Below are 56,343 nucleotides of genomic sequence, written 5' to 3'. Positions count from 1 at the left end.
CGGGGCGAATTGCTCGCCCGAGCTGCCGGCGTGGCGGGACAGCTTCGTCCGACTGCAGGAGCGCGGCCGCGTCGTGTTCACGGCGGCGATCGCGGGCTCGGTCTATGCCAAGCACGGCACGACCATCGAGACGCGCCTGACCGTCATCGACAAGGCGCCCGCCGAAGACCCCGGCCGCTTCCCGGATTCCGCGGGCGTCGCGCCCGACGTGGCGACGCTGCTGGCCTGGATCGAGCAGCATGTCCCGGCTCGGCTGGTCGTTACGCTTCCGAAGGTCGCGGCCGACACGACGACGATACGAACGGTGCGCGGCTATCTCGCCCGGTCCACAGCCCCCGCGCCCACCCGCCGCATCGCCCGGCTCGACGGTGTCCCCCTCGACTATGACACCATGGATTCGACACCACCCGAGGGAGGTCGCCTGTCGGAGTCGATCTACGAGCCTTATGCGCTCCAGTCGATCCGCATTCCGGGCGCCCAGCCCCATCCCACGAAGCTGGTGCAGTCTACGGCCATGGCCTCGGTGGCGCCGCCGAAGCCGAGCTATCGGCCGACCCTGCCGGCCGCGATCGTGAACGACGGCGTCCTGTCCGACGCGCAGCTCGAGACGGTGATCTATGCCGGGGAGGCTCACGGCGAACATCTCGCCGGAGCCTGGACCGTGGACGAGACCGGCGATCTCGTCACCGCCGCGCCCGACGATGCCGTGGGCGCCGTCCGCTTCCGCCGCGGCTTCATGCTTGGCGACGGCACCGGCGCCGGGAAGGGCCGCCAGTCGTCTAGCATCATCCTCGACAATTGGCTCCAAGGCCGGCGCAAGGCCGTGTGGATCTCGAAGTCGGAGAAGCTGCTCGAGGACGCCCGGCGCGACTGGTCGGCGCTCGGCATGGAGCGCCTGCTGGTCACACCGCTGTCGCGCTTCCCGCAGGGCACCGCCATCCGTCTCACGGAAGGCATCCTTTTCACGACCTATGCCACGCTACGGTCCGACGACCGCGGGGAGAAGCTTTCGCGGGTCAAGCAGATCGTCGAATGGTTGGGCTCCGGTTTCGAGGGAGTGATCATTTTCGACGAGTCCCACGCGATGCAGAACGCCGGCGGAGGCAAGGGAGAACGGGGCGATGTCGCCCCGTCGCAGCAGGGTCGCGCGGGGCTCCGGCTCCAGCACGCGCTTCCGAACGCCCGCGTCGTCTATGTCTCGGCGACGGGCGCGACCACAGTCCACAATCTCGCCTATGCCCAGCGGCTCGGCCTGTGGGGTGGCGAGGATTTCCCCTTCGCCAATCGGGCCGAGTTCGTCGAGGCGATCCAGAACGGCGGCGTCGCTGCCATGGAGGTGCTGGCGCGCGATCTACGTTCGCTCGGCCTCTACACGTCCCGATCGCTGTCCTACGACGGAGTCGAGTATGAGCTAGTAGAGCACCAGCTTACGACCGAGCAGATCCGCATCTACGACGCCTATGCCGGCGCCTTCGCCATCATCCACAATCACCTCGACGCTGCTATGAAGGCCGCCAACATCACCGGCGACAGCGGCACTCTGAACCGGCAGGCGAAGTCTGCGGCGCGCTCGGCCTTCGAAAGCGCCAAGCAGCGCTTCTTCGGCCACCTCCTGACCAGCATGAAGACCCCGACACTGATCCGCTCGATCGAGCAGGACCTGGCCAGCGGCCATGCTGCCGTCATCCAGATCGTCTCGACCGGCGAAGCGCTGATGGAACGCCGCCTGGCCGAGATCCCGGCCGAGGAGTGGAACGACGTGCGCGTCGACATCACCCCGCGCGAATATGTCCTGGACTATCTCGCCCATTCCTTCCCGGTGCAGCTCCACGAGCCATTCTCCGACAGCGAGGGCAATCTGTCGTCTCGCCCGGTCTTCCGGGACGGCCAGCCCGTCGAGAGCCGGGAGGCCGTCGCCCGCCGTGACGAGCTGATCGAGCGGCTCGCCTCGCTGACACCGGTTCCAGGTGCGCTCGACCAGATCGTCCAGCGCTTCGGCACAGACCTCGTCGCCGAGGTGACGGGCCGCTCGCGCCGCGTGGTGCGCAAGGGCGAACGCCTTGCCGTCGAGAACCGGGCAGCCTCCGCCAATCTCGCCGAGGCGGCCGCCTTCATGGATGACCAGAAGCGCATCCTCGTGTTCTCCGATGCCGGGGGCACCGGCCGCAGCTACCATGCGGACCTCGCGGCGCGGAACCAGCGCCTCCGCATCCACTATCTGCTGGAGCCGGGCTGGAAGGCTGACACCGCGATCCAGGGGCTAGGCCGCACCAACCGGACGAACCAGGCGCAGCCACCGCTGTTCCGGCCGATCGCCACTGACGTGAAGGCCGAGAAGCGCTTTCTGTCGACGATCGCGCGCCGCCTGGACACACTGGGCGCCATCACGCGCGGCCAGCGCCAGACCGGCGGCCAGGGCCTGTTCCGGCCCGAGGACAATCTGGAAAGTCCCTACGCCCGTGACGCGCTGCGCCAGCTCTACCTGCTACTGGTCCGCGGCAAGCTCGAAAGCTGCTCGCTCGACCGTTTTGAGTCGGCTACCGGCCTGAAGCTGATGGACGACAACGGCATCAAGGACGAACTGCCGCCGATCACCACCTTCCTCAATCGCCTGCTGGCGCTCACCATCGAGCTGCAGGGCGTGCTCTTCACGGCGTTCGAGCAGCTCCTGACCGCCAAGGTCGAGGGCGCGATCCGCAGCGGCGTCTATGACGTCGGGCTCGAGACGCTGCAGGCCGAGAGCTTCGTCGTCACCGACAGCCAGGTGATTCATACCCATCCCGGCAACGGCGCGGAAACCCGGCTTCTCATCATCGCCCGTCGGGAACGCAATCGACCGACGACCTTGGCCTGCGCGCTAGATCAGCTCTCCGATCCACGAGCGCGGCTGCTGGTCAACGGCCGCTCCGGCCGCGCCGCCGTGCAGGTCCCCGCCCCGTCGATGATGCTCGATGACGGAGAGATCGAGCGGCGGGTCTGCCTGATCCGGCCGATGGAGCAGCATCATGCCCCGCTGCGCATGATGGACGAGAGCCATTGGGAGGAAGCCGGTCGCGCCGCCTTCGCAGCGACGTGGGACGCTGAGCTCGCCGAGGTTCCGGAGTTCTCGGACAGCACGATCCATATCGTCGCCGGGCTGCTGTTGCCGATCTGGAAGCGGCTGCCCGAGGAGTCGACCCGGGTCTATCGCCTCCAGACCGACGCCGGCGAGCGCATCATCGGCCGCCGTGTTTCGCCCGCCTGGGCTGCCAGCGCGGTGACGAGCGGCACCGTGACGCTGACGCCGGATCAGGCGTTCGCTGCTCTGATGGACGGCACGACGATCCTCGACCTCGCGGAAGGTCTTCAGCTTCGCCGCGCAAGGGTGATGAGCGCCTATCGCCTGGAGCTGGTGGGCTTCACCGAGCCGATGCGCGACCGTCTCCGGGCTTACGGCCTCTTCAGCGAGATCATCTCGTGGAAGCTCCGTTTCTTTGTGCCGGTCGACAGTACGGAACCGGACGTGCTCGCCAAACTTTTCGATACGTATCCGGTCGCGCGCATCTCCGAACGGAAGGGGTCGTGATGGCACGCCGGGACGCTTCCGATCTTGCGCATCGTCTCGGCCGGCAGGCCGAGGCGGTGTGCCGTCACTATCTCTCCAGCGGCCGCCGCTGCGGCGGCTACTGGTTGGTGGGCGACGTTCGCAACACGCCCGGGCGCTCGATGTATGTCCGGCTAAACGACTCGCCCCGGGGCCTCGCCGGCAAATGGACGGACGCCGCGACCGGCGAGCATGGCGATCTTCTCGACATCATCCGCGAGAGCTGTGGGCTCATCGACTTCAAGGACGTCGCTGACGAGGCCCGAACCTTTCTCAGCATGCCACCATCGGAGCCGGATCCACGCTGGCAGCATCGGCAGAGTCCGGCACCGCACGGCTCGCCCGAAGCAGCCCGACGATTGTTCGCCATCTCGCAGCCAATTGCGGGTACACTTGTGCACGCGTATGTCTGGGAACGCGGCATCACGGATTTGCGCGGAACCGGAAGCCTGCGCTTCCATCCACGCTGCTTCTATCGTCCCGACGAGCATTCGCCGACTGAGACATGGCCGGCGATGATCGCCGCTGTTACCGATCTCAACGGCAGGATCACCGGAGCGCATCGCACCTGGCTGGATCCACGCCGTCGTGACAAGGCTCCAATCAACACGCCACGGCGGGCAATGGGCGATCTTCTCGGCAATGCGGTCCGCTTTGGCATCGGTGGCGACGTTATGGCAGCGGGCGAAGGCATCGAGACCGTTCTGTCGATCCGGCAGGTCCTTCCCGACATGCCGATGCTGGCGGCACTCTCCGCGGCCCACCTCGCCGCCATCCTGTTCCCCGACACGCTGCGGCGGCTCTACATCGTCCGCGACAACGATCCGGCCGGTGATGGGGCGCGCGACACCCTGATCGACCGGGCGAACGGGGCCGGGATCGAGGCCATCGTCCTCTCGCCCGAGCTTGGCGACTTCAACGAGGATCTCCTCACTCTCGGCATCAATGCCCTTCGCACGCAAGCACGGTCCCAGGTCGCGCCGCAGGACGCCGCCCGCTTCATGGCGTTGGCGGCATAGACGGCAGACAACGCGGGGTGGCGCGCATCGCCATGCCCGCTGGATGCATCCACCGTCGGGGAGGACTACGCCCCGGCCTTCCGGGTTGGCGATCGGCCCACAAGCCGCCCGGCCCGGCAATGGCGGCGGCCGACTATTTTCCGGCGGCGCGTGCCGCGCCTTTCCATCGCGAAGCAAAATAGCCGGCCTTGGCCATCGAGCCCTCCGCTCGCGCTCCGGGTGCCCGCCCGTTCGGCCCGTTGGCTTCGTCGCCATGAAGGCCGCGACGGTCGCGGTCCAACCGACGGAGCATCCCATGAGCGATCATGACGACCACGAACCGCACCACGCCTCATCACCGACCGACCATGTCCTCGACGAACTCCAGCTCCACGGCTGGCGCCCCTTCGCCGACGAGCCCGACCAGCGGCTTCTGCCCGACGGCAACCAGGTCGCGGGCGCTGTCGCCGACATCTTCGACGCCCTGATCGGGAGCCTCGAGGATACACGCCTCGAACCCGACCTCGACGATCTCCTGTGGTCGACGGTCAACCTCTTTCACCGCGCCACCGAACGGATCGGGCGAGAGCTCGACGACAACGAGCAGGGCCAGAAGCGCTCCCAGCGGGAACAGGACGGCAGCGAGGTGAAGTCGGTCGACCTGGAGCGCCTGATCGCCGAGGGCATGACGCTCATCGAACGCCAGAACGCCTTCGAGCTGATGCGCGACCAGGCCGCCGAACACTACGAACGCCACGTCGGCAAGGCATGGCTCCCGCGCAGCGGATCGAAGGTCAACCATCGCCATCTCACCGCCGCGATGATCGACAGCCGCGACTTCCTGGCCGCCCGGCGCCGGGCCGAGACCGAGCTGCTGGTGCCGCCTGGGCCGAAGATCGCCTTCACCGGCGGTGCCGACTTCAACGACCATCACCTGATCTGGGCCACGCTCGACAAGGCCCGCGCCAAGCATCCCGGCATGGTCCTCCTGCACGGCGGCTCACCGACCGGCGCCGAGCGCATCGCCGCCCGCTGGGCGGACACCCGCAAGGTGACGCACATTCCGTTCAAGCCCGACTGGACCCGTCACGCCAAGGCCGCTCCCTTCAAGCGCAATGACCAGATCCTCGAGATCCTGCCGATCGGCGTCATTGTGTTCCCGGGATCGGGCATCCAGGAAAATCTCGCCGACAAGGCCCGCAAGCTCGGCATCCCGGTCTGGCGCTTCGGTTCAGGCGGCGCGTGAGCGCCGCTTCCTTCGCGAAATCGTTGACGCTTGCCCGGAACGCACGTGCGCTTTGTCTCTGGTGTTCATTGCGCCTGCTGCCGTTCTCCCCGGTGGCGGACGGTCGAATCGTCAAGAGCAAGAGGATGTCTGGAAGCGGACGAGCCGGTGGGCCTTCCGAGAGAGCGGGCCCGGCTCGTCCCGTCCTGCTCTCCGGACCATGATCCATGCCTGTATCATCTTTGGCTCTCGCATCCGTGTCGCCTGCTCGAGACTTGACCAGGGACAGCAGTCTCGTTGCCATGCCGACGGAAGAGACGTCCGAGCAGGACTTGCTTGCCGGATTGCTGACCTCATCGCCAAACTTGGGGTCGGCTCCTGCCCTCTTGCAAAGCTTTCCAAGCATTGGGCATGTCTTCACGGCAGAAGCCTCGCAACTTCGCGCCTTTGGACTGACGCCACACGACATCGCCATGCTTCGGCGTGTCCGGGAGATCGCGTGCCGCATGGCCAAGGCAGACGTGCGCAGCCGTCCCGTTCTCGGCAACTGGCAGGCGCTGCTTGCCTACCTCCAGACGGCAATGGCTTACGAGCAGATCGAACAGTTTCGAGTACTGTTTCTTGACCGCAAGAACCATCTCATCGCCGACGAAGTCCAGCAGCGCGGCACCGTCGATCACACGCCCGTATACCCGCGAGAGGTCCTCAAGCGCGCTTTGATCCTCAATGCTTCAGCGCTCATCGTGGCGCATAATCACCCTTCCGGCGATCCCAAGCCGTCGCGCGCGGACGTCGAGATGACGCGCGAATTGAAAGCCGCCGCCAGGGCTCTCGAGATTGAACTTCACGACCATGTTGTGATCGGGCACGGAACCCATGCCTCATTCCGGTCACTAGGATTGCTGTAAACCGAGAGCCGCGCCGTCATCGGACTACTCTACGCCGTGCCAGCGACGATCGCAGGCTATCAGCTATCGTTCGCGCTAGCAGGCATCGGCATGTCGACTGACGGATGGCAGCAGGCGTTTGCTGTCACAGGCGCCATTGTGGCGGGCATCACCGCCTTCTCTCGCCTGGCGCTATCTGTCCGGTCGTCGGACGGGCAGATCCCCTCGGGAGACGCAGCTCACTCGCAGATCGACTGGCGGCCGCACAGCCAAAAGCGCTGATGACCTCTCCCTCCTGATCACCGGGTTGGCGACGCTGCGCGGCGAAGATCGTGTTCCTGAACGAGAGGAATGCAGCTCGTTGAAGCGCTTCGACCAGGCGGCCCCGATCTCGGTGCGGTCGACGAATACCATGTGGGAGGTGTCGGTCTGCTCCGACTGACCTCGGAGACGAAGCATCCTTTTTCTATCCCATGCCCGCCGTCTCCTCGCCCTGTAAGTCGGGCCCCTTTGCAGGCTCCTTCAGTTTGGCCACGACTTCTGCCGAGGATGCTGTTCGGCATGCGACCCACGGCCTCTCCATGGCTTGATCTAGCCGTAGGACGGCTGCGCCTCGATCGCCTGAGCCGCAACGGCGGCGGCGCGACTTTCTTCCCCTGGGCTTCGCCCATTCCTCGCGAGGCAAGAAAGTCGCGCCGCCGCCATCCTCCGCTGCGCTTCGGCCCGCGAGCGGGTGCGGCGTCGATCGCCTCCGGCAAACGATCGCCATCGAGGCCGCGATGGTCGCGGGGCTCGAAACAGCAAGGAGAAGTCACATGGCCAACATCGGTTCCTTCAAGAAGTCCGGCAACGAGTACCAGGGCGAGATCGTCACGCTGAGCGTCCAGACCAGGGGCGTGCGCATCGTTCCCGAGGCCAACCGCAGCAACGACAACGCCCCCAGCCACCGGGTGTTCGTCGGCCGCGCCGAGATCGGGGCCGCCTGGTCGAAGCGCTCCAGCGAGGGCCGCGACTACCTCTCGCTCAAGCTCGACGATCCGAGCTTCAACGCGCCAATTTTCGCCAACCTGTTCGACGACGAGGACGGCGAGGGCTTCACGCTGATCTGGTCGCGCAGCCGCAAGAAGAACGGCGAGTAAGCTCACGCCCCCAAGCCCCGCCCGGTCCGCCGGGCGGGACTTTCCGCGGGATCAGGCGCGAGACGGCACAGCTGAGAACAGTGGGCGGCCGCCGTAGAGGCCTGATCACGTAGCAACTACCGACAGAAGAGGAACCACCCGTTAGCGGTTCTATCTGACGATGATGGGCGTGCCCCTGCGCCATCGGGTCTATGCGGCCACTCTGTCGGAAAGACGCCGCACGAAGCCGCGCTGCGGCGTTATGAACTCGGCGAGTGCTGGTGCTGCTCACTCCGATATCGGTTATGGGCGTGCTCGAACAGTGCGACGATAATTTCGCAGTGGCTTCATCTCGGTTCATCAGCGTTACGGTAATATGCAATCGTGCGGATTGACCTCTAACCGAGCGCACCATGGCTAAGCTGCCACTAGATCCACCCGTGGCCGATACAGCTCCCTCGGAGCCTGTGCTGACCGGCTACGATGAAAAGCATCTTATTACCTATCTGCGTCTTCTCGACGCTGATGTTGAAGGCGCCGACTGGCGCGAGGTAATAAACGTCGTTTTGCATATCAATCCAGACCGCGACCCGGAACGCGCAAGACGGGCGTGGGAAAGTCATCTCGCGCGCGCCAAGTGGATGACCGAGAGCGGTTATCGTCATCTTCTCCTGGGCGGGGCACCGCACTGACTCGGGTTGCTTGCATTCGCTGCAAACATCTTTGCGCGGAGGGGACTATCGAGCAGCGGCGATTGTGCGTCCTGTATGTCCTGGGAAAAGGGGGTGTGAGTGCGAGCAATGGAGATGCACTCTCATGGACCGCGCGTATTGGCGCTCACCGGACGCATACAAGAGGCTGCAAGCATTCGATGCCGTTGGATTTGCTTTTCAGTTCCTGAGCCGCAATCCCGATTTCGCAAGAGATCGAGAACGAGTTCAACAAATGGATCGCCGGGCAGTCCTTGATCCAGCCGAGGTGAAAGCGTTCGCCCAACGCTGGGGGTTACTTCCTCGCAGCGACGATTGATCCAGATGTAGCGCTTTGGACAGCATCGGCTCTGCCGAGCGTCGTTGCCCTGACCCGACTTCCGCCAGAGCTTGGCCATCCAACTTTCAAGTCCAAGCCTCTGCTGCTTGATTCCATATTGGCCGCTGAAGGTGAAGACTACCTCATCGCGCGCCTCGGCGCCGAGATGCGGGTGCATCTGGACGGCGGCGGCGCGGATCCGACTGCAGTTCTCCTGCCGTTCGATGGACTCTTTGAAGTCAGGGTTGCCGCCGCTCTCCGCCTCTGGCGCGTGCTCAACGGCCGCCATCCGGGTCGCAACCCGGCAGCGCTTTCCGTGGCGCGGCGCAACAGACTGATCCTCGCTTTGCGCGCGCTGGACGGGCGCCTCGACGGTGCGACCCACCGTATGATTGCTGCCGCCTTGTATGACGCCGAGCCAATTCCGGAACGCGACTGGATCTCGCATGAATTGCGTGACCGAACCGCTCGTCTGGTGCGCCTGGGAATCGCCATGATGAACGGTGGCTATCGCCGGCTGCTTCTGCATCCCTATCGCGGCCGTTCGTAGCGCCGCTGGGTGGGGCGATCTCACTGGCCTGCGACATCACCCTATTTTGCCTCCTCCTCCATCCGCCATCGTGGTCCTGGACGGCCGCTGCTCTTCGGCGGCTTCCCACAGCACCACGGAGGCCTCGCTTGCCCGCCAATTTTACCGATTTGCCGCCACGCTATCTGCGCACGCCCGAGGCCGCCCGTTTCGTCGGGCTGTCGATTCGGACCCTGGAGAAGCACCGCATCTACGGCACGGGCCCTCGCTACTCGAAGCTCGGCGGGCGCGTCGTCTATCGCGTCGAGGACCTCCAGGCCTGGGTCGAGTCGGGCGCCAAGGCGTCGACATCCGACCCCGGGACCGCGACGGTCCTGCCGGCGAAGCGCCAAATGCCGGGCGTTCGGGCACCCGCGGGTTCGGGGCGCCGCTGACCAATGTCGACGCGTCATCCGTCCCGTACCGAGCGTGAGCAGCTCCAGCTCTTCAGGGCGCTGCCCGGCGATCTCGCGCCTCGAGATGCGCAGGACCTCATGGCTTATCCCTTCTTCAGCCTGGCCAAGACACACCGCACCACGCCGATCGACTTCAGGATGAACGAGATCGCCATCCGCGTCGAAGCGGTGGCCGAACATGGCATGGCGACGATCTGGGATGCCGACGTCCTGATCTGGGCCGCCAGCCAGATCGTCGAAGCCCGTGACGCCGGATTGCGTACATCGCGCCTCATGGCGGCACGCCCGCGCGAGATCCTCACCTACACCGGGCGTGGTACCGGCGCGCGCGACTATCACCGCCTGAAAGCGGCCCTCGACCGCCTCCAATCGACCACGGTTGCCACCTCCCTGCGCCAGATCAGCGAGCGCCGGATGCACCGCTTCTCCTGGATCAACGAATGGACCGAGCGCGCCGATGCGCATGGAAATGCCGATGGGATCGATCTGATCGTGCCGGACTGGTTCTATCGGGCGGTCCTCGACGATGCGCTCGTGCTGACAATCGATCGCGGATATTTTGCGCTGACGGGCGGCGTGGAACGCTGGCTCTATCGCATCGTCCGCAAGCATGCCGGCCGGCAGTCGACTGGCTGGCGGTTCGAGTTCCAGCATCTTCATCTCAAATCGGCGAGCCTGTCGCCGTTCAAGCGGTTCGCCTTCGAGCTGCGCGATATCGTCCGCCGCCAGTCCCTGCCCGGCTATCGGCTGCTCATCGAACGCGACACCGGCGGCAGAGAACTGCTGGCATTTGCGCGGACGAAACTATCCACGGATGGCCGTGGACAACATGTGAATGCCCACGTGCTATCGGGAACCGACAGGCACGTGCCATCAGGAACCGGCCGCACGTGCTATCAGGAACCGGAATCATCGGATTCTCCAAACGAAACAGCGGCTTGCGGCGACTCTAACTCAGAGTCTAACGATTCTGAGTCTAACTCTTCTGTAGTTGAGCGCGGCCGGGACGGGGAAAACTCGCGAGACGGTGCGTCATGACCGAGGCACGCGTCAGTCGAGAGGCTCTCACCCACATCGAATTGATCTGGCACAGGCAGCAGATCGAGCACTGGATCCGCTTCGGCCGTGACGTTCAGGAACAGATCCTCGATCGCCGGCGCCGCATCCTGAGCTTCGCGCCCAACAGCATCGTCGCCTATGTCCGGTGGGCCGCGGGTGACTTCGGCACCATCGTCTCGCGCATCGACATCCTGCGCACCGTGCGGCGGGGCGAAGGCTTCTCGACGGTCCCCTATGTGCGCCCCGGTGGCGAAATCCTCCTTCGTGCTTCGGGCTGGCCAAGGGTCGAGCGCGTGCTGCAAGCCATCGATGCCGCGGAGGGGATTGGCATCGACGCCGCCGACGCCAGTCCCGACCATTGGCGACACGTTCACAACCGGTTAGCAGCAGGGCAGGCGCCCCGCCTTTACAGCTATGCGGCGCATCGGGCCTGGCTCCTGCGCCGCAAGATCGAAGCATGACTCGCCTGGGCTGGATCATCTTCGCAGCACTCGTCGTCGGCGCGTTGATGCTGCTGCGGCCCACCCCGCAGCTGATCTGGAATGCCAGCGCCAGCGTTCCGATCGGCCTGTATGCCGTCCGTCCCGTTGGCAACCTCTACCTGGGCGAGCTGGTCCTGGTCAGGCCGCCCGAAGTCATTGCGTCGTTCCTCCAGGAGCGCGGCTATCTCGCGATGGGCGTGCCAATCCTGAAGCATGTCCTCGCCCTTCCCGGCCAATCCGTCTGCCGAACCGGCGGCACGATCACTGTCGATGAGATGGCCGTGGGTAATGCGCTCGATCGCGATCGTTGGGGACGAAACCTGCCCGTCTGGCAAGGCTGCCGGATCATCGCGGATGGCGAAGTCTTCCTGATGAACCAGCAGTCCGAGAGCTCGTTCGACGGGCGCTACTTCGGTCTGCTGCAGGCTTCGACAATCGTCGGTCGGGCCATTCCCCTCTGGATCGAAAAGGATTGACCGTGTCCGTGTCCTGCCGCCGACGAGCCGCCCGATTGAAGGCAACGCCGCACACCTCCTTCCCCTTCTCGGTCATGTGTCGGGACGCCCTGCGACGACCGATTGCCCGGCTCACCGTGGGACACCGACTGTCCCTTTGCGGAATGGGAGCAGTCTTCTTGCTCGGGTCCACAAGTCTCTCATACGCCCAGCAGGACCCAGCACATCCTGCCAGTGCTCTTGCGGCGGCAGATCGCATCCCGAGCTTCGTGGAAACGGCATCACAGCAATTCGCTGTTCCGGCGTCCTGGATCCGAGCCGTCATGCAGGCGGAAAGTGGCGGCGTGGTGCGTACTGTGTCGCCGACCGGCGCCATGGGGTTGATGCAGATCATGCCGTACACTTGGGCTGAGCTCCAATCGCGCTACGGCTTGGGTCCAGATCCCTACGATCCGCACGACAACATCATTGCGGGAACCGCCTACCTGCGGGAGCTGCTCGATCGCTTTGGCGAGCGCGGATTCCTCGCGGCCTACAATGCGGGTCCGGGTCGCTATGAGGAACATCTTGCGACGGGCAGGCCGCTGCCGTCGGAAACGCTCTCCTACATCAGGGCGTTCACCTCCCTGCTAGATTCCACCTCGTCAGACGGCGCGAATAGTGCTGCGTCATGGACATCAAGCTCGCTGTTCATTGCGACAACGAGCGGCGGCTTTGCACCCCTTCAACCGCCTTCCGGTGGGCCACAGGATCGCCGTCCCATGAACGGTGCGGTGCCAACAGCAACAGCACATGTGCCGCACTCCGACGGCTTGTTTGCACGCAAATCCGATCGAAGTGCACGGCCATGACCTCCAATGGTCTCGGTCGTGCTATGGCAGGCTGTGGCGGGTGGCAGAGCGTCAAGGGAATTGGACGGAGACACCCCAGCCATGGACGGCAAGGGAAAAGCGCCGCCTCCGGACGGGCGCATATGGTTGGTCGGCTTGAGTTTCAGGGGCCTTTGAACGATCACGCCGGCTGGCGCTTAAAGCGGAGAATCAAACGATTTCAATGTCCCGACCGCCGTCGGTGCCGGGCCGAGCCAGCCGCCGTATCATGATCCGCGGCAACGACGACTTCCGCGTTCGGCCCGGGCGCATCCGCGACAGCCATCGCGGCGCAAGGAGGCCCAAGACCTTCGTCGGGGAGGTGATGCGTGCCGCGAAGAAGGCCGGCCACATCGGCCAAAGCTTCGGCCGCAGCAAGGGCGGCACAAGCGGCTCGCGCTTCGGGCGTGGCCGGCGCGCCGCCCTCTCGCTGTCGCTCTCTTCGACCTCTCGGCGCGTGGTGACGAAGGCACGCGTCGTGCGCCATCACGGCACGCGCTTTCGTTCCGCGCCGCTTCCCCGGCATATCGCCTATCTAAAACGTGAGGGCGTCACCCGGGACGGGTCTGATGCCCGGATGTTCGACGCGCGAACTGAGGCGGCCGATGAACATGCCTTCGCCGAGCGATGCGAAGATGATCGGCACCATTTTCGGTTCATCGTCTCGCCCGAGGACGCGGCCCAGCTGGCGGATCTTCGGACCTTCACGCGCGAGCTGATGGCCGATGTCGAGCGCGATCTCGGCACACGGCTAGACTGGGTGGCGACCGATCATTGGAACACCGACAATCCACACGTCCACGTTCTGATTCGCGGCAAGGCCGATGACGGGGAAGATCTCGTGATCAGCCGGGCCTACATCAGCCGAGGCTTCCGTGATCGTGCCGCCGACCGCGTCACCCTGGAGCTCGGGCCGCGGAGCGAACTGGAAATCCGCTCTGCCCGGGAAAGAGAAGTCGGCGCCGAGCGCTGGACCAGCCTTGACAGGGCCTTGCGCGACATCGCGGACGAAAATGGTGGCATCGCCGACCTGCGCCCAAGCCCTGCCGATGAGGACCCGGACTCTCGCCGGCTGATGCTGGGCCGCGCGAACAAGCTCGAGCGGCTGGGCCTCGCCGAACAGGTCGGCCCCGCCTCCTGGGCACTGAAGCCGGGCGTGGAACAGTCGCTGCGCGAGCTCTCGATCCGGGGCGACATCATCAAGACGATGCACCGGGCGCTGACCGGCGCCGGCCGCGAACCGGACGTGACGGGGTTTGCTATCCATGGAGACGCCGACCCCGACCAGGTACTGGGCCGCCTTGTTGCGCGCGGGCTGCACGACGAGCTCAAGGGGTCCGCCTACGCCATTGTCGAAGGCGTCGACGGCCGGACACACCACCTGCAATTTTCCGACCTGGAGATGACCGGCGACGCCCTGCCGGGCGCGATCGTCGAGGCGCGATCCTATGAGGACGCCGGCGGCTGCACACGCCTGTCGCTCGCCGTCCGGTCCGACCTTCCGCTCGAGAGCCAGATCTCTGCGTCGGGAGCCACGTGGCTCGATCGCCAGCTCCTGGCCCGAGAGCCGGCGACGAGCGGCAATGCTTTTGGCGCTGAGGTCCGCGAAGCGATGGAGCGTCGCGTCGATCACCTCGCCGGGGAAGGCTTGGCGCGACGTCAGGGCCAGCGCGTCGTCTTCGCGCGAGACCTGCTCAACACCCTGAGGCAGCGCGACCTTTCCGAAGTGTCGGCCAGGCTCGCGGCCCAGACAGGCCTCATTCACCGACAGTCTGCCGAGGGAGAACACGTCTCCGGTATCTACCGGCAGCGCGTGACCCTGTCCTCCGGGCGCTTCGCTATGATTGACGATGGTCTGGGCTTTCAGCTCGTGCCCTGGCGACCAGCACTGGAGCAGCAGTTGGGAAGGCATGTGTTGGGAGCCGTGACTTCCAACGGCACCGTCGACTGGAGCGTTGGGTTGAAGCGAGGCTTGGGTGTGTAACTGGAGAAGCAGTATTCGAATCGGAGATGCGTCAGTCGTTCAGCTCCTGCGCGGCGAGCAGCATCCGATTACTTCGCTGGCGCATCCGTCTCACCGCCCCGGTCGCATGTCTCCTTGAGTTCACGTCGCGGTGTTCCAATGCTTCGCCACCATGAATGCCACCAAGATCCTCTGGGGCCAGATCCTTCTCGTCAGCCTCGTCGTGTTGGGCTTCGTCTGGACCGCGACGGAATGGACGGCATGGTGCCTCGGCTTCCAGCCGCAGCTCGGGCAGCCGTGGTTCGAGTTGTTCGGATGGCCGGTCTACGAGCCGCAAGATTTCTTCTGGTGGTGGTTCTCCTTCGACGCCTATGCGCCCCATGTCTTCGTCGAGGGCGGATACATCGCCGCGGCCGGCGGAGTGGCTGCCGTCGCTGTGGCCACCACCATGTCGGTCATGCGCGCCCGGGAGGCCAAACGGGTCACAACCTACGGATCGGCACGATGGGCTGAGACCCGCGAGATTCGCGACGCCGGCCTGCTCGGCGACGACGGCGTCCTTCTCGGGCGCTGGCGCGGCGACTACCTCCGTCACGACGGCCCCGAGCATGTCCTGTGCTTCGCCCCGACGCGAAGCGGCAAGGGTGTGGGCCTGGTCGTGCCGACCCTTCTGACCTGGCCCGGCTCAGCGATCGTCCACGACATCAAGGGCGAGAACTGGACGCTGACGGCGGGCTGGCGCGCCCGCTTCGGCCGCGTGCTGCTGTTCGATCCCACCAACGTCCAGAGCGCCGCCTACAATCCTCTTCTCGAAGTACGCCGTGGCGAGTGGGAAGTCCGCGATGTGCAGAACATCGCGGATGTGCTGGTCGATCCCGAAGGCGCGCTGGAGAAGCGCAATCACTGGGAGAAGACCAGCCACGCATTGCTGGTCGGCACCATCCTGCATGTGCTGTACGCCGAGCCGGACAAGACCCTGGCAGGTGTTGCCAACTTTCTGTCCGATCCAAGGCGGCCGATTGAGGCCACCCTGCGGGCAATGATGACGACTTCGCATCTCGACGAGAGCGGTGCCCATCCGGTCGTCGCAAGTGCGGCCCGCGAGCTCCTGAACAAGAGCGAGAACGAGCGATCGGGCGTGTTGTCGACCGCCATGTCGTTCCTGGGCCTCTATCGCGATCCCGTCGTCGCGGCTGTCACACACCGGTGTGACTGGCGCATCCAGGATCTGGTTGAGGGCGAGACACCGTCCACGCTGTACCTGGTCGTGCCGCCGTCCGACATCAGCCGCACCAAGCCGCTGGTCCGCCTGATCCTGAACCAGATTGGACGCCGCCTGACAGAGGAGCTGGATGCGAGGGACCGGCGCCATCGTCTCCTGCTGATGCTCGACGAGTTCCCGGCGCTCGGCCGCCTCGACTTCTTCGAGAGCACGCTCGCCTTCATGGCGGGTTATGGCCTGAAGAGCTTCCTGATCGCCCAGTCGCTGAACCAGATCGAGAAGGCCTACGGCATCAACAACTCGATCCTGGACAACTGCCATGTCCGGGTGAGCTTCGCCACCAACGATGAACGGACCGCGAAGCGGGTCTCCGATGCGCTGGGCACAGCGACCGAGATTCGTGATGCGAAGAATTATGCCGGCCATCGCCTGAGCCCCTGGCTCGGCCATCTGATGGTCTCCCGCCAGGAGACTGCCCGGCCGTTGCTGACACCCGGCGAGGTGATGCAGCTCCCTCCGGATGACGAGCTTGTTCTCGTCTCCGGCTGTCATCCGCTCCGGGCCAAGAAGGCACGCTACTTCGAGGACCGTCAGCTACAGGCGCGCATTCTGCCGCCGCCGGTATCGATAGCCCCGGACGCCGCCAACACGGCCGGCGCTCCTGGACGCCATGATGACAATCCGTGGGCGGAAGTGATCGTTGCGCCTTTGCAGCCAGTCGAAGATCCGGACAATGCGGGCATCCGCCGCGAGCCCGAGCTTCCCGAGCAGGAGGAGGTCGTGCTCGGGCCGCCCAAGCCGAGCCGCGAGTTCGAGCTGGCCGATGACGAGCCGGACACTTCCCAGGACCTTCAAGCCCTGCGGCGCCGAGCGCGCAGGCTGGCCCGGCAGGTCGCGCTCGATCCGGGCGACGGCATGGACCTCTGACACATGCGCACCAAGCACACCTTCCGCCTGCCGCCGGACCTCGCTCTCCAGCTCGCCGATTACGCCCAGCGCAAGCGCGTTCCCCAGGCACTGGTGGTCGAGACGGCGCTCGCGTCGCTCCTGTCACCCGACGGCGCGGACCGGCTGGAAGCCGCACTGGCACGCCGGCTCGATCGCATGACGCGGCAGATCCAGACCCTCGAACGCCATGTCACGATCACCAATGAAGCGCTGGCGCTCTTCGTCCGCTTCTGGCTGACCAGCACGCCGCCCCTACCCGACACTGCCCAGGCCGCCGCCCAGACGAAGGGCCGTGAACGGTATGACGGCTTCCTGGAAGCACTGGGCCGGCGTCTCGCCCGTGGCCGCACACTGGCCGATGAAGTCGTGAGGGACATCGCGGCCGAACCGGACAGCGCTTCAGAGACTGAAGCGTCCTAGCGACCGTACCGATTGCCTGTCTTTCTATCCGTCGTCCCGATCGACCTCTCGTCGCCGTTGCCTCCCTGCCGGTCGGGTCTCTAAGCAGCGCCCATCGCCTCGTTCTCGAGGCGATCGTGTGGAGCGCGATGTGACGACGATCTCCTCCTTCCGGTCAGAAGCCATCGCCCGCGGCACGCGCATGCTGCGGACCGCGCTCGGCCCGCTGATCGCGGCCTGGCTCGAAGACCCGGGCATCGTCGAGATCATGCTCAATCCCGACGGCCGCCTGTGGATCGACCGGCTCTCGGGTGGCCTCGAGGATACCGGCTCGCGGATCGCGCCGGCCGATGCCGAGCGGATCGTCCGTCTGGTCGCTCATCACGTCGGCGCTGAGGTCCACGCCGGCATGCCCCGCGTGTCGGCCGAGCTGCCGGAAAGCGGCGAGCGCTTCGAAGGACTGGTGCCGCCCGTGGTGGCGGCGCCCTGCTTCGCCATCCGCCGTCCCGCGATCGCGGTGTTCTCCCTCGACGACTATGTCCAGTCCGGGATCATGACGCGACCGCAGGCCTACGTGCTGTGCAGCGCCGTGCGAGATCGCAAGAACATCCTCGTGGCCGGCGGCACATCGACCGGGAAGACGACGCTGGTCAACGCCCTCCTGGTGGAGGTCGCGAAGACCGGCGATCGGGTGGTGCTGATCGAGGATACCCGCGAGCTGCAATGCGCCGCGCCGAACCTCGTCGCGCTGCGCACCAGGGACGGGGCGGCCACGCTGTCCGATCTCGTGCGGTCGGCGCTACGCCTGCGTCCCGATCGCATCCCCATCGGCGAGGTGCGCGGGGCCGAAGCGCTGGACCTGCTCAAGGCCTGGGGCACCGGCCATCCCGGCGGCGTCGGCACCTTGCACGCAGGCTCCGCTCTCGGAGCGCTGCGCCGCCTCGAGCAGCTCATCCAGGAAGCCGTCGTCACCGTTCCGCGCGCCCTGATCGCCGAGACTGTCGAGGTCATTGCTGTTCTTACCGGCCGTGGCGCCGCACGGCGGCTCATCGAACTTGCCGCCGTGCAGGGTCTCGGCCCGACGGGAGACTACGTCCTCGTACCCGCAGGAGAACCATGATGCTTTACGTCCGCCGTCCGTTTGCTGTCGTCTCGACCTTCGTCACTTTCGCGCTTCTCGCGGCACCGGCCTACGCGGCCGGCTCCAACATGCCCTGGGAGCAGCCCCTCAATCAGATCCTGGAATCCATCCAGGGGCCGGTGGCGAAGGTCATCTCGGTCATCGTCATCATCCTCACCGGCCTGGCGCTGGCCTTCGGCGAGACCTCGGGCGGCTTTCGCCGCCTCATCCAGATCGTATTCGGTCTCTCGATCGCCTTTGCCGCATCGAGCTTCTTCCTGTCGTTCTTCTCGTTCGGCGGCGGAGCGCTCGTCTGATGGAGCCGCGCGAGCCAATCGCCGGCTTCCATGCCCCGGTCCATCGCGCGCTCACCGAACCGCTGCTGCTGGGCGGCGCGCCGCGCGCGGTGGTGATCGTCAATGGCACCCTCGCCGCGGCGATCGGCCTTGGCTTGCGCCTGTGGCTTGCCGGCGCGGCACTCTGGCTGATCGGCCATCTGGCGGCGGTATGGGCCACCCGGCGCGATCCGGCCTTCGTCGATGTCGTGCGGCGTCACCTCCGTTATCCGCAGCATCTGGGCACGTGAGGTCCCCGCCATGATGAACCTCGCCGAGTACCGTCGCCGCTCCCAGAGCCTTGCCGACTTCCTGCCGTGGGCAGCCCTGATCGAGCGTGGCGTCGTCCTCAACAAGGATGGCTCGTTCCAGCGCACCGCCCGCTTCCGCGGCCCCGATCTCGATTCCGCGACGGCCGCCGAGCTTGTCGCTATCACCTCCCGGCTCAACAATGCGCTGCGGCGCCTGGGTTCGGGCTGGGCGATCTTCGTCGAGGCCCAGCGTGTGCCGGCCAATCGCTATCCCGAGAGCCGGTTCCCCGAGCCGGCCTCGGGCCTGGTCGACGCCGAGCGCCGCGCGCAGTTCGAGGAGGAAGATGCCCACTTCGAGAGCCACCACTACCTGACCCTCGTCTGGCTGCCGCCGGCCGATGACGCCGCGCGGGCCGAAGCCTGGCTCTACGAGGGCCGCTCGCGCGGATCGTCGGACTGGCGCAACGCCCTGTCGGCCTTCATCGATCGCACCGATCGTGTGCTGGCCCTGGTCGAGGACTTCATGCCCGAGGCCGGCTGGCTCGATGACGGCGACAGCCTCACCTACCTGCACTCCTGCATCTCGACCCGGCGCCAGCGCGTCCGGGTCCCCGAGATGCCGATGCATCTCGACGCCATTCTCGTCGATGAGGAGGTCACGGGCGGGCTCGAGCCACGCCTCGGCAGCGCTCATCTCCGCACCCTCACCATCATGGGCTTCCCGTCCCAGACCTGGCCCGGGCTGCTCGATGAACTCAATCGCCTCGCCTTCCCCTACCGCTGGTCGACGCGCGCGGTCTGCCTGGACAAGACCGACGCCACCAGGGTGCTGGGCCGAATCCGCCGGCAGTGGTTTGCCAAGCGCAAATCGATCATGGCGATCCTCAAGGAGGTGATGACCAACGAGGCGTCGGTATTGCTGGACTCCGACGCGGCCAACAAGGCGCTCGACGCCGATCAGGCGCTCCAGGAGTTGGGCTCCGATGCCGTGGCCCAGGCCTATGTCACCGCGACAGTGACGGTCTGGGACGACGATCCGGCCATTGCCGCCGAGCGGTTGGCTCTGGTCGAGAAGACCATCCAGGGCCGCGACTTCACCTGCATGCGCGAGACCCTCAACGCGATCGAAGCCTGGCTCGGCAGCCTGCCCGGGCACATCTACGCCAATGTGCGCCAGCCACCGATCTCAACCCTCAACCTCGCCCATATTATGCCCTTCTCGGCAGTGTGGGCCGGACCGGAACAGGACGAGCATCTCGACGGCCCCCCGCTCTTCTTCGCCCGAACCGAAGGCGCCACCCCGTTCCGCTTCTCGCTTCACGTCGGCGACGTCGGCCACGCCCTCGTCGTGGGACCTACCGGTGCCGGCAAGAGCGTGCTGCTGGCCTTGATGGCGCTGCAGTTCCGGCGCTATCCGCAGGCGCAGGTCTTCGCCTTCGACTTCGGCGGATCGATCCGGGCGGCCGCTCTCGCAATGGGCGGCGACTGGCACGACCTCGGCGGCGCGCTCGCCGGCGACACCGGTTCGCCCGTCGCCCTGCAGCCGCTCGCCCGCATCGATGATGCCGGCGAGCGTGCGTGGGCAGCCGAATGGATCGCGACGCTGCTCGCCCGTGAATCCGTCACCGTCACGCCGGACCTGAAGGAGCATCTATGGTCTGCCCTCACCTCGCTCGCCTCCGCGCCAGTGACGGAGCGGACGCTTACCGGCCTCTCGGTGCTGTTGCAGTCCAGCACACTGAAACAGGCCCTGCAGCCCTATACCGTCGGCGGTCCATGGGGCCGTCTGCTCGACGCCGAGACCGAGCACCTGGGCGGTACCGAGGTGCAGGCCTTCGAGACCGAAGGGCTGATCGGCAGTGGCGCAGCACCCGCCGTCCTCTCCTACCTCTTCCATCGCATCGAGGATCGCTTCGACGGCCGTCCCACCCTGGTCATCGTCGATGAAGGCTGGCTCGCTCTCGACGATCAAGGTTTTGCCGGCCAGCTCCGCGAATGGCTGAAGACGCTGCGCAAGAAGAACGCGTCCGTCCTGTTTGCCACACAGTCGCTGGCCGATATCGATGGCAGCGCTATCGCGCCGGCTATCATCGAGAGCTGCCCGACCCGGCTGTTCCTTCCCAACGAGCGGGCGCTCGAGCCGCAGATCGCCACGATCTACCGGCGCTTCGGGCTGAACGACCGGCAGATCGAGATCCTGAGCCGCGCGACGCCCAAGCGCGACTACTACTGCCAGTCGCGCCGCGGCAACCGCCTGTTCGAGCTCGGCCTGTCGGATGTAGCGCTCGCCTTCACCGCCGCCTCTTCGAAGACCGACCAGGCCGCCATCGCCGGCACGCTCGCCAAGGACGACCCCGACGGCTTCGCCGCCGCCTGGCTGCGCCACAAGGGGCTCGACTGGGCGGTCGCCCTGCTCATCACCACCGAGGAGACCTTCGATGACCGCTGACCGTCTTCGCACGCTGCTGGCTGCTGGCTTGATCGCGGTCGCGCTCGCCGCTCCTGCGCGGGCGCAAATGACCGTGTTCGATCCAAGCAACTACAGCCAGAACGTGCTGACCGCGGCGCGCACGCTGCAGCAGGTCAACAACGGCATCCAGAGCCTGCAGAACGAGGCAATGTCCCTCCTCAACCAGGCCCGCAATCTCGCCAGCCTGCCCTACTCGTCCTTGACGCAGCTTCAGCAATCGATCGGGCAGACGCAGCAGCTGCTCGGCCAGGCGCAGCGCGTCGCCTACGATGTTGCCTCGATCGACCAGGCTTTCAGCCGCACCTATCCGCAGAGCTTCAGCTCCTCGACCTCTTCGCCGCAACTGCTCGCCGACGCGCAAGCCCGTTGGCAGAACTCGCTGGCCGGCTTCCAGGACGCCATGCGCGTGCAGGCCGGTGTCGTCGGCAATCTCGATCGCACGCGCGCGGAGATCGACACGCTGGTATCGTCGAGCCAGTCCGCGACGGGCGCGCTGCAGGCGGCCCAGTCCGGCAACCAGCTCATTGCGCTCCAGAGCAACCAGCTCGCCGACCTGACCGCCGTGATGGCCTCGATCGCGCGCGCCCAGAGCCTGGAAAGCGCTCGCGCCGTGGCAGGCCAGGCGCAGGCCCGCGAGCAGCTGCAGCGCTTCCTCGACTACGGGCCGGGCTACCAGCCGCAGACCGCGCGCATGTTCCGCTGACACGGAGCCGGCACGCCATGGGCGGCACGGGCGTCATCGATCGCTTCCTGGGCATCTTCACCCAGTACATCGATTCCGGCTTCGGCCTGATCCAGGGCGACGTCCGCTGGCTGGCCGGCGTGCTGATCGCGATCGACGTCACCCTGGCCGGGCTGTTCTGGGCATTCTCACCCGACGAAGAGGTGCTCGCCCGCCTGATCCGCAAGACCCTCTATGTCGGTGTATTTGCCTTCATCCTCGGCAATTACAACAACCTCGCCTCGGTCATCTACAACTCCTTCGCCGGCCTCGGTCTCCTGGCCGGCGGCAACACCATCAGCGCCGCCCAGCTCCTTCAGCCGGGGCGGCTGGCCCAGGTCGGCATCGATGCCGGCAAGCCGATCCTCAGTTCGATCTCCGGCCTGATGGGCTTCACGAGCTTCTTCGACAACTTCATCCAGATCGTGATCCTGCTGATCGCCTGGCTGATCGTCGTCATCGGCTTTTTCATCATGGCGATCCAGCTCTTCGTCGGCCTGATCGAGTTCAAGCTGACGACCCTGGCTGGCTTCGTCCTGGTCCCTTTCGGACTGTTCGGCCGTACCGCCTTCCTGGCCGAGAAGGTGCTGGGCAACGTGTTCTCCAGCGGCGTGAAGGTGCTCGTTCTCGCCGTGATCGTGGGAATCGGCTCGACGATCTTCGGCCAGTTCACCAGCGGCTTCCACAATCCGCCGACCATCGACGATGCGCTGACCTTGATCCTGGCGGCCCTCGCCCTGCTCGGCCTGTCGATCTTCGGCACGGGCATCGCCAACGGCTTGATTGCCGGGGGCCCGCAGCTCGGCACCGGCGCGGCGATCGGAACGGGCCTCGCTGCCGGTGGTGGCGTCGTTGCCGCGGGTGCAGCGACCACCGGAGCCATCGGAGCCGCCGGCCGCGCGATCGGTGGCGCGGCCGGGATGGGAGCTTCGGTCGCAGGTGGTGCTAGGGCAGCCTTCCGTGCCGGCGGCGCAAAGGGCGTTGGCAGCGCGGCGGGAACCGTCGCCACGAGCCCGCTGCGCCACGCAGCGACGGCATTGCGTGACCGCTACGAGGCGGGGGCACGCAGTGTGATGTCCGGTGGTGCGTCGCGCCAATCCGCCGGGACGGATTCGGCATCTGGACCTCCCGCGTGGGCAACCCGCATGAAGCGCCATCAGGCCATGCAGCGCGGCGCCTCCGCCGCTCATCAGGCCGTGCGCTCGGGCGACCATCCGAGCGGCGGCTCCTCCGTCGACCTCTCCGAAGGATCATGACGATGTTTCGACGTTCGACCGTCCGCTATGGCACCACGCCCGAGCCCGAGACCCCTTATCAGCGCGCGGGCCAGGCCTGGGACGAGCGTATCGGCTCGGCGCGGGTGCAGGCCAGCAACTGGCGGCTCGCCTTCTTCGGGATGCTGCTGATGAGCGGCTGCCTTGCGGCCGGCCTGGTCTGGCAATCCGCGCGCGGCACGGTCGTGCCCTGGGTCGTCCAGGTCGACAAACTGGGACAGGCCCAGGCGGTCGCCCCGGCCGTCGCCGACTATCGGCCGACCGATCCGCAGATCGCGTGGCATCTTGCGCGCTTCATCGAGCAGGTGCGTCGCATCCCCGCCGATGCCGTCGTGCTGCGCAACGACTGGCTGGACGCCTACAAGTTCGTCACCGACAAGGGCGCGCTGACGCTGAACGACTACGCTCGCACCAGCGATCCCTTCGCCAAGGTCGGCAAGACCCAGATCGCGGTCGAGGTCGCAAGCGTGGTGCGCGCCTCCGACACGAGCTTCCGCATCGCGTGGGTCGAACGCCAGTACGTCGACAATGGGCTGGCCGCCACCGAGCGCTGGAGCGCCATCCTCACCGTGGTCGTGCAGCCACCGACCGATGCCGAGCGGCTGCGCAATAACCCTCTCGGCATCTACGTCCACGCCTTCAACTGGACCAAGGAGCTTGGCTGATGCGTATCCCGTCCCTTGCCGCCCCCTTGATTGCCTCCGCCTCGCTCGCCGCCTGCTCGACGGCCTGGAAACCGCCGGAGATCAAGTACGACGACACGCCGCGCCAGGCCGTGCTGCAACCCGATCCGCCCAAGGCTGTCCAGATTGTCGAACTGCCCAAGCCACTGCCCCTGCCCGGCCAGCTGAAGCCACTTCCCGGACCGAGGGCGCCGCTCGACCCGGCCGATCCATATGTGCGCGTGGAGCAGGCTAACGGCGCTGCACGCGTGCAGCCCACGCGCGCGGGCTACATCAATGCCATGCAGGTCTATCCCTTCTCCGACGGCGCGCTCTATCAGGTCTATGCCGCCCCCGGCCAGATCACCGACATCGCGCTGGCGCCCGGCGAGCAGCTGGTCGGATCGGGGCCAGTCGCCGCCGGCGACACGGTGCGCTGGGTGATCGGCGACACCGAGAGCGGCACGGGACCGGACAAGCGCATCCATATCCTCGTCAAGCCGACGCGGGCGGACCTCGTCACCAACCTCGTCATCAACACCGACCGGCGCACCTACCATCTCGAGCTGCGCTCCACCGAGAGGACCTACATGGCCTCGGTCACCTGGGCTTATGCGCAGGACCAGCTCATCGCCTTGCGCCGCCGGAACGCTGGCGCCGAAGCGGGCACCGCCGTCGCCTCTGGCGTCGACATCAATGCGCTGAACTTCCGTTACAGGATCGAGGGCGACACGCCGCCCTGGCGTCCGCTCCGGGCATTCGACGATGGCCGCCAGGTGTTCATCGCCTTTCCGTCCGGCATCGGCCAGGGCGAGATGCCGCCGCTCTGGGTGATCGGGCCTGCCGGGGGCGCCGAGCTGGTCAATTACCGCATCCAGGGCAATCACATGATCGTCGACCGCCTGTTCGCGGCGGCGGAGCTGCGGCTTGGCGGCGAGCCGCAGAAGAAGGTCCGGATCGTGCGCACCGACGGCAGGCCGCAGTCATGACGGGTGTTTCGAATGATCCTGCGGCAGGACCGGCAGGAGAAGCGCGCCTGCAGATGCGGCTTCGCCCGGGCCGGACGCCCGTCACGCGCCTCTCGCGCAAGGTGATCATTGCCCTGGTTATGGTGCTGGCGCTGGCCATCGCGGTTGCGCTGTTCCTTGCCTTGCGCAGTGGCCGACAGACTGCAAACTCCGAACTGTACGGCATCGACAATCGCGCGACGCCGGATGGACTGTCCAACCTGCCCCGTGACTACGCCGGCCTGCCGAAGCCCGTTCCGAAGCTCGGCCCGCCCCTCCCCGGCGATCTCGGCCGCCCGATCCTCAATGCCGGCGCAGGCCCAGCGATACCCACGGCACCCGACGCAGAGAAACAGAAGGTCGCTCAGGAGCAGGAAGCGGCACGGGTCAGCCGCCTGTTCGCAAGCACAAGCCTAAAGCAAAATACTCCCGTGGCGACGGCGGCAACAAATGAGCCTGCTCCGCCGGGCGATACAGGCGCTGGCAATGTGACCTCGCAGGACCGCAAGCTCGCCTTTCTCAATGGCAACACCGATCGCCGCACGGTTAGCGGCGAACGAGTTTCCGCGCCGGCGAGCCCTTGTGTGCTGCAGGCCGGCGCCGTCATCCCCGCGGCGCTGCTGACCGGCCTGCGGTCGGATCTGCCGGGCCAGGTCACCGCGCAGGTGACGGAAGACGTCTATGACAGCCCCACTGGCAGGATTCGTCTCATTCCGCAGGGTGCCCGCCTCATCGGCCAGTATGATGCGCAGATCGCCTTCGGTCAGTCGCGCGCCCTCCTGGTCTGGAACCGGCTCATCATGCCAAACGGGCGGTCAATCGTCCTGGAGCGCCAGCCCGGCACCGATGCCGAAGGCAATGCCGGCCTCGAGGACGAGGTCGACAACCATTGGGGCACACTGTTCAAGGCGGCCATTCTGTCGACCCTGCTCAGCGTCGGCTCGGAAGTCGGCAACACCGGCACCGAGGACGAGCTGATCCAGGGCATCCGGCGCGGCGGATCGGACAGCGCCAACCAGGTTGGCCAGCGCATCGTCGGCCGCTCGCTCAATGTCCAGCCCACCATCACCATCCGGCCCGGATTCCCGGTCCGCGTGCTGGTCACGCACGATCTCGTGCTCGAACCCTATCGCGGCTGAGGAGACCATCATGTCCAAGTTGAAACTGAGCCCGATCGAGGACGACAAGCCCGTGAAGCTCACGATCGAGCTGCCGGCCGCGGTGCATCGCGACCTCGCGGTCTACGCAGAGGCGCTCGCGCAGGGAACCGGCAGGGATGCGGTAGACCCCGTGAAGCTCATCCCGCCAATGCTGTCCCGGTTCATGGCAACCGACCGTGCCTTCGCAAAGCTGCGCCGGCTGAAATCAAAACAGTCCGCGTGAGCGTGCTTCGTCGCGCAGGAAGGCAACGAAGCGACCCACCGCCGCCTCCTGCGACGTGGGCAGCCAGGCCAGCTCGACCTGCACCCAGGCATTGTCCTCGCCGATCGGCCTGTAGACCACACCGGGGAATGTCACTTCCGACTGGCTCTTCACCACCAGCGTAATGCCTAGTCCCGCACCGACAAGAGCCATGATCGACTGCTTGCTGGCGGGATGGGAGGAAAAGCGCGTGCCGACGCCCAGGAAGGAGGCATAGAACATCCGCGCCGCATGGCTGTAATCCCAGTCCTGCGTCAGCACTGTCTGCTCGCGGAGCATTTGCCAGGTAAGTAAATCGTGCCGGGCTAGAGGATGACCCTGGGCGAGGGCGGCCATCATCGGCTCGCGATAGATCGGAACCGCATTCGCTCCGCTTCGCAGCGTATGTGCTGTCACCAGAGCCGCATCCAGCGTTCGTCCGGCCAAGCCTTCATAGAGCTCATCATCATTTAACTCGTGGAGCGTCAACATCACGGCCGGGTTCTGCTCGGTCCAGGATCCCAGAAGGGACTGTAGGGGCTGGCCGACCGGCGGCATGCGGACACCGAGCCGAATCCGGCCGCTCTTGCCCGCGCCTATGCTCTTGCCTGCCTGAAGCACGTTGTCGAAGCTGTCGAGCGCGCGCCTGACCTGGACCATGACCTCACGGCCGGCCACCGTCGGGCGGATACCGAAGGCGCCGCGCTCGACGATGGTGACTCCGACCTCATCCTCCATTCGGGTCAGGCGCCGGCTGATCGTCGACGGCTTGATTCCAAGCAACTCCCCGGCACGCAAAAGATTGCCGGCTTCGATCGCGACGAGCAGATAGCGAAGATCCGTGAAATCCATCGCCCACTTTCCTCCCTGGCTGTTGCGATCGCTCCCTCCATCTGTTCACCGCCTGGCATGGCAGGAGAATCCGAGCAGGTTGCGGCGCATTGGTTTGCGCCGCCGGGGTTCGCGAAGCATCCGGCGCTATTGGGGCGAGTGTAGTGTGGCCTTTCTAGACATGCCTTTGCGCCAGCATTACATGGTTGTAAGAATTGGCGCGATTCGTCGCGTGCGCGTAGACGCCAATCGCTGCCACGTCTGCCAGGCCGTATTGAAAGGTGAGGTCGCGGAATCCGTAGATCCGACGCGTGTCGGCCGCTGCCATTGAGGCTGCGGCGGTCGACTACCTGAGGGCACTCCTCAAGTCGCCGGAGGTTGTCAGGCTACTTCATTGCCGCGCGTGTTTTGGGCGTTCTGGGGCCGAGGACGGTCAACAGGTCCAGCGCGAAAGGCCCGCGGATATTGGGCTTTTGAGGCCTCGCCCGAGCGGCAGAGACTGTTGGTTCAAGGGGCATTGGCGGAGGGAACGAACCTGAAATCCAACGTTCTCTGGGCTGCCGCCCAAGACATAGCCCCCTTGCCCGAGCGCTTCAATTGCCGGCGACCGGCTCGTCTCAGTCGCCGAATCGACCCTCCACCTTCGCCCCGAACCCGCCCGCCGCCTCGTAGGTCACCTCGACGGTCGTGTCGTTGGACAGGTTGTGTCACCCGCGTGGCGTCGTCGGTAGTGTTCTAATTTGAACTTCGGGCCTGCAGCCCCTTCGGTATCTTTAGGTATGTCGACGGCACGGATGACATCGGCCCGATACAAGGCCGCTCTCGCCGCCGCCCGCAAGGCTGCCGCCGCGGAGGATGACGCGCGCTGGCTCGCTCGGATCGAAGCACTCACCAAGCCGGCGAAGAAGACGGAACCATTTTCGGAATCGCCCGTTGCCTTGCGATGCCCACAGAAGACGCGCGCCTAAACGCCCTCCTAAGCACGTTCAAAGCCGCGGGCTGCCAATATATCGCGCAGAGCCTCGCAGAGGCAGTGAAGTCAACGCTTACAGCCGGGGACTCGACTGCGACCGAGATAGCTGCAACCGCTGCGGCCAAGGCAAATTGGGACGCCGCCGAGAAGGCACTGACCGAATATCAGGCGAGCGCCCTTTAGTTTTTTGACGTTCGGTGCTCCACCACGAGAGCCGCCCGTATCCACGCAGCGACTCATGCCCGCTCGATTGAGCGACCGCGTCCCGCTTACAAGGCGGCCTCTATTGTTGAGTCGACACGCCGGGCCCTCGACCCACGTCAATATCGTGATCACTGAAGAAATACAGCCCGAGCAAGAGAAGGGCGACACTAAGAAGGCTCCATGTCAGCCACATCGTGGCCCTCGACTGTACCATTTGGCTGGCGGCACGTGCGACACCGGCCGCGCGGCTGCCTCCCACCGATGGAATGGCCGCCGCGCTCCGCTCCGGCAGCCAGTTCACCAGACGGGCGGCGATCGTCTCCGAGTCCGAGGAGTTCCAGTCTCCTTCGGGGAGCATGGCAATCGTGACGGCGAATACCCGGGCTGCGGTTTCCCGGGGCAGATCCGCCAGTCGCGCGGCCTCCCGCCACGGGTCGAAGCCCAGCCGCGTCAACGCCGTCAGGACCGAGAGCGGCAGCCCGACTTTTTCCTGACCGACGGCGGCGAAGAGAAACGCGTTGTACTCGGAGTGACCGAGCGAATATTCCGGACGCAAAGTCATGACGCCTCCCATTCGTTGTCGTCGCGGGCGAGGATGCTCCCCCGCGACGACGAAAACGCGCTGGGCTAGAATCCCATATCACCGCCGCCCATGCCGCCACCCGGCATTCCAGGCGGCCCGTTCTTGGCCGGCACTTCGGCCACCATGGCCTCAGTCGTGATCAGCAAACCTGCGATCGACACCGCGCCCTGCAGCGCCGTGCGCACGACCTTGGTCGGATCGATGACGCCGGCCTTGATCATGTTGACGTACTCGCCCTTCTGGGCGTCGAAGCCGAAATTGACGTCCTTCTGGTCGAGCATCCGGCCGGCGACAACCGCGCCGTCGAAGCCGGCATTCTCTGCAATCTGGCGGACCGGCGCCTGCAGGGCGCGGCGAACGATCTCGATGCCGACCTGTTGGTCGTGATTGGCGCCCTTCTTGTTCTCGAGCACGCGAGTGGCATAGAGCAACGCCGCACCGCCGCCCGCGACCACGCCTTCCTCGACCGCAGCCTTGGTCGCATGCATGGCGTCCTCAACCCGGTCCTTCTTCTCCTTGACCTCAATCTCGGTGGCGCCGCCGACCTTGATGATCGCCACGCCGCCCGCCAGCTTGGCCAGCCGCTCCTGCAGCTTCTCGCGGTCGTAGTCGGAGGTCGTCTCCTCGACCTGCGCCTTGAGCTGCGTGACCCGGCTCTCGATGTCCTTTTTCTTGCCCGCGCCGTCGATGATAGTGGTGTTGTCCTTGTCGATATGGACCTTCTTGGCGGTGCCCAGCATGTCGAGCGTCACGTTCTCGAGCTTGATGCCGAGATCCTCGCTGATCTCCTTGCCGGCGGTCAGGATCGCGATGTCCTCGAGCATTGCCTTGCGGCGATCGCCGAAGCCCGGCGCTTTGACGGCCGCGACCTTGAGGCCGCCGCGCAGCTTGTTGACGACCAGGGTAGCGAGCGCCTCGCCCTCGATTTCCTCCGCGATGATGAGCAGCGGCCGGCCCGACTGGACGACCAGCTCAAGCAAGGGCAGCAACGACTGCAGCCCCGCCAGCTTTTTCTCATGAATGAGGATGTAGGGATTTTCGAGTTCGACGATCATCTTCTCCGCATTTGTGACGAAGTACGGCGAGAGGTAGCCGCGGTCGAACTGCATGCCTTCGACGACCTCGAGCTCGGTCTCCATGCTCTTGGCTTCCTCGATGGTGATCACGCCATCCTTGCCGACCTTGTCCATGGCTTTCGCAATCATGTCGCCGATCGCTTTGTCACCGTTGGCGGAGACCGTGCCAACCTGGGCGATCTCCTCACTGGTCGACACCTTCTTGGAGCGGTTCTTTAGTTCCTCGATCACCAATTCACCGGCGAGATCGATGCCGCGTTTGAGGTCCATCGGGTTCATGCCGGCGGCTACCGACTTGGCGCCCTCCCGCACGATCGCCTGGGCAAGCACGGTTGCCGTGGTGGTGCCGTCACCGGCCGTGTCCGACGTCCGCGTCGCCACCTCACGCACCATCTGGGCGCCCATGTTTTCGAACTTGTCCGAAAGCTCGATCTCCTTGGCGACGGTGACACCGTCCTTGGTGATGCGCGGCGCGCCGTAGGACTTGTCGAGCACGACATTGCGGCCCTTTGGGCCGAGCGTGACCTTCACCGAATCGGCCAGGATGTCGACGCCGCGGATCATGCGGGCGCGGGCGTCGCTGCCAAAGCGTACTTCTTTTGCTGCCATGGTTTCTATTCCCTGTCTTGAAATGCTTGGACGATGTCGACCGGCCTTACGCCACCTTCTTCTTGGCGATGGCGATACTTTGGCTTTCGATGATGCCCATGACATCCGATTCCTTCATGATGAGGAGATCCTCGCCATCGAGCTTGACCTCGGAGCCGGACCACTTGCCGAACAGGATGCGGTCGCCCTTCTTGACGTCGAGCGGCACGATTGTCCCCTTCTCGTCGCGGGCGCCCGGGCCGACAGCGACGATCTCGCCTTCCATCGGCTTTTCCTTGGCGGTGTCCGGAATGATGATGCCACCTTTGGTCTTGCCTTCTTCCTCGACGCGCTTGACCACGACACGGTCGTGAAGCGGACGGAACTTCATGTTTCTTCCTCCAAATTTTGAGATTTTTGCGTAAGCGCTTAACGCGCGCTGCAACAACTGGTCGAGAGATGGCGCGCTTTGATCAACTAACAAGCGATATCTGCTCGAAATGATCCCAGTCTTCACGTTTTTCCGGGCGGCGCGGGCGGAACCGACCCAGGTCCCCGTTCGAGTTGTGCTTACTCAGAACTCGAAACAGGCCGAGAAAGCATAGGGTTTTCGGCACCACAGTTATACCGTCATCGACGTGCTCACGCTTAAGTCCGCCCTCGGTTCCCTGCTCTAGTTCCGGGTTCGTAGTCGCCGCACACTGAAACTCGAACTCGTCGCCCTGCGCCATCAGGTGACCGTCCTGCGCCGGCAACGCCCTGGTCTGCACCATCGCTACGAGCGTCGCGCAGCTTGAGCTGTTTGCGGTAACTGAACCTGCACCGCCGTCGCGGCGCCGGATGTCGCCACGGTCCGCAATTGCCTTGCGCGGATGCCATGGCGCCCCGAACCATTACAAGGTGCTCAGATCGCAGCAGCGGTGAACGCTCTCTTCGAATAATCGAGAATCGTCGGCCGAAAGTCTTTGTCGGAAACCCGGTTCCTTGGCCGAATGGGATTTTGAGCAAGGACACCTGGCGCACCCGTGAAACGCATCCGGCGTATCCCTTCGTGAACCCGTGCCAGGTCCATGAAATCCTCCATTCCTGGAGGTCCATACGACCGGACACTTCACGAGCTACGAAAACCGGACAGATCACGAGCTAGCCACACCTGGCGCCGTCACCGTTGCCAGAGTTACCGGATTGCCGATAGGTTCACCGCTCGATGGACGGATCGGCCGGCCATCCGGGGAATGTCGGTCACCCCCCCGACGAGGCCTGCACTCCGCTAAGCTCCACCACGACTTGTATCAAATGTTCTGACGACGGACACACTCGCCATCATCGGCGATTTCCGCCATAGGGGGACCGGCCATGAACGGCATCGACTACATTGCGCAGATTCTGAAGCAGGAAGGCGTCGAGTGGATATCCTGTTTCCCCAGCAACCCGCTGATCTCGGCGGTGGCGAGGGTTGGTATCCGGCCGGTTGCGTTCCGGCACGAGCGCGGCGCGGTGATGGCGGCGGATGGCTACAGCCGCATCAGTGACCGGCAGAAATTCGGCGTCTGCGCCGTTCAGTCCCAGGCGGGCGCAGAGAACGCCATGGGCGGCATCGCCCAGGCCTTTGCCGACAATATCCCGATCCTGGTGTTTCTGGGCGGCAACAATCTCGACCGCCTGTCGGTGAAGCCGAACTTCACGGCGGCCCGGAGCTATGAGGGCTGGGTCAAGCAGGTGGAGGCGATCTATACGCCAAACCAGGTGGGCGACGTGATGCGCCGAGCCTTTCACGCCTTGCGCAACGGAACGCCCGGCCCGGTGGTCGTGGAGCTGATCGCCGATGTCTGCGCCCAGGAAGTGCCGGAAGCGGCCCGGACCTACAAATCCCCCAAAATCCACCGCCAGGTGCCTGAAGCCTCCGCTGTCGAGGAAGCCGCCGCGGCGCTGATCGGCGCGAGGCGGCCGGTTATCTGGGCCGGCCAGGGCGTGATGTTCTCCGGCGGAACGGACGCTTTACGCGAACTGGCGGAACTGATCGCCGCGCCAGTGTTCTGCACCATGCCCGGCAAGTCCGCCTTTGACGAACGCCACCCTCTGGCGCTGGGCGCCGGCAGCGGCACGACCACCGGTCCGGCCAACGAATGGCTCACCGGCAGCGACGTGATGCTGGCGCTGGGTACCAGCCTGACCCGCTCGCCCTATGCCCAGAAGATCACGCCGGGCAAGATCATCATCCACAACACCAATAACCCCGACGAGCTGAACAAGGACGAGGCTGCCGACATCGGCCTGGTCGGCGATACGAAGCTCACCATCCAGGCTCTGATCGCGTGCATCAAGGCGCAGACCGGCGGCAAGGGCGTCGGCGATCGCTCCCGGACCCAGGCCGAGGTCGCTGCGGCGAAGGCGGAATGGATGGCCAAGTGGACGCCGGCGCTGACCGACGATTCGGAACCGATCAGCTACTACCGCGTCATCCAGGCGCTGAACGATACGCTGGACCCCGAAAACAGCATTGTCACCCATGACGCTGGTGCGCCGCGCGACACCATCGTGCCGTTCTACACGGCGACAACGCCGCACAGCTATGTCGGCTGGGGCAAAACCACCCATTTGGGTTTCGGCATCCCGCTCATCATCGGTGCGAAGATGGCGCAGCCGGGCAAGTTCTGCATGAACCTGATGGGCGACGGCGCCTTCGGTATGTCCGGCACGGATATCGAGACCGCGGCCCGCTCCGGTGCGGCGATCACCACGGTGTTGCTTAACAACAGCGCGATGGCGACCTATTCCGGCCCGACCCAGGGCACCATCGGCAAGGAAGCGCGCGAAGAGTACGGCGTCTCCACCATGCAAGGCGACTACGCCCAGATCGCCGAGGGCATGGGCGCGGTCGGCCTGCGGGTGACCAAGGCGGCGGAGCTCGGCCCGGCCTTGCGGCAAGCGCGGAAGCTGAACGCCGAAGGCCGGACCGTACTGATCGACGTGAAGGCCAATGTGGAGGACCGGCGGTCGCGGTTCTGAGCAAAACCGGCGTGTCAGTCGTCGAATGCTTTGCCGGGGGGACGTCCCGTTCTTAGCTGAAACTCGCTGACCGGGCGTGGCTGGGTTGGGACGTTGTGCTCCGGCGCTCTTCCGTTCAAGCACTTGTGCGTACTCAAAACTCCAAAAGGCCGAGAAAGCATAGAGTTTTTGGCGCCGCAGTCATACCGTCATCGGCATGCTCACCGCTTCTGTCCGCCTTCGGTTAACTTCTCTCAGTCACTGCCCGCGACCAGGACGATACCTACAATTCGACGAAGAGATTACGTTACTCCAGATCGTCCGACATTCCTGTCGCCCGTCTCAACTCAATGCGACGCAACGGACGGCGCGCGACGGAGGCCCTCGCCATGTGATCGCTTGCCGGATCGGCGCAGCGCCGCACGGCGGCGACGGCCTGGCCACCGAGGCCGGCGCGAAGGTCGATTGCGGCCTCGCCGTCGAATTCTCCGGCAGCGCCCGGCCGCTCGCTCATGAGATCGAAGCGCAACAGCATCGTTCGGCCCGCCTGCATCGCCTCGACGAGACGCTTGGACAGGACCGAAGTTTGCTGGTGCCGCGCGTCGGCGAGAATCACGCGGTCATCGGCAAAGAGAATATCGATAGGGAAGACCTGCCCGTCGATGGCGATCTCCGCCCGCGCCGTCTCCTTCAGGCGATGCGGCGACGCACCATTCGTCAGCAACGGCCCCAGCGTCGACAGATAGACCTGAAGCTGCAGGCCACGCTCAGTGCCGGCCTCCTCGCAGACCAGCGCCACAACGTCGATGTTGAGGTTGCTGGTAGTCGGTTCAGCAAAGGCATAGCTCGGCGCGCTTACCCCCTCCTCAAGGCGCCAGCCGCCCGCTGGCGCCGCCGCGCCGGTACCAGCAAGGACGGCCGACAGCGCCAGTGCCGTCAGGCCGAGTCGTCCGAGGCTAAAGAGGGTGCGCATGACCATGTCCTCTCCACGTGGGAGGCAATTTAGACCGTTGCGAGGAAGGCTCCATGATTTGGATCAAGCGGACGCCAAACGTCAGAAATTGTCAGTCGAGCTTTACGCCCGACGCCATCAGCGCCGGCTGTCCTTGCTCGAGATTCCAATAAGCCCGAAAATGCATAGAGGTCTGGGCGCCGCAGTCATACCGTCATCGGCATGCTCACGCTTATGTCCGCCCAGGTTCTCTGCTCTCGTTCCGGGTTCGTCGTCGCCTCACGCTGGAGCTTGAACTCGTCGCCCTGAGACATCAGGTGTCCGCCGTTCCGGAGTGACCACCGCTCTGCACATGCTGCCGGACGTAAGAAATGTGTGGAAATTGGCGAAGTCATTATTGGAGCAGCGTAGGATTTGCGGGCGTGCCAAGCGCTTCAAGGAGCGATGTACGCGCTTATATGTAGTCCCTATTTTCCAAGGGGCGGAGGCATCTGGAATACCTATGCGTCGCAGCCATATGGTGCACAAGGAAGGTGAGCTATGAGAAGCACCAATTACATCGCTGGTTTTCGCCGCCAGTCGGCGCACAATGATCTGCTTTTCGAGACCTCTCGCATCCGCAGGGCCGCTGGCCGGCTGTGGCGTGCGGTTGCGAGTTTCCTGCAAGCCCTCGACAAGCGCGTGACAGAGAACCTCGATCAGCGGGCGCGTTACCTGCTTCACGGTGACGCCAACCGAAGCGATACCAAATGACAGAATAGGTAGCTGAGATAGCGACACGAAGACGGGGCCTGGAGGCCCCGTTTTTAGGTATTTGCCGTAACTACTCACCCCCTGCGGCGGCGTGACTCGGGTGTAGGGCATTGAGTTTGTCCCGGCGAGCTGATTCAAGCTCGCATGGAGCGAGAGAAGGTCGATTCGGTTTCTGACGATGTGAAGCCGCTGGTGCTGGAGTTGCTTCGGCAGATCAGCGATCTGACGGCGCGGGTCGCGGAATTGGTAGCGCAGAACAAGGCGCTGCTGGCTCGCATTGCTTAGCTCGAGCACCGCAAGCCGGCGAAGACGCCGGACAACTCTTCGCTGCCGCCGTCGCGCGGCCAGAAGGGCAATGTCGGGGAGCCGACGAGGGTGAAGAAGACCCGCAAAGGCCGTCCGGGCGCGGCGCGAGCGCTCGCGGAGAACCCGGACGCGACACGCGACATCTACGCCGAGCGCTGCGCGTGCGGCGCCGCGCTCGCAGAAGCAGGGCAGCAACTCGCGCGGGCCTGGGACCATATCGATCTGCCGCCGATCAGGCCGATCACGACACCGATCAATCTGTTCCGCGCCACGTGCCCGTGCTGCACGGCGGGCGTCACCGCCCAGGCTCCGGCGAACAGGATCACGTTCGACAGGCACTCTTCCTTGACCGACCTCACCCAGCGTTCCGCGTAGGCATTCAGGTTTGGGCTGTGTGGCGGCAGCGCGAGCGGCCTAACCCGACCTGAAACAAGGATGGCCCGGAACGACCGCGTGAACTTGGTGTCGCGGTCGTGCGGGAGATAGCGATGATCTCTCAGCGCGCCGCGATCGTCCGCGGTCGCGTTCCGGGCGATTTGCTTCATCCATGCCTCATCGGGATGAAAGGTCAGCCCGGCGATGTCCACTCGCCGGCTCTCGAGATAGATGAAGAACAACACGTAGTAGGTCGGCAGCCCGCGCAGCGTCAGCACCTCAGCGGTGAAGAAGTCGGTTCCCGCCAGCTGCGCCAGGTGCGTCCGGACGAAGGCGGCCCACATGGTCGTGCGCTTGCGCTCCGGCACCAGCGGCAGGCCGTGGCGCGGCAAGACATTGCCAACCGTTAGATCGGATATCTCGTGCCCCAGATTAGCCAGCGCCCGCGAGATCCGGTCGTAGCCTCAGTCCCGGTTCTCGCTGGCCATGTGAATGATCAGCTCCTCGACCTCTCGCTTGATCCGGGGCCTGCCTGGATATTGCCTGGCCATCGAGCCATCGAACTTGCGGGCGACAAGCTTGCGATACCAGCCGAGGATAGTGTCCGGCAGGGCGAAGGTGGCGATGTCGGCCAGAACCTTGCGGCCCAGGCGATGGCCGATCTCGCCGAGCACGCCTCGCTCGCCGTCTGACAGCCTTGGCCGACCTTTCAGTTGCGCCTTGAGGATGCGGTTCTCGGCGGCAAGGTACTCGTTCCGCGCAAGCAGCTCCTGATCCACCGTCCCCGTCACGTAGGCCAGGATACGCGCCCAATCCATAAACGCCCCCTGCCCTACCCAGACTCAGCGCCGCCATCATGGGCGTCCCAAAAAATATTCTGGACCGTCTCAGGCACGACCATCCGACGCCGCCCGGGCGACTGGTTTGCCGGCCGTTCCACATATGACCGTACGGGTACCCATGTGCCAAATCTGTTATTCGATGCATAAATCTGGCTGAGCAAAGTCGGTTGATGCCGAGCCGTCGACCTGCCTCAATGGCACTATGTCGCTTTACGCCCTCAAGCCGCGGTTTCAGAACCTGCTCCGACCGATCGCGGCATGGTTGGCAGCCGTCGGCGTCACGGCTAACCAGGTGACGCTGGCGGCCGCGCTCCTGTCTGTCGCCGTCGGTGCCCTGCTCTGCCTGCCGGATCGCCGGCCGACGCTATTCCTGATCCTGCCTTTGTGGCTCTTTCTCCGCATGGCCCTCAACGCGATCGATGGCATGCTGGCGCGGGAGTACGGCCAGAAGAGCAGGCTGGGGGGCTATCTCAACGAACTATGCGATGTCGTTTCGGACGCTGCTTTGCTGCTACCCTTCGCCTTCGTGGCGCCCTTCGGCGCCTCGACCGTCTTTCTCGTCATCTTCCTGGCAACGTTAAGCGAGTATGCTGGTGTCATGGGGCCGTTGGTCGGTGCGTCTCGCCGCTATGATGGTCCCCTTGGTAAGAGCGATCGGGCACTCGTCATCGGCGCGTTGGGGGCCTGGATCGGCCTCGGGCTGTCTCTTCCTGGATGGTCAGCTTGGCTGATGCCGGTCCTCGCGAGTCTGCTGGCCGTTACGCTCGTCAACCGGGTATACCGCGGGCTGCGCGAGACGTGATCGGCTCGGGCCATCCCTCCTCCTGTGCAATGGATCAATTCTTGCCGCGCTCTGTCGAAGAACGACATTTCTCCACCCACGACGGGGTGTCTCTGTTCTATCGCCGCTGGCCAGTTGCGTCCGGAATGCCGCGCGGCGCGATCCTGCTGTTCCATCGCGGGCACGAGCACGGTGGCCGCGTGGCGCACCTAGTCGACGAACTCGACCTGCCCGACTTCGAGTTCTACGCTTGGGACGCCCGTGGCCACGGCCAGTCGCCGGGCGAACGCGGCTACTCGCCGTCGTTCGCGACCAGCGTGCGCGACGTCCAGACCTTCCTCGACCATCTCGGCCGCGAGCACAGGGTTGACCCGGAAGCCACCGCGGTCATCGCCCAATCGGTAGGCGCGGTTCTGGTGTCGACCTGGGCGCATGACTATTCGCCGAGGGTGCGCGCCCTCGTGCTTGCTTCGCCGGCCTTCGAGGTCAAGTTGTATGTGCCTTTTGCCCGTCCCGGGCTCCGCCTGCTGCACAAGTTGCGCGGCAAATTCTTCGTGCAGTCCTACGTCAAATCGCGCCTGCTGACGCACGATCTCCCCCGCCGTGCCTCGTTCGATGCCGATCCACTGATCACGCGCGCCATATCGGTCAACATCCTGCTGGAGATGCACGACGCGGCGCGACGGGTCGTGCAGGATGCACGCGCCATCACCATACCTACCCAGCTCCTGATCTCTGGCGCCGATTTCGTGGTCAGTCAGCAGCCGCAGCATGAATTCTTCGTCAATCTCGGCACCGAGATCAAGGAACGCTACGCCTTCCCTAAGTTCTTTCACGACACGCTGGGCGAGTCCGGTCGCGCGGAAGCGGTCGGCCACGCCAGGCGCTTTATACTTGAGCGCTTCGCGGCGCCCCTGAGCCGCCCCAACCTGCTCAACGCACACCGCTTCGGCCATACGCGGGACGAGGCCGACAGGCTGGCTTCGCCGCTGCCGACGTTGTCGGGACGCGGGCTGTTCTGGGCGGGTTATCGCGCCAATCTGCGGCTTGCCGGCCTGCTGTCCCGGGGCATCGCACTTGGCCACAAGACCGGATTCGATTCCGGCTCTACACTCGACTACGTTTATCGCAATCAGGCCGTTGGGCTGGGCGCGTTCGGCCGCGCGGTTGATCGCGCCTATCTCGATGCCATCGGCTGGCGCGGCATCCGCCAGCGCAAGTTCCACATTGAGGAGCTTATTCGCTCAGCCCTCGAACGGCTCGCCGCATCGGGCCAACCCGCCCACATCCTCGACATCGCCGCCGGGCATGGCCGCTACGTTCTGGAAACCCTCGCGGCCGGGGCACGACATCCCGCCTCGATCCTGTTGCGCGATTTCTCACCAATCAACGTCGAGGCCGGGCAACGACTGATCAACGACCAAGGCCTGGCCAATATTGCCCGCTTCGAACAGGCTGACGCCTTCGACCGCGACGCCATCGCCGCCATCCAGCCGCGGCCGACTCTCGGCATCGTGTCCGGGCTATACGAGCTGTTCCCCGACAACGACCTCGTGCGCCGCTCACTCAGCGGGCTAGCGGCAGCTGTCCCACCCGGCGGCTATCTGGTCTACACGGGCCAGCCGTGGCATCCGCAACTGGAGATGATCGCCCGCGCCCTGACCTCGCACCGCGGCGGCCAAGCCTGGGTCATGCGCCGACGGACCCAGGCTGAGATGGATCAGCTCGTGGCCGACGCGGGCTTCCGCAAGCTCGAGCAACGAATAGATGAGTGGGGCATCTTCACCGTCTCGCTGGCGATACGAGAAGGGGATGGGCGAAAAGAGGGAAGCGGTGGCTGACCTGGCGAGCCCGGCTGTATCTTCGACGACGATCGGCGATGCACCCTCGCGGCGCCGGGCGACGGCTGCATTGGCACTGCTCGGGACATTCTTCTATGTGAGCTACGGGTTCTCGAACTGGCTGGCGAGCCAGCACAGCGACGTACCGGTCGTCGTCTTCGAGTGGGAGCGCAGCGTCCCCTTCATTGCCTGGACGATTGTCCCCTACTGGACTACCAACCTTTTCTACGCGCTCTCCCTCTATCTTTGTCGCAGCCGCTCCGAACTCGATGTCCATGCCAAACGGCTGCTGACGGCGCAGGTTATCGCTGTCGCGTGCTTCATCGTCTTTCCGCTGCGCGCCTCGTTTGCCACGCCGACTGTTGACGGGATCCCTGGTTTCTTCTTCGCAAGCCTCGGCGCCTTCGATATGCCGTTCAACCAAGCACCGTCTCTGCACGTCGCGATCACGACGGTGCTCATTGCGCTGTATGTGCGGATCCTGCCTCGCTGGGCCGCCCTCGGATTCGTCATCTGGTCACTGTTCGTCGTCGCTTCGGTGCTCACTACTTACCAGCACCATTTCATCGACGTTCCGACCGGATTGCTTCTGGGATTGCTGTGCATCTGGATGTGGCCATGGCAGAGCGGCAATCGCCTCGCCGAGTGGCGGATGACCACTGACGCACGTCGTCGAAAGCTGGCAGCGCGCTACGCCACTGCGGCGGGCATGCTGACCGGAGTAGCCATCCTTTTCAACGGTGCCTTCCTGTGGTTGTTGTGGCCGGCTGTCGCACTGATCGCAGTCGCCGCCGCCTATCTCGGCTTCGGGCCGTCGCTGTTTGCCAAGGGCGACGACGGGACGGTCGACTGGGCGATGCGGCTGATCCTCCTTCCTTATCGACTGGGGGCACGATTGAACGTGTGGCTGTGGACGCGCAAGGAGCCGGCCCGGGTCGAGATCAGCGACGGCGTCTGGCTCGGGCGCTTTCCGTCGTCCACCGAATGCCGCAGCGTCAAGGCGATTGTCGACATGACCTGCGAGTTCCCCAGTCGCTCTTTCACTGGCGACTGGCATTGCATACCGATGCTCGACCTCGTCGCACCCGAGGCGACGGCGCTGCGCTCGGCCGGAGACAGGATCGAGAGCGTGCGACAGCAAGGACCGGTGCTGGTGTGCTGCGCGCTGGGCTATGGCCGCAGCGCCGCCGCGCTCGCCGTCTGGCTGGTGCGCACCGGCCGAGCTGCGGATCCTGCGGCCGCGCTCGAACGACTAAAGCAGGCCAGGCCACGGCTGGCCGTCAATGCGCAGCAGGAAAAGGCCGTGCGGGAAGCGGTCAATGGCTGCTGAAACGCCCGAAGCGGTCGACTGCGCCTGGTCGGCAGCTATTGCGGCCGCGATCCTGCGCCGCGGCGCCCTGCTTCATACCGCGTCTCTGGTATTGACTGTGGCCACCGTGATCGCCGGCGTTGCGACACGACCTGGTAGTTCGTGGGTAGTTGTCATAGCTGTGGTCGCTGCGCTGGGCATCGTCGAGTTCTGGTTGGCCGCCCGGGTTGCGCTGGACGCCGAGCTCTTCGATGTCCTCGCCGCGCGGCCGTCGGATCTCGCAGGGTTCGACCGGGCGATGCAGAGCCTCGGCCTGATGCCGCCAGCAAAGGCAAACAGGCCTGTGGCCGACCGAATCCGCGGCGCATTCCGCCTGCTAAAGCTGCAGGCGCTGACGCTCGGCCTCCAGGGCGCGGTGCTCGTCATCGGCTGCCTTCGGGCCTGAGGAACCGCAATGCTCGCACGTCTCGTCGCAATGCTGGTCGCCGGCCTCGCTCGAGTGCTCACCGGTGTGCTGCCGATCTGGCGCGGCTGCCTGCCGGAATCCCGTCAGCGGATCTATATCGCCAATCACACCAGCCACGGCGATTTCGTCCTTATCTGGACGGTGCTGCCGCACACGCTCCGCCGACAGACACGGCCGGTCGCGGCGCTCGACTATTGGGGCGGCGGCGGCATTCGCGGCTTCATTGGACGCGCGGTCTTCGACGCCGTGCTCGTGGACCGCAAGGCCACCTCGACCGGCCAGGATCCGCTCGCCGGCGTCATCGTCGCGGTCAATGATGGTGCATCGTTGATCTATTTTCCCGAAGGAACACGGAACACCACGGACGACGTTCTGCTGCCGTTCAAGAGTGGACTCTTCCGCCTCGCCCGTGCGCGACCGGACATCGAAATCGTGCCGGTGTGGATCGACAACATGGCGCGCGTCATGCCCAAAGGTGAATTCCTTCCCGTGCCGCTGCTGTGCAGCGTGACGTTCGGCACTCCCCTCCTCGTGAAGGACGACGAGGACAAAGGGGCGTTCATCACTCGGGCGCGCGACGCCCTGCTGGCGCTCAAGCCAGAGAACCGCGATCAATGAGCATGCCTCAGGAAGCCTTCCCGCTGTTTGCCGGCCTCGGCGTGGTGCTTGTCGTTGCGACGCTGGTCGGCCAAACCCTGAAATGGCACAGCGGCGCCGGGTCCAATCCGGGCGTCGACAATCTGAACGAACGCATCTTTGCGTGGTGGGTCATGGTAGCGCTGATCGGCGTCGCCTTCTTGGTTGGCAAGGCCGGGGTGGCTCTACTGTTCGCCTTCGCTTCGTTCGCCGCCCTGCGCGAGTTCCTGACCTTGAGCTATACGCGGCGCGGCGATCACTGGGCGTTGATAGCCGCCTTCTTCATAGGCATTCCCGTCCAGTATTATCTGCTGTGGATCGAATGGTACGGGCTCTTTTCGATCTTCATTCCGGTCTACGGCTTCCTGATGCTGCCGATCATCGCGGTAGTTCGCGGCGACACCAGGCATTTCCTGTCACGCATCGCCTCGCTCCAGTGGGGCCTGATGATCTGCGTGTTCTGCGTAAGCCACATTCCGGCGCTGCTCACCCTCGATATCCCTGGGTTCGAAGGCAAGAAACTTCTGCTAGTGGCGTTTCTCGTCACCGTCGTGCAGGGCTCCGACGTGCTGCAGTATGTCTTCGGCAAGCTCGCGGGCCGGCACAAGGTCGCGCCATCGCTGTCACCTTCCAAGACGTGGGAAGGGCTGATCGGCGGCTTGGTCAGCGCCACCGCGCTCGGTGCCGGCTTGTGGTGGCTGACGCCGTTCTCGCCGGCGCAGGCCGCCGCCATGGCCCTCGTGACCTGCCTGATGGGTTTCTTCGGCGGACTGGTATTCTCGGCGATCAAACGCGACCGCGGCGTCAAGGACTGGGGCCGCATGATCGAAGGCCATGGTGGCATGCTCGACCGGCTCGACAGCGTGATCTTCTCCGCGCCAATCTTCTTTCACCTGACGCGCTACTGGTTCGTGCCCTGAGGGTGGGCGTACTCAAGACCCAAAGCCGCCGCGCAAGTGTCGCTTTTCTTGTGCCCCGGCATACCCGAACGACCAAAAACCTGATCCTACCGACGCACCATCACGCTGCCTCACGATGATAGTAGCGCAGAAGCCCACCCAATCTCTCGCGGCACTGCACAGGCCCCTCGCGGTGGCGGCCCGTGTTCCGAGGAAACAACAGGACGTTGCCGTAGGGTCAAAATACTCGAACGGCCGGAAGCCCAGCGCTCAAGCGGGGTAAGCATAGCGGTGGCGGAGGTGGTCCGGTACGATTTTGCGGAGGGCTCATGATGCCGTCGCCGGGGTCGGGACAGGGCAGGGACTGCTAATGGATTGGGCGCGCATCCTGGCCTACGTGACGGGGACGGTGGACCAGGAGTTGCTGGCACGGAACGAATACCTGGCTGCTGAGAACCGAATCCTCAAGGCGCAACTGAAAGGTCGGCTGAAGCTGTCGGACGCCGAGCGAGGCGTGCTGGGCGAGATCGGTCATCGCCTGAGGCGCAAGGTTCTGGCCGACGTCGCCACCGTAGCTCAGCCTGACACGATCCTTGGCTGGTACCGCAAGCTCGTCGCCCGCAAATTCGATGGCTCGGCGCATCGAGGACCGGGCAGACCGCGGATCAAGCGGGAGGTCGAGGAGCTGATCATTCGCATGGCCAGCGAGAACCGGGACTGGGGCTACGACCGGATTGCGGGGGCGCTGGCCAATCTGGGACACGAGATATCCGATCAAACGGTTGGCAATGTCTTGCGGCGCCACGGCCTGCCCCCGGCGCCGGAACGCAAGCGCACGACCACGTGGGCAGCCTTCGTCCGGACGCACCTGGCGCTGCTGGCGGGAACCGACTTCTTCACCGCCGAGGTGCTGACGCTGCGCGGGCTGGTGACCTACTACGTGCTGTTCTTCATCCATCTCGAGAGCCGGCGAGTGGACATCGCCGGGATCTCCGTTCACCCGGACGAGCGTTGGATGAAGCAGATCGCCCGGAACGCGACCGCGGACGATTGCGGCGCGCTGAGAGATTGTCGATATCTCCTGCATGATCGCGACACCAAGTTCACGCGGTCGTTCCGAGCCATCCTTGTGTCAGGTCGGGTTAGGCCGCTCGCGCTGCCGCCACACAGCCCGAACCTGAATGCCTACGCGGAACGCTGGGTGAGGTCGGTCAAGGAAGAGTGCCTGTCCAAGGTGATCCTGTTCGGCGAGCCCTCCTTGCGGCGGGCACTGAGCGAATACGTCGACCATTTCCATGCCGAGCGGAATCATCAGGGGAAGGGCAACGTCCTGCTGTTCCCTCGGAACACGGACCGCCACCGCGAGGGGCCTGTGCAGTGCCGCGAGAGACTGGGCGGGCTTCTGCGCTACTATCATCGTGAGGCGGCGTGATGGTGCGTCGGCTGGATCAATTTCTTGACCTACGGGACATCATACCGTCGCTCAGAGGATATCCGCCGCCGCCTGGTAACGGCCAGTCTCGAAATACGAGACTTGCATGTCGGCTACCTCCGCCGGGTCAGCGGGTCAGGTTATATTGGTAGTCCTCACGCGAACTGCCTTCCGCCCGAAGCCCCGGCGGCATCGGCGCGCGAGTGAGGTTGACCTTGGCGTGCGCATCGAGCGCAGCCTGGTCGGACCACAACTCCAGCAGCGCGAGTTTGTCGGGATTCAGCACACTCTGAAATACCTCGAACTGCTCGCAGCCGGGTTCCTTCGCGACGTCGGCGCAGCGCTGCCGGAAGGCCTGTGCGAGTTCCGCCCCTTTGCCTGGGGCCGCATTGATTGAGACGACCAGCCGAACTTTCATTGCGCATCCCTAAGTGAATGGGGTCCAAGAGTAGTCACCCCGACTTGCCGCGCGTCAAGCTGAGTGCCGCGTCGCACGGCTTGCTTACGAGTTGGTCGAGCAATCGAATATATCATGGACATGACAAGCGACGCGCTTGATCCGAAGCGGACGTCTAGCGAGCCCAGGGTCGCGACGTCGAGACCATCTCCGGCACCGTCAATGACGAGGTGACCTCGGGCTTGGAAGGGGTATTGAGACGTCACGGGCACTGTGAGAATGATCGCGCCATGTCAGTCCAATATTTTGCAAAAGTCGCATCGGCCGAGGATCACCTTGGCTTCCAGCAACTCGTCCGGCACTACCCCTCGTGCTCCTATGAGGAATGGCTATTCCGCGAGCGCAAGAAAATGACCGATTGGAAGGGCAAGCGTCACGAGATCAAAATGGTCCCCATCACGCCCCAGCTTTTCAAGGCCTACTGTGAGAAGCTCAACAGGCCGGCCGATCTCACGACCTTTCTCAAGGCACTGACCGACCTCGCCTACTGACCGCCTAGCCACGCGATCTTCGAATCGACTGGCTCGAGCCACTCGCCCAGCTGAGTCGCCCTCCGTTGCTACAATAAGTCAGCTACACTGGCGCGATATCGCGTAAGCGCTGCCAAGTGCTCCGCTGCACTTCGGCCGCTAACGCGCCGATGGTGTTCACTGATGTACGTCGTATGCGCAGTCACGTGGGTGACGCCAGCGTTCTTCCAGAAACTGATATCCCGCCGCCATTCCGCTTCGCTCCCAGCACCCGGGGACACCCAGACTTCCAGACCCACATCTTCCGGTTTGCGGCCGGCTTCCCGGATCAAGGTGCGAACCCTTTCGAACAGCTCTAGAGCTTTGTCGCCAGGCGCATAGTCGAGTGGCATGTATCCGTCGCCATACCTGGCCACACGCCGAAGCGTCGCCGGCGCGTGACCGCCGAACCAGATGGGAACGCGCCCCGACTTCGGGCGCAACGAGAGACCGCCATCGTCGAGATGGTGGAACTCGCCGTGAAACGTCGTGTGCGGCTCGGCCCAAAGGGCCTGCATAAAGCGGACTTGTTCTTCAGATCGCCGGCCTCGGGTATGGAAATCCACGCCCAGCGCTTGAAATTCGATCGCGTTCCAGCCGACGCCGATGCCTAGACGGAAACGGCCCCCGCTCAATTCATCCAGGGAAGCCGCCTGTTTCGCTACCAGCGCCGCTTGGCGCTGCGCCAGGATTAGCACGCCCGAGGCAAAACCTATCTTTGTGGTACATCCGGAAAGGTAGGCGAATAGAACCAAGGGATCGTGAAAGGCATGCTCTGTCGTCCCCATGCGGCGCGCATGTTCGATCGAAGGGCCGATACCGGCGCTGTGTTGGTAAGTAGCGGCAGGGTTGCTACCGAGCACATGGTCGGCGGCCAACAGGTAGTCGTATCCCAGCCCCTCCAAAGTCTGGGCATAATCGCGCAGGACACCGGAACCTGTACCTATGTCGTTGACCGACAATGATGCACCGAGCTGCATGTCACACTCTCCCACGTGCCAACGGCGCCGACTCAACTATCGACGGCGCGGCTATCAAGTGAATTTGCCATGTCCGGATTTGGCAGATCGCGTTAATGCCGCCCACTATGCGGCATGGCCGCGTACGGCTCCACAACGGACACGCGCAATCACCGCGCGTCGTCCCAGGCGGCTTAGGCCACCTCGGCCATTCAGCCGCCACGCGATCAGGCACAAGCCGTACAGCCAATGCTCATGGGCTGCTGCCCGTGCGAGGCCGACGGCCCAGCAGATCTCCTTCCAGCGAGTCCCACTGGCCCGAAGCCACACGATCTTCGCATCGACTGGCTCAAGCCACGGCATCCACCAGAGCGCCGCCTCCATCCGGCTGATGGCGGCGGCATACGGCGGCGGGAGGCGCATCGGTTTCGGTGTCTGCCCGACCAAGTCGCTGAACTCGACGAACATCTGCGGCCATGTGCTGAAGTAGCCCTGGCCTCGGTCCGCGGGGAGTCGCCGCAGCACCATAGCAGCCTCAACCAGCCGCTCCTCGACAATCTCGGGAGTCCAGTCATTCATGACGACCCTCCTGGTGCCTCGGCTTTCCGCCATAGAGCTTCTCGCCGAGTTGACGGATCAGTTCGCGCTCAGGCCAGGTCAACCGCTCGTCATTCGCGTCGATCACCAGCACGCCCTGGGTCTGCCAGCCGGCGCGCTTGATATCGTCGGGCTCGCGTCGCTTGCCGCCGTAGCCGTGCGGAGCCCACCTCATCGCACGCCTCCCCGGGTCGCGAGGGCCCACAGCAGGATGGCGATGGCGTCGGCCTCGTTATCGTCGAACGGGCTGTAACCGCGCGCGCGTACGGCTGCGATTACGGCAGCCTTGTCGGCGTTGCCCTTGCCCGTGATGTGACGCTTGATCGTGCCCACCGGAACGCCCTGGTAGGCGATCGATCGTTCTTCGCACCAGGCGGTCAGCATTGCGAGAAGTCCCCCGTGCACATGGGCAGCGTCAGTGCTGAGGTGGCGGCGAACCTCTTCGAACTGGATAGCCGCGATGCCGTGCGTGTCCTCGGCGATGCCGTCGAGCCAGGAGCGGAAACGCACGTACCGCATGCCGCCGCCGTCGTAGCGGCTCGGCCGGAACGACACGGTGCCGCTCACGATGCCGCCGTCGGGCAGCACCATAGCCCAGCCCGTGATAGTGCCAAGGTCGAGGGCAAGAAGAACCTTGCTCGATAGGTCAGGTGGGTAGGCCGACAGCGGCCTTGCGCCGCCGGCATGAGGGGTCACAGTCGTCTCAGCCATGATGATCTCCGTTGAGGGGGTGGTCGTGGTCAGGGCGACGACGGAGCGGTTCTTGGCGGAGCTCTCCGTCGTCGCCCGGCTTTGGGGTGTCTGGGCAGCAGGCGGCCCTGTGGCGTTCGGGCGGCGCATCACGGCACATCCTCGAGCCAAGCGGGCGGATTTGGGATTGGGGGACGTTGATCCTGACGTACCCCCGCACGTACCCCGCCAGAATCGCCGGTATCATCGGCGCTTGGGGTACCTGGGGTACGTGGGGTACCTTTTTCCCCGTCCTCTCTCACGGGTGCGTGCGCGCGCGCATGTGTAAGGGTTGGAAAAGGTACCCCAGGTACCCCAGGTACCCCGAACCCTTGATTTACTTGGTGTTTTTCGAGGGGTACGTGGTCGGACAAGGTACCCCAGACCGGCTCGAGGTACCCCGTAGACGCTCCAACCGGGGTACCTGGGGTACCTGTCCCCGTGTCTGTTTTTTCATCAACCGCCAGCCGCCACCGCTGAAGCTTGTGCGAGATCCTCGAAGCCTCAAGTCGGAGATTGCGCGAACTGATCTGGAACACACGGTCGCGCATCCGCACAAGTGCTATGCCGAGGCGGGTGCGCTGCGACTTCTCATTGCCTGATCCAAGCGGCAGAGGCGGCTCGCAATCGGTAGCCAGAGTGAAGAGGTCACCTGTCCCGACCTCGGCCGCGCCGAACCGATCCCACCACACCGACACGAAGCCGCGCCATACCGCGCCCTCGCTGTCGGACGTCGACATCATCTCCTCGATGTTGGTAAGGAAGCCTTCGATGCCGGCGACCTCAAGCACGCCTCCAACGGTCTGTGACCAGGACTCGTAGCTGCCGATCGTGCGCGTTCCCTGAGGCCGGCCAGCGGCGAGCCAGGCGCGGCAGAGGGTGAGGCATGCGGCGACCAGGCGAGCACGATTGGCGCGGACCCACACCATAAGGTCGGGATGGCGAAAGCCGCTGCGCTGCCACGGCCTGTCGACATGCGAGTCGAGCCTGATGCGTACCAGCCGGCGCGCCATCTCGTTGGAGAACGTCGGATTGTTGCCGGTGGCGATCCAGAGGCAGCGGATCGGCAGCCGAGTTATCTCGGAGATGCCGAGTATGCGATCTTCCCAGAACGGCGCTGTCAGCGCGGCGGCAAGGGCCGAAGCGTCTAGCTGGCGCTTCAGGTTGTCGATCAGCACGATCGTCGGGATCTGCCGGAGTTTCGCCGTGATGCGCTTGCGCCACTCCTCCTCGTCGGTGCCCTCGGTCATCACCCCGGCACCCGAGCCGGTGAGAATGGTCGAAATGGCATCGACCATCAGCGTGGCGCCGGTGCCCGGCGTCGGCTTCTCGATCAGATGCAGCGGCGTGGGGCCGTCGATCATGGCACGCAGGAAGCCCAGCAGCAGGAGCGACACGGCATGAGCGCGCTCGGCCAAAGACGTGAACGGGAACTCGCCGAGTAGGTCGTCGCAGATCAGGGAGCGCGCCGCGGCTACTTCCTGCGCCGTCGGCTTCTCGGGGATCTCGGGCAACTCGAACCCTGCCGCAGGGGCATAAAGAAGCCGGGCATCGGCGTGATAGCCCGGCTCGGTCAGCAGCGCCCCCGCCCGCCCGAACACCGGCGTGCTGACGATGCCGGTCAGCACCGGCAGGGCGGGATCGGGCGTCGCCAACAGCGACTTGACCTGCGACGTCGGCGGATGCGCCGGCACGATGTCGCCTTTGCTGTTCATGCGCCGCCAGTTGGCGAGCTTGGCCAGGATATGACGCAACCGCTCCTCGGTTAGCGGCGCCACCATGGGCCGACCCTCGTCGTCGGGCACGACCCAGCTCGGTAAGCCGCCGGCGCGATATACCCACGGTGAACGATTGGAGGACAGCAGCACGCTCCAGGCGCGATCGACAGCGCAGGCGAGATCGCCTTCGTCGGAGCGCAAAGTCGGCAGCGGCCCGTTGGGCTCGGTAAATCCGATGGGGAGGTGGCGCCCGGTAGCATCGGGGGAATGGGTCGGGCCTTCTTCTGCTTTCGTATTGAACGCCGCCCCGACAATCGCCGCCACCGCCTCACGGCCCTCGCGCAGCAGCACGTCGTTGAAGTCCCACCCCTCCCTGGGCGGGATGGCAATCACCACCTTTCGCCCCTCCCCCCGTAGCCGTCGCGCTGCGGTCTCGGCCGCACGAGTGCCTGCACCAGACGCGTCGTGGTCGGCGAGGATGACGATGCGGCGGGCTTCGGGTGGGAGCTTCACCTGTTCCAGGTTAGTGGCCGACAAGGTCGCCCATACCGGCAAGCCGGGGCATGAAATCATAGCGGCGAGGCCAGTTTCGATGCCTTCGCACAGCCCGAGGGCCGCACCAGGATCGATCGGAGCCAACCTCACCGCCCCGCCCGCCACCTTGCCCAGCATCATGCGCGGCTTCGGGACCGCTGCCTTTGTCACCTTGCCGGGATCCGCTGGGTCGACCTGCAGGTACGTCCGATGGACCGCCACCGCCTCGCCCGCGGGATTGCGCACCACGCCGATCACCGCGGGATAGCCTGCCTTCATCTCCCAGTGGGTCAGATCATGGTGGGCCAGAAGGTCGTGCACCCTAACGGGCTCGAGGCCGCGCGATGCCAGGTAGGCGGCCGCCGGTGCGCCGGCGATCGGGACCGCGTGCTCCAGGATGAAGGCAATCTCACGCGATGGGTCGCGCTCGGCTTTGGCCGCAACTGGTACTGCCCGACGCGGGCGGGAATGTTCGGCACCCATCCCACCAGCTCGGCCGCATACGCGAACAGCTCGCGGCCGGTGAGCTTCTCCGACGCCTCCAGCGCACTGAGCGGACCCCCGCCCTCGCCGCCGTCGAATTCGTGCCAGTCGCCGGCGCGCTCGCCCTTCAGCGCAATGACGCAGGAGCCGCCCTTGCGCGGCGCATCGCCTCTGATGTTGGCGAGGCGCCACTCGTCCCCGACCCGCCGGCCATGACGAAAGTGCCTCGGCACCCAGGTCTCCGCCGTGGCGCGCAGTCGCGCCACGATAACGTCGAGGTCATAGTGGACCGGGGGTGCCGGAGGGTAGGTGGCGGTGTTGAGGTCAATCACGGAACACCAGGCCTTGCTCGTAGAGCAATCGATCTCCAAGGGGCTCAGCAAGGTTGAGATCGAGGATCAGCGGGACGACGCGATCAGGCACCCGGGGCGCTTTGGCGAGCGGCCGGACAGGCAATGCTCCTTTTCGGACCAGTCCTTTTGCTTCGTCTCTGGAGATGCCGAAGAACCTGGCGATATCGCCCAGGAGAGCCGGTTGGCCTTCAAATTCGTACCAGCGAATCCCGGGGCGATTCCTGCTCTGAACCTCAATCGGCGCCCACCGACAATTGCCTGGGCAGTAGTCACCATCGGGATCGATGCGATCGAGGCTCAAGCTCGGGTCCGGCTTCCATCCCATGTCGGCCAGGAAAGCACCGAAGTCTGCGGACCAGCGCTCGCACATCCGAACGCCGCGACCGCCGTACCTTTTGAACGATCGGTTCTTGGGGTTGTTGCATCGCTTCTTCGCCGCGACCCACGCAAGATACTCGCTCGTCGGCCGCTGGCCGCGATTGTTTCCGTGCCTCAATGCGCGTTCGATGGCCAAACATCCGCAGCTGCGGCTACCGCCGGATGGCGATCTCAGTGCGAGATGCAGGCTCTGCGCAAGAACGGCCTTCTCGGAGCCGCAGACACACCGACATAGCCAGCGTGGCCGCCAACGTCCATTTGACGTCGGGGCGGGCGTGGCCTCTTGCAGGATCGTCCAACGATGAACCAGTTGACCGGGTCGCAACGCTTCTCACCTCTGATCGCCACATGCGTTGCTGCGTGGCGCGCTTGTCATAGCACCCACTCCAGGCATTCCTGGTCATAGATGTGGTTCAGTTCCTGTCTGATGCGGCCGGTGAACAATTCGCCGTAGATGCTGTGATCCGACGACGACAGGCCACGATGGCTCATCGGCGCGTCGCCTTGTTGCGATCGAGCGAGCCACGTGCCGAAAGCAGTCTGTGAGAGACGCCGCGTCGATGAAGATTTGCGAACTTGCTGCACCACACCATCCTCCGATTCACCGCCTTCGCGATCCGTCTCTCGATCCTCCATAGCTCTTTAAGTGGGGAAATAATCCAAGAAATACTCGCTTAGCGTGCATCTGCGGGTCGCTGCGGTGAAGTTCATAGTTCTGCGTAGTTCTGCGTAGGTCTGGGGGTTTGCGCGGGGCCTTGGCGGCAATTGCGGGCGAGAGCCAAGGGCACAGCATCTCTGCGAAAGCGTTTCGCCGCGCGCGCGGCATGCGGAGGATCTTTTACGCCAAACACTCGCCGAAGCTATGGCGCCGTTCCCTGTCGCATGGTTGAAACAAGCAGACAGTCTTCGGCGCCGCATAGCCTCACCCCATGAGGGCACCAGAGATGGCAATGAGCCCGGAAATCACGGCAGCGGCGTTTGCTGCCCATTTGCAATGTCCTACAAAGGGATGGCTCGTGCGCGCCGGTGAAATTCCCACCAACGCGTTCTGGTCATCAATTCGTGCAAGCGTAGCTGAGGCCTATAAGGCAAAGGCAGCAGTCGGCCGCGTCGCCCTCCTTACGGGCACAGCCTCGACCATCGACGCCGAATCCACGATGTGGGACACCAACAAACCCATGCACCCGCATCAGCGTCGAGGCGCCGCCTCGCCGGACAGCTGCCCTCAGGTCATCCCCATTCTATATTCTCCTTGGGAGCGGCTCGACAAATCGGGCGAGCTTCTTGTCGCTTTCGCGGCCTTGGCGCTTTACCAGGGGCCGCGCTGTCCAATGCCAACCGCCGGATGCATTGTGAACGGCGAGCACTTTAGGCTGAAGCGGGTCGACATCGTGCCCCAGCTATCGAAGGCGCAGGAAGTCCTAGACGTTATGGTAGCATTGGCCGAATCCCCCGCACCGCCCGGCCCAGTTCTGAACGAGCATTGCCCCGCACGCGAGTATCAGTCGCGCTGCCGCGGCATTGCTATCGAAAGGGACGACCTGTCCCTGCTCACTGCTATCACGCCGAAGGAGCGTACGAAATTCAGAGCCAAAGGCGTCACGACGATCACACAGTTGTCTTACGGATATAGACCGAGGCGACGGAGGCGACCGAAATCGACGCCGCGACGAACCGAGCTGCAAACCCGGCATGATCACAAGCTAAAGGCCTTTGCGCTGAAAAAGGGCAAGATTCATGTCGTCGGCACGCCACTAGTCCCTTCCGACGGTCACCCGGTCTTCATCGATGTCGAGGGCGCGCCGGACCGCAACTTCTATTATTTAGTAGGCCTTCGCCACCATAGTAGCGGGGAACCCGTTCATTGGTCGTTCTGGGCCGATCGCGCGGAGGACGAGGGCCAGATGTGGCGACAATGCCTCGGCAGACTCCGTCAGGTCGAAAACCCCCAGCTGTTCCATTACGGCGCGTACGAGAGCCGCTTTCTCAGGAAGATGAGGGAGCGGTGGCCGCCGGACGACGCCGATACCGAGTTCGTCGACCGGCTCATCGAACGGGCGGTGAACATCCTCGCGATCATGTACGGACGGGTCTATTTCCCCACGCACACCAACGGCCTGAAAGAGGTCAGCCGGTGGTTGGGCTTCGAATGGCACTGGCCACACTCGTCCGGTCGCGCAGCGATCTTCGCGCGGCGGTACTGGGAACTGACGAGCGATGACAAGCTCAAGCAGGAGCTGATCATCTACAACGGTGACGATTGCCACGCCGCCGAAATCGTGGCCGACGCCTTGGTGCGCCTCAGCGGCGATAACAAGGAGCGCGGACTCGACCCGATCCAAGTGGGCTCGCTGGAAGTACCGTTCCAGAGGACATTTGGCAAACTGCAATGCGCGCTTCCGGAGTTCGAGAAAATTAACGCCGCGGCTTATTGGAACTACCAACGTTCACGCGTCTATATTCGAACTGACAAGACCATCGCGAAATCGACCCGCAGGAAACGACTTGCCAGCCCGGCCACCTCCGCCAACAAAGAGACGACTGTAGATGACAAGCCTGAAACCTGCCCGAAATGCGGTTCGACAAAAGTCTGGTCCTTCGGCGAGATGGCCAGGACTATCTATGATCTGAAGTTTATTAAGGGCGGGATCAAGCGGTGGATGATCCGATATCGTTACCGACGACACCGGTGCGGCAACTGCCGTGCCGAGATGACAATCTTCTACCGAAAAACGAAATTCGGCCCCAACCTTCGCGCCTACGTCGTCTATCTCGTTATCGAGTTGCGCCTGTCAAACCAGAAGATCAGCGAGCACCTTGCGCAGGTTTTGGGCGTGGCCGTCCTAGCCAGCGCGGTTCACGAGATGAAATCTGAGGCCGCGCGGCTGTATGAGCCCACGTACCGTTCCATTTTGCGAGAGATCGCGAGCGGCCCTCTCGTCCATGCGGACGAGACAAAGGGGGTGGTTTACGGCGGCGGCCACTATGTCTGGATCTTCACCAACCTAACTTCGGTCGCGTATGTTTATTCGCCTTCCCGAGAGGCGGTCGTGCTGGAGGACGTCTTAGCCGGATTCGAAGGCGTGCTGGTGAGTGATTTCTATGGCGGATACGACGCCGTTCCCTGTCGCCAGCAGAAGTGCCTGATCCACCTAATGAGGGACATCAACGAGGAACTTCTCAAGCAGCCCTTCGACGAGGAATTGGCGTCCATCGCCCGAGAATTCGGTTCGCTCCTGCGCGAGATCGTTGAGACCGTCGACCGGTGGGGCCTGAAAAGGCATCACCTGGGAAAGCACAGGCGGGCGGTCGAGCGCTTTTTCGGAAAGGTTGCCGCCATGCCCTGTTCCACCGAGTCGGCGACAGCGCTTCAGAAGAGGATCGGCAAAAACCGCGAGAAGTTGTTTACGTTCCTCCACTGCGACAGTATTCCTTGGAATAACAACAATGCCGAGCATGCGGTCCGAGCGTTCACCCGCCTGCGTAACACTATGGCCAGCAGCACGGCGAAGGGCACGGCCGACTACTGCATCCTGCTCAGCGTGCAGCAGACCCTTCGGTATCGCGGCATTGACTTCCTTGATTTCCTGAGATCTGGGAAAACGGAGATTGATGCCTGACGAAGCACCACCTCGCTGTCGGCGTTGCGGGCACTTGGTAAAAGCCAGATTAACCATCAGGGTCGCCCAAGTCATTGTCGAGGGGTATTGCTTGACCGACCTCCATTGAAGCTCGCTATTCTCCCTCCCATCGCCTTGAATGCTGACGAAGGCTCATGCAGGAACCCTCTGCCCAGGAAGTGCTGGCGGGCCTTGTCGAAAGGGTCACGTTCCACGATGCCGAGAATGGATTCTGCGTCCTCCGGATCAAGGCGCGCGGGCATCGCGACCTGATCACGGTCATCGGTCACGCCGCCATCATCTCCCCCGGCGAATGGGTCACCGCGTCGGGGGACTGGGTCAACGACCACACCCATGGCCAGCAGTTCAAGGCGCGCTTCATGCGCACCTCGGCCCCGACCTCGATCGACGGCATCGAGGAGTACCTGGGCTCAGGGATGATCCGCGGGATCGGTCCGGTCTATGCCAGGAAGATGGTCAAGGCATTCGCGGAGAAGGTGTTCGATATCATCGAGGCCGAGCCGGACCGGCTGCGCGAGGTGACCGGCATCGGCGCCGTGCGCGCCAAACGGATCACTGACGCCTGGGCCGAACAGAAGATCGTCCGGGAGATCATGGTGTTCCTGCACAGCCATGGTGTCGGAACAGCCAGAGCGGTGCGCATCTTCAAGACCTACGGCTCGGACGCCGTGCAGGTCATGACGGAAAACCCCTATCGCCTGGCACGCGACATCCGCGGCATCGGCTTTAAGACCGCCGACGCTATCGCCATGAAGCTCGGGATCGAGAAGACCGCGATGATCCGGGTTCGCGCCGGGATTTCCTATGCCCTGACCGAGGCCATGGACGATGGCCATTGTGGCTTGCCGACCGAGGAACTCGGGCCCCTCGCCGTGGAGTTGCTCGAGGTCTCAAAGGAACTTGTCCAGTCCGCGCTCGACCTGGAAATGGCTGAGGGAACGGTGATTGCAGCCACAGTCGGGGAAACGGCCTGTGTGTTCCTTGCCGGCCTGTATCGGGCCGAAAAGGTCATTGCCGAGCGCATCCTGAAGATCTTGAACGGCAGGCTTCCCTGGCCATACATCGACCCCGACAAGGCGTTGCCCTGGGTCGAGCAGAAGACCGGCTTGTCACTAGCGGAAAGCCAGGTCGCGGCCATTCGGCTGGCGTTGATCTCCAAGGTCCTGGTCATCACCGGCGGTCCGGGCGTGGGCAAGACGACGATCGTCAACTCGATCCTGCGCATTCTGGCGGCAAAGGGCGTCAACCTGCTGCTTTGCGCGCCGACAGGCCGGGCCGCCAAGCGCATGACCGAGGCAACCGGGTTCGAGGCAAAGACCATTCACCGGCTGCTCGAGGTCGATCCCAAGGCCGGCGGCTTCAAACGCAACGCTGACAGCCCGCTCGACTGCGATCTGCTGGTCATCGACGAGACCTCGATGGTCGACATCATGCTGATGCAGGCGCTGATGAGGGCCGTTCCTGATGATGCCGCGTTGCTGATCGTGGGCGACATCGACCAGCTCCCTTCCGTCGGGCCGGGCCAGGTACTGGCCGACGTAATCTCCTCTGGAGCGGTGCCGGTCGTCCGATTGACCGAGGTGTTCCGTCAGGCCGCCCAGAGCCGGATCATCTCCAGCGCGCACAGAATCAACCACGGTGCGTTGCCGGATCTTGCGAAGCCTGAAGGCGACAGCGACTTCTACTTC

Annotated in this window: 56 protein-coding genes (2 of these 56 cut by a window edge); 39 read left to right on the top strand and 17 right to left on the bottom strand. The window is 64.6% G+C overall.

Translation table 11 applies throughout. The features are described from left to right. From ACQY8M_RS18320 to ACQY8M_RS18195, 26 genes are all read left to right on the top strand, one after another. Positions 1–3,565 carry the 3' portion of a strawberry notch-like NTP hydrolase domain-containing protein gene (locus ACQY8M_RS18320; RefSeq protein ID WP_428674786.1) on the top strand. It extends 761 nt beyond the left edge of the window, so 3,565 of the gene's 4,326 nt are visible here — the last part of the coding sequence; the start codon falls outside the window, past its left edge; its stop codon occupies positions 3,563–3,565. Beyond that, the gene (locus ACQY8M_RS18315) at positions 3,565–4,602 is read left to right on the top strand and encodes a DUF7146 domain-containing protein (RefSeq protein WP_428674784.1); all 1,038 of its coding nucleotides are present in this window, start codon (positions 3,565–3,567) and stop codon (positions 4,600–4,602) included. Before ACQY8M_RS18320 ends, ACQY8M_RS18315 begins: the two co-directional genes overlap by 1 nt. A gap of 295 nt (positions 4,603–4,897) precedes the next feature. Beyond that, positions 4,898–5,827, top strand: a complete 930-nt coding sequence (locus ACQY8M_RS18310; protein ID WP_428674782.1) for a DUF2493 domain-containing protein — start codon at positions 4,898–4,900, stop codon at positions 5,825–5,827. A 281-nt stretch (positions 5,828–6,108) separates the two neighbouring features. After that, entirely contained in the window at positions 6,109–6,714 is a 606-nt protein-coding gene (gene radC / locus ACQY8M_RS18305) for a RadC family protein (RefSeq protein WP_428674780.1), read from the top strand. A gap of 794 nt (positions 6,715–7,508) precedes the next feature. Further along, the gene (locus ACQY8M_RS18300) at positions 7,509–7,832 is read left to right on the top strand and encodes a DUF736 domain-containing protein (protein ID WP_428674778.1); all 324 of its coding nucleotides are present in this window, start codon (positions 7,509–7,511) and stop codon (positions 7,830–7,832) included. A 392-nt stretch (positions 7,833–8,224) separates the two neighbouring features. Beyond that, a complete protein-coding gene (locus ACQY8M_RS18295; protein WP_428674776.1) occupies positions 8,225–8,503 on the top strand; it encodes a DNA -binding domain-containing protein in 279 nt (92 codons plus the stop codon). Between the two features lie 124 nt (positions 8,504–8,627). Beyond that, on the top strand, positions 8,628–8,840 hold the full coding sequence (locus ACQY8M_RS18290; RefSeq protein WP_428674774.1) for a transcriptional regulator domain-containing protein: 213 nt from the start codon (positions 8,628–8,630) through the stop codon (positions 8,838–8,840). A 118-nt stretch (positions 8,841–8,958) separates the two neighbouring features. Further along, on the top strand, positions 8,959–9,390 hold the full coding sequence (locus ACQY8M_RS18285) for a DUF2285 domain-containing protein (protein WP_428674772.1): 432 nt from the start codon (positions 8,959–8,961) through the stop codon (positions 9,388–9,390). 128 nt (positions 9,391–9,518) lie between these two features. After that, complete coding sequence (locus ACQY8M_RS18280; protein ID WP_428674770.1) at positions 9,519–9,803, top strand: helix-turn-helix transcriptional regulator; 285 nt, start codon at positions 9,519–9,521, stop codon at positions 9,801–9,803. Positions 9,804–9,806: 3 nt separating this feature from the next. Continuing rightward, the gene (locus ACQY8M_RS18275) at positions 9,807–10,862 is read left to right on the top strand and encodes a replication initiator protein A (RefSeq protein ID WP_428674768.1); all 1,056 of its coding nucleotides are present in this window, start codon (positions 9,807–9,809) and stop codon (positions 10,860–10,862) included. Continuing rightward, positions 10,859–11,344, top strand: a complete 486-nt coding sequence (locus ACQY8M_RS18270) for a DUF2840 domain-containing protein (RefSeq protein ID WP_428674766.1) — start codon at positions 10,859–10,861, stop codon at positions 11,342–11,344. The genes ACQY8M_RS18275 and ACQY8M_RS18270 overlap by 4 nt, the downstream gene beginning before the upstream one ends. After that, positions 11,341–11,841 carry a S26 family signal peptidase gene (locus ACQY8M_RS18265; protein WP_428674764.1) on the top strand — a complete coding sequence of 167 codons (501 nt, stop codon included), beginning with the start codon at positions 11,341–11,343 and terminating at the stop codon, positions 11,839–11,841. Before ACQY8M_RS18270 ends, ACQY8M_RS18265 begins: the two co-directional genes overlap by 4 nt. 302 nt (positions 11,842–12,143) lie before the next feature. Beyond that, complete coding sequence (locus ACQY8M_RS18260) at positions 12,144–12,671, top strand: lytic transglycosylase domain-containing protein (RefSeq protein WP_428674762.1); 528 nt, start codon at positions 12,144–12,146, stop codon at positions 12,669–12,671. A 247-nt stretch (positions 12,672–12,918) separates the two neighbouring features. Further along, positions 12,919–14,673: a relaxase/mobilization nuclease domain-containing protein gene (locus ACQY8M_RS18255; protein ID WP_428674760.1), complete on the top strand. Its 1,755-nt coding sequence runs from the start codon at positions 12,919–12,921 to the stop codon at positions 14,671–14,673. Between the two features lie 151 nt (positions 14,674–14,824). After that, positions 14,825–16,801: a conjugal transfer protein TraG gene (locus ACQY8M_RS18250; RefSeq protein ID WP_428674758.1), complete on the top strand. Its 1,977-nt coding sequence runs from the start codon at positions 14,825–14,827 to the stop codon at positions 16,799–16,801. A 3-nt stretch (positions 16,802–16,804) separates the two neighbouring features. Further along, positions 16,805–17,242, top strand: coding sequence for a CopG family transcriptional regulator (locus tag ACQY8M_RS18245; protein ID WP_428674756.1), 438 nt, complete (start codon positions 16,805–16,807; stop codon positions 17,240–17,242). Positions 17,243–17,423: 181 nt separating this feature from the next. After that, entirely contained in the window at positions 17,424–18,341 is a 918-nt protein-coding gene (gene trbB / locus ACQY8M_RS18240) for a P-type conjugative transfer ATPase TrbB (RefSeq protein ID WP_428675395.1), read from the top strand. Further along, positions 18,341–18,658, top strand: coding sequence for a TrbC/VirB2 family protein (locus ACQY8M_RS18235; RefSeq protein ID WP_428675392.1), 318 nt, complete (start codon positions 18,341–18,343; stop codon positions 18,656–18,658). The genes trbB and ACQY8M_RS18235 overlap by 1 nt, the downstream gene beginning before the upstream one ends. Next, on the top strand, positions 18,658–18,927 hold the full coding sequence (locus tag ACQY8M_RS18230; RefSeq protein WP_428674754.1) for a VirB3 family type IV secretion system protein: 270 nt from the start codon (positions 18,658–18,660) through the stop codon (positions 18,925–18,927). Before ACQY8M_RS18235 ends, ACQY8M_RS18230 begins: the two co-directional genes overlap by 1 nt. 10 nt (positions 18,928–18,937) lie before the next feature. Then, positions 18,938–21,376, top strand: a complete 2,439-nt coding sequence (gene trbE, locus ACQY8M_RS18225; RefSeq protein ID WP_428674752.1) for a conjugal transfer protein TrbE — start codon at positions 18,938–18,940, stop codon at positions 21,374–21,376. After that, the gene (trbJ, locus tag ACQY8M_RS18220; protein WP_428674750.1) at positions 21,366–22,100 is read left to right on the top strand and encodes a P-type conjugative transfer protein TrbJ; all 735 of its coding nucleotides are present in this window, start codon (positions 21,366–21,368) and stop codon (positions 22,098–22,100) included. Before trbE ends, trbJ begins: the two co-directional genes overlap by 11 nt. A 17-nt stretch (positions 22,101–22,117) precedes the next feature. Beyond that, entirely contained in the window at positions 22,118–23,374 is a 1,257-nt protein-coding gene (gene trbL, locus ACQY8M_RS18215; protein WP_428674748.1) for a P-type conjugative transfer protein TrbL, read from the top strand. A 2-nt stretch (positions 23,375–23,376) separates the two neighbouring features. Then, positions 23,377–24,057, top strand: coding sequence for a conjugal transfer protein TrbF (trbF, locus tag ACQY8M_RS18210; protein WP_428675390.1), 681 nt, complete (start codon positions 23,377–23,379; stop codon positions 24,055–24,057). Further along, positions 24,057–25,043 (top strand): P-type conjugative transfer protein TrbG, encoded by a 987-nt coding sequence (gene trbG / locus ACQY8M_RS18205; RefSeq protein ID WP_428674746.1) that lies wholly within the window; start codon positions 24,057–24,059, stop codon positions 25,041–25,043. Before trbF ends, trbG begins: the two co-directional genes overlap by 1 nt. Then, positions 25,040–26,200 (top strand): TrbI/VirB10 family protein, encoded by a 1,161-nt coding sequence (locus ACQY8M_RS18200; protein WP_428674744.1) that lies wholly within the window; start codon positions 25,040–25,042, stop codon positions 26,198–26,200. The genes trbG and ACQY8M_RS18200 overlap by 4 nt, the downstream gene beginning before the upstream one ends. 10 nt (positions 26,201–26,210) lie before the next feature. After that, on the top strand, positions 26,211–26,444 hold the full coding sequence (locus tag ACQY8M_RS18195) for a DUF2274 domain-containing protein (RefSeq protein ID WP_428674742.1): 234 nt from the start codon (positions 26,211–26,213) through the stop codon (positions 26,442–26,444). Here ACQY8M_RS18195 and ACQY8M_RS18190 read toward each other — a convergent pair. From ACQY8M_RS18190 to ACQY8M_RS18170, 5 genes are all read right to left on the bottom strand, one after another. Next, positions 26,427–27,314: a LysR family transcriptional regulator gene (locus ACQY8M_RS18190; protein WP_428674740.1), complete on the bottom strand. Its 888-nt coding sequence runs from the start codon at positions 27,312–27,314 to the stop codon at positions 26,427–26,429. The genes ACQY8M_RS18195 and ACQY8M_RS18190 overlap by 18 nt on opposite strands. Before the next feature lie 1,235 nt (positions 27,315–28,549). Next, positions 28,550–29,032 (bottom strand): hypothetical protein, encoded by a 483-nt coding sequence (locus tag ACQY8M_RS18185; RefSeq protein WP_428674738.1) that lies wholly within the window; start codon positions 29,030–29,032, stop codon positions 28,550–28,552. Positions 29,033–29,097: 65 nt separating this feature from the next. Beyond that, complete coding sequence (groL, locus tag ACQY8M_RS18180) at positions 29,098–30,738, bottom strand: chaperonin GroEL (RefSeq protein ID WP_428674736.1); 1,641 nt, start codon at positions 30,736–30,738, stop codon at positions 29,098–29,100. Between the two features lie 46 nt (positions 30,739–30,784). Beyond that, positions 30,785–31,108: a co-chaperone GroES gene (groES, locus tag ACQY8M_RS18175; RefSeq protein ID WP_428674734.1), complete on the bottom strand. Its 324-nt coding sequence runs from the start codon at positions 31,106–31,108 to the stop codon at positions 30,785–30,787. An 82-nt stretch (positions 31,109–31,190) separates the two neighbouring features. Further along, a complete protein-coding gene (locus ACQY8M_RS18170) occupies positions 31,191–31,490 on the bottom strand; it encodes a hypothetical protein (RefSeq protein ID WP_428674732.1) in 300 nt (99 codons plus the stop codon). A 583-nt stretch (positions 31,491–32,073) separates the two neighbouring features. Here ACQY8M_RS18170 and ACQY8M_RS18165 point away from each other — a divergent pair. Continuing rightward, positions 32,074–33,726: a thiamine pyrophosphate-requiring protein gene (locus ACQY8M_RS18165; RefSeq protein WP_428674730.1), complete on the top strand. Its 1,653-nt coding sequence runs from the start codon at positions 32,074–32,076 to the stop codon at positions 33,724–33,726. Between the two features lie 286 nt (positions 33,727–34,012). On the opposite strand, the gene ACQY8M_RS18160 is transcribed toward ACQY8M_RS18165, so the two are convergent. Then, positions 34,013–34,684 (bottom strand): hypothetical protein, encoded by a 672-nt coding sequence (locus tag ACQY8M_RS18160; RefSeq protein ID WP_428674728.1) that lies wholly within the window; start codon positions 34,682–34,684, stop codon positions 34,013–34,015. Between the two features lie 513 nt (positions 34,685–35,197). Between ACQY8M_RS18160 and ACQY8M_RS18155 the strand changes: the two genes are divergently transcribed. Both ACQY8M_RS18155 and ACQY8M_RS18150 read left to right on the top strand, forming a co-directional pair. Continuing rightward, the gene (locus tag ACQY8M_RS18155) at positions 35,198–35,410 is read left to right on the top strand and encodes a hypothetical protein (RefSeq protein ID WP_428674726.1); all 213 of its coding nucleotides are present in this window, start codon (positions 35,198–35,200) and stop codon (positions 35,408–35,410) included. Positions 35,411–35,554: 144 nt separating this feature from the next. Continuing rightward, positions 35,555–35,695: a hypothetical protein gene (locus ACQY8M_RS18150; RefSeq protein WP_428674724.1), complete on the top strand. Its 141-nt coding sequence runs from the start codon at positions 35,555–35,557 to the stop codon at positions 35,693–35,695. 164 nt (positions 35,696–35,859) lie between these two features. On the opposite strand, the gene ACQY8M_RS18145 is transcribed toward ACQY8M_RS18150, so the two are convergent. Together ACQY8M_RS18145 and ACQY8M_RS18140 are read right to left on the bottom strand one after the other, a co-directional pair. Next, positions 35,860–36,435, bottom strand: a complete 576-nt coding sequence (locus ACQY8M_RS18145; RefSeq protein ID WP_428674722.1) for a hypothetical protein — start codon at positions 36,433–36,435, stop codon at positions 35,860–35,862. A gap of 120 nt (positions 36,436–36,555) precedes the next feature. Next, positions 36,556–36,909, bottom strand: a complete 354-nt coding sequence (locus tag ACQY8M_RS18140) for a hypothetical protein (protein ID WP_428674720.1) — start codon at positions 36,907–36,909, stop codon at positions 36,556–36,558. Positions 36,910–37,135: 226 nt separating this feature from the next. On the opposite strand from ACQY8M_RS18140, the gene ACQY8M_RS18135 reads away from it, so the two are divergent. From ACQY8M_RS18135 to ACQY8M_RS18105, 7 genes are all read left to right on the top strand, one after another. After that, complete coding sequence (locus tag ACQY8M_RS18135; protein WP_428674718.1) at positions 37,136–37,735, top strand: CDP-alcohol phosphatidyltransferase family protein; 600 nt, start codon at positions 37,136–37,138, stop codon at positions 37,733–37,735. A gap of 29 nt (positions 37,736–37,764) precedes the next feature. Next, positions 37,765–39,555, top strand: a complete 1,791-nt coding sequence (locus ACQY8M_RS18130; RefSeq protein WP_428675388.1) for a bifunctional alpha/beta hydrolase/class I SAM-dependent methyltransferase — start codon at positions 37,765–37,767, stop codon at positions 39,553–39,555. Continuing rightward, a complete protein-coding gene (locus tag ACQY8M_RS18125; RefSeq protein ID WP_428674716.1) occupies positions 39,527–40,885 on the top strand; it encodes a phosphatase PAP2/dual specificity phosphatase family protein in 1,359 nt (452 codons plus the stop codon). The genes ACQY8M_RS18130 and ACQY8M_RS18125 overlap by 29 nt, the downstream gene beginning before the upstream one ends. Beyond that, on the top strand, positions 40,875–41,309 hold the full coding sequence (locus ACQY8M_RS18120; RefSeq protein WP_428674714.1) for a hypothetical protein: 435 nt from the start codon (positions 40,875–40,877) through the stop codon (positions 41,307–41,309). Before ACQY8M_RS18125 ends, ACQY8M_RS18120 begins: the two co-directional genes overlap by 11 nt. A gap of 30 nt (positions 41,310–41,339) precedes the next feature. Then, positions 41,340–41,948 (top strand): lysophospholipid acyltransferase family protein, encoded by a 609-nt coding sequence (locus ACQY8M_RS18115; RefSeq protein ID WP_428674712.1) that lies wholly within the window; start codon positions 41,340–41,342, stop codon positions 41,946–41,948. Then, positions 41,945–42,886, top strand: coding sequence for a phosphatidate cytidylyltransferase (locus tag ACQY8M_RS18110; protein ID WP_428674710.1), 942 nt, complete (start codon positions 41,945–41,947; stop codon positions 42,884–42,886). The genes ACQY8M_RS18115 and ACQY8M_RS18110 overlap by 4 nt, the downstream gene beginning before the upstream one ends. Before the next feature lie 349 nt (positions 42,887–43,235). Continuing rightward, positions 43,236–44,297: a helix-turn-helix domain-containing protein gene (locus tag ACQY8M_RS18105; RefSeq protein ID WP_428674708.1), complete on the top strand. Its 1,062-nt coding sequence runs from the start codon at positions 43,236–43,238 to the stop codon at positions 44,295–44,297. 127 nt (positions 44,298–44,424) lie between these two features. On the opposite strand, the gene ACQY8M_RS18100 is transcribed toward ACQY8M_RS18105, so the two are convergent. Further along, positions 44,425–44,715: a putative quinol monooxygenase gene (locus ACQY8M_RS18100; RefSeq protein WP_092828748.1), complete on the bottom strand. Its 291-nt coding sequence runs from the start codon at positions 44,713–44,715 to the stop codon at positions 44,425–44,427. A gap of 209 nt (positions 44,716–44,924) precedes the next feature. On the opposite strand from ACQY8M_RS18100, the gene ACQY8M_RS18095 reads away from it, so the two are divergent. Next, positions 44,925–45,245 (top strand): hypothetical protein, encoded by a 321-nt coding sequence (locus ACQY8M_RS18095; RefSeq protein WP_428674705.1) that lies wholly within the window; start codon positions 44,925–44,927, stop codon positions 45,243–45,245. A 68-nt stretch (positions 45,246–45,313) separates the two neighbouring features. On the opposite strand, the gene ACQY8M_RS18090 is transcribed toward ACQY8M_RS18095, so the two are convergent. The 8 genes from ACQY8M_RS18090 to ACQY8M_RS18055 form a co-directional block, all read right to left on the bottom strand. Then, complete coding sequence (locus ACQY8M_RS18090) at positions 45,314–46,243, bottom strand: LLM class F420-dependent oxidoreductase (RefSeq protein WP_428674703.1); 930 nt, start codon at positions 46,241–46,243, stop codon at positions 45,314–45,316. Positions 46,244–46,348: 105 nt separating this feature from the next. Further along, entirely contained in the window at positions 46,349–46,801 is a 453-nt protein-coding gene (locus tag ACQY8M_RS18085) for a DUF6362 family protein (RefSeq protein WP_428674701.1), read from the bottom strand. Then, on the bottom strand, positions 46,794–46,994 hold the full coding sequence (locus tag ACQY8M_RS18080) for a hypothetical protein (protein WP_428674699.1): 201 nt from the start codon (positions 46,992–46,994) through the stop codon (positions 46,794–46,796). Before ACQY8M_RS18080 ends, ACQY8M_RS18085 begins: the two co-directional genes overlap by 8 nt. Next, positions 46,991–47,410: a hypothetical protein gene (locus ACQY8M_RS18075; RefSeq protein ID WP_428675386.1), complete on the bottom strand. Its 420-nt coding sequence runs from the start codon at positions 47,408–47,410 to the stop codon at positions 46,991–46,993. The genes ACQY8M_RS18080 and ACQY8M_RS18075 overlap by 4 nt, the downstream gene beginning before the upstream one ends. Positions 47,411–47,658: 248 nt before the next feature. After that, positions 47,659–50,178, bottom strand: coding sequence for a toprim domain-containing protein (locus ACQY8M_RS18070; RefSeq protein WP_428675384.1), 2,520 nt, complete (start codon positions 50,176–50,178; stop codon positions 47,659–47,661). Next, positions 50,091–50,615: a hypothetical protein gene (locus ACQY8M_RS18065; RefSeq protein ID WP_428674697.1), complete on the bottom strand. Its 525-nt coding sequence runs from the start codon at positions 50,613–50,615 to the stop codon at positions 50,091–50,093. The genes ACQY8M_RS18070 and ACQY8M_RS18065 overlap by 88 nt, the downstream gene beginning before the upstream one ends. After that, the gene (locus tag ACQY8M_RS18060; RefSeq protein ID WP_428674695.1) at positions 50,608–51,150 is read right to left on the bottom strand and encodes a hypothetical protein; all 543 of its coding nucleotides are present in this window, start codon (positions 51,148–51,150) and stop codon (positions 50,608–50,610) included. Before ACQY8M_RS18060 ends, ACQY8M_RS18065 begins: the two co-directional genes overlap by 8 nt. 236 nt (positions 51,151–51,386) lie before the next feature. After that, complete coding sequence (locus ACQY8M_RS18055) at positions 51,387–51,602, bottom strand: hypothetical protein (RefSeq protein ID WP_428674693.1); 216 nt, start codon at positions 51,600–51,602, stop codon at positions 51,387–51,389. A 362-nt stretch (positions 51,603–51,964) separates the two neighbouring features. Between ACQY8M_RS18055 and tnpC the strand changes: the two genes are divergently transcribed. Further along, a complete protein-coding gene (gene tnpC, locus ACQY8M_RS18050; RefSeq protein ID WP_428674691.1) occupies positions 51,965–54,634 on the top strand; it encodes an IS66 family transposase in 2,670 nt (889 codons plus the stop codon). Positions 54,635–54,789: 155 nt separating this feature from the next. Then, on the top strand, positions 54,790–56,343 hold the 5' portion of the coding sequence (recD2, locus tag ACQY8M_RS18045) for an SF1B family DNA helicase RecD2 (protein ID WP_428674689.1). 645 nt of this gene lie beyond the right edge of the window; only the first 1,554 of its 2,199 coding nucleotides appear in the window; it begins with the start codon at positions 54,790–54,792; the stop codon falls past the right edge of the window.

The organism is Reyranella sp., assembly GCF_965279465.1.
Classification (GTDB): Bacteria; Pseudomonadota; Alphaproteobacteria; order Reyranellales; family Reyranellaceae; genus Reyranella.
Note: the sequence above shows the minus strand (reverse complement) of the source record. Positions and strands in the feature narration are given on the sequence as shown.

Excerpts from the sequence above, each read along its gene's own strand:
- ACQY8M_RS18315 (WP_428674784.1), top strand. The coding sequence starts at position 3,565 with ATGGCACGCCGGGACGCTTCCGATCTTGCGCATCGTCTCGGCCGGCAG.
- ACQY8M_RS18310 (WP_428674782.1), top strand. The coding sequence starts at position 4,898 with ATGAGCGATCATGACGACCACGAACCGCACCACGCCTCATCACCGACC.
- radC (WP_428674780.1), top strand. The coding sequence starts at position 6,109 with ATGCCGACGGAAGAGACGTCCGAGCAGGACTTGCTTGCCGGATTGCTG.
- ACQY8M_RS18300 (WP_428674778.1), top strand. The coding sequence starts at position 7,509 with ATGGCCAACATCGGTTCCTTCAAGAAGTCCGGCAACGAGTACCAGGGC.
- ACQY8M_RS18295 (WP_428674776.1), top strand. The coding sequence starts at position 8,225 with ATGGCTAAGCTGCCACTAGATCCACCCGTGGCCGATACAGCTCCCTCG.
- ACQY8M_RS18290 (WP_428674774.1), top strand. The coding sequence starts at position 8,628 with ATGGACCGCGCGTATTGGCGCTCACCGGACGCATACAAGAGGCTGCAA.
- ACQY8M_RS18275 (WP_428674768.1), top strand. The coding sequence starts at position 9,807 with ATGTCGACGCGTCATCCGTCCCGTACCGAGCGTGAGCAGCTCCAGCTC.
- ACQY8M_RS18270 (WP_428674766.1), top strand. The coding sequence starts at position 10,859 with ATGACCGAGGCACGCGTCAGTCGAGAGGCTCTCACCCACATCGAATTG.
- ACQY8M_RS18265 (WP_428674764.1), top strand. The coding sequence starts at position 11,341 with ATGACTCGCCTGGGCTGGATCATCTTCGCAGCACTCGTCGTCGGCGCG.
- ACQY8M_RS18260 (WP_428674762.1), top strand. The coding sequence starts at position 12,144 with ATGCAGGCGGAAAGTGGCGGCGTGGTGCGTACTGTGTCGCCGACCGGC.
- ACQY8M_RS18255 (WP_428674760.1), top strand. The coding sequence starts at position 12,919 with ATGATCCGCGGCAACGACGACTTCCGCGTTCGGCCCGGGCGCATCCGC.
- ACQY8M_RS18250 (WP_428674758.1), top strand. The coding sequence starts at position 14,825 with ATGAATGCCACCAAGATCCTCTGGGGCCAGATCCTTCTCGTCAGCCTC.
- ACQY8M_RS18245 (WP_428674756.1), top strand. The coding sequence starts at position 16,805 with ATGCGCACCAAGCACACCTTCCGCCTGCCGCCGGACCTCGCTCTCCAG.
- trbB (WP_428675395.1), top strand. The coding sequence starts at position 17,424 with ATGCTGCGGACCGCGCTCGGCCCGCTGATCGCGGCCTGGCTCGAAGAC.
- ACQY8M_RS18235 (WP_428675392.1), top strand. The coding sequence starts at position 18,341 with ATGCTTTACGTCCGCCGTCCGTTTGCTGTCGTCTCGACCTTCGTCACT.
- ACQY8M_RS18230 (WP_428674754.1), top strand. The coding sequence starts at position 18,658 with ATGGAGCCGCGCGAGCCAATCGCCGGCTTCCATGCCCCGGTCCATCGC.
- trbE (WP_428674752.1), top strand. The coding sequence starts at position 18,938 with ATGATGAACCTCGCCGAGTACCGTCGCCGCTCCCAGAGCCTTGCCGAC.
- trbJ (WP_428674750.1), top strand. The coding sequence starts at position 21,366 with ATGACCGCTGACCGTCTTCGCACGCTGCTGGCTGCTGGCTTGATCGCG.
- trbL (WP_428674748.1), top strand. The coding sequence starts at position 22,118 with ATGGGCGGCACGGGCGTCATCGATCGCTTCCTGGGCATCTTCACCCAG.
- trbF (WP_428675390.1), top strand. The coding sequence starts at position 23,377 with ATGTTTCGACGTTCGACCGTCCGCTATGGCACCACGCCCGAGCCCGAG.
- trbG (WP_428674746.1), top strand. The coding sequence starts at position 24,057 with ATGCGTATCCCGTCCCTTGCCGCCCCCTTGATTGCCTCCGCCTCGCTC.
- ACQY8M_RS18200 (WP_428674744.1), top strand. The coding sequence starts at position 25,040 with ATGACGGGTGTTTCGAATGATCCTGCGGCAGGACCGGCAGGAGAAGCG.
- ACQY8M_RS18195 (WP_428674742.1), top strand. The coding sequence starts at position 26,211 with ATGTCCAAGTTGAAACTGAGCCCGATCGAGGACGACAAGCCCGTGAAG.
- ACQY8M_RS18190 (WP_428674740.1), bottom strand. The coding sequence starts at position 27,314 with ATGGATTTCACGGATCTTCGCTATCTGCTCGTCGCGATCGAAGCCGGC.
- ACQY8M_RS18185 (WP_428674738.1), bottom strand. The coding sequence starts at position 29,032 with ATGACTTTGCGTCCGGAATATTCGCTCGGTCACTCCGAGTACAACGCG.
- groL (WP_428674736.1), bottom strand. The coding sequence starts at position 30,738 with ATGGCAGCAAAAGAAGTACGCTTTGGCAGCGACGCCCGCGCCCGCATG.
- groES (WP_428674734.1), bottom strand. The coding sequence starts at position 31,108 with ATGAAGTTCCGTCCGCTTCACGACCGTGTCGTGGTCAAGCGCGTCGAG.
- ACQY8M_RS18170 (WP_428674732.1), bottom strand. The coding sequence starts at position 31,490 with ATGGTGCAGACCAGGGCGTTGCCGGCGCAGGACGGTCACCTGATGGCG.
- ACQY8M_RS18165 (WP_428674730.1), top strand. The coding sequence starts at position 32,074 with ATGAACGGCATCGACTACATTGCGCAGATTCTGAAGCAGGAAGGCGTC.
- ACQY8M_RS18160 (WP_428674728.1), bottom strand. The coding sequence starts at position 34,684 with ATGGTCATGCGCACCCTCTTTAGCCTCGGACGACTCGGCCTGACGGCA.
- ACQY8M_RS18155 (WP_428674726.1), top strand. The coding sequence starts at position 35,198 with ATGAGAAGCACCAATTACATCGCTGGTTTTCGCCGCCAGTCGGCGCAC.
- ACQY8M_RS18150 (WP_428674724.1), top strand. The coding sequence starts at position 35,555 with ATGGAGCGAGAGAAGGTCGATTCGGTTTCTGACGATGTGAAGCCGCTG.
- ACQY8M_RS18145 (WP_428674722.1), bottom strand. The coding sequence starts at position 36,435 with ATGTGGGCCGCCTTCGTCCGGACGCACCTGGCGCAGCTGGCGGGAACC.
- ACQY8M_RS18140 (WP_428674720.1), bottom strand. The coding sequence starts at position 36,909 with ATGGATTGGGCGCGTATCCTGGCCTACGTGACGGGGACGGTGGATCAG.
- ACQY8M_RS18135 (WP_428674718.1), top strand. The coding sequence starts at position 37,136 with ATGTCGCTTTACGCCCTCAAGCCGCGGTTTCAGAACCTGCTCCGACCG.
- ACQY8M_RS18130 (WP_428675388.1), top strand. The coding sequence starts at position 37,765 with ATGGATCAATTCTTGCCGCGCTCTGTCGAAGAACGACATTTCTCCACC.
- ACQY8M_RS18125 (WP_428674716.1), top strand. The coding sequence starts at position 39,527 with ATGGGCGAAAAGAGGGAAGCGGTGGCTGACCTGGCGAGCCCGGCTGTA.
- ACQY8M_RS18120 (WP_428674714.1), top strand. The coding sequence starts at position 40,875 with ATGGCTGCTGAAACGCCCGAAGCGGTCGACTGCGCCTGGTCGGCAGCT.
- ACQY8M_RS18115 (WP_428674712.1), top strand. The coding sequence starts at position 41,340 with ATGCTGGTCGCCGGCCTCGCTCGAGTGCTCACCGGTGTGCTGCCGATC.
- ACQY8M_RS18110 (WP_428674710.1), top strand. The coding sequence starts at position 41,945 with ATGAGCATGCCTCAGGAAGCCTTCCCGCTGTTTGCCGGCCTCGGCGTG.
- ACQY8M_RS18105 (WP_428674708.1), top strand. The coding sequence starts at position 43,236 with ATGGATTGGGCGCGCATCCTGGCCTACGTGACGGGGACGGTGGACCAG.
- ACQY8M_RS18100 (WP_092828748.1), bottom strand. The coding sequence starts at position 44,715 with ATGAAAGTTCGGCTGGTCGTCTCAATCAATGCGGCCCCAGGCAAAGGG.
- ACQY8M_RS18090 (WP_428674703.1), bottom strand. The coding sequence starts at position 46,243 with ATGCAGCTCGGTGCATCATTGTCGGTCAACGACATAGGTACAGGTTCC.
- ACQY8M_RS18085 (WP_428674701.1), bottom strand. The coding sequence starts at position 46,801 with ATGAATGACTGGACTCCCGAGATTGTCGAGGAGCGGCTGGTTGAGGCT.
- ACQY8M_RS18080 (WP_428674699.1), bottom strand. The coding sequence starts at position 46,994 with ATGAGGTGGGCTCCGCACGGCTACGGCGGCAAGCGACGCGAGCCCGAC.
- ACQY8M_RS18075 (WP_428675386.1), bottom strand. The coding sequence starts at position 47,410 with ATGGTGCTGCCCGACGGCGGCATCGTGAGCGGCACCGTGTCGTTCCGG.
- tnpC (WP_428674691.1), top strand. The coding sequence starts at position 51,965 with ATGAGCCCGGAAATCACGGCAGCGGCGTTTGCTGCCCATTTGCAATGT.